This is a genomic window from Leclercia sp. M50 (assembly GCF_037150775.1).
Lineage (GTDB): Bacteria > Pseudomonadota > Gammaproteobacteria > Enterobacterales > Enterobacteriaceae > Enterobacter.
On record NZ_JBBCPK010000002.1, the window covers coordinates 1 to 57,671 of the forward strand.

At 54.4% G+C, this 57,671-nt stretch carries 50 protein-coding genes (1 of these 50 running past the window's edge); 24 read left to right on the forward strand and 26 right to left on the reverse strand.

The features are described from left to right. The 4 genes from WFM46_RS00485 to WFM46_RS00500 form a co-directional block, all read right to left on the reverse strand. The coding region (locus tag WFM46_RS00485) for an efflux RND transporter permease subunit (RefSeq protein ID WP_336996882.1) at positions 1-1,502 on the reverse strand (1,502 nt) is incomplete at its 3' end. Continuing rightward, positions 1,495-2,757: an efflux RND transporter periplasmic adaptor subunit gene (locus tag WFM46_RS00490; protein ID WP_336996883.1), complete on the reverse strand. Its 1,263-nt coding sequence runs from the start codon at positions 2,755-2,757 to the stop codon at positions 1,495-1,497. The genes WFM46_RS00490 and WFM46_RS00485, both read right to left, overlap by 8 nt. A 40-nt stretch (positions 2,758-2,797) precedes the next feature. After that, on the reverse strand, positions 2,798-3,148 hold the full coding sequence (gene cusF / locus WFM46_RS00495; RefSeq protein ID WP_159339942.1) for a cation efflux system protein CusF: 351 nt from the start codon (positions 3,146-3,148) through the stop codon (positions 2,798-2,800). 29 nt (positions 3,149-3,177) lie between these two features. Further along, the gene (locus WFM46_RS00500; protein WP_336996884.1) at positions 3,178-4,563 is read right to left on the reverse strand and encodes a Cu(I)/Ag(I) efflux RND transporter outer membrane protein; all 1,386 of its coding nucleotides are present in this window, start codon (positions 4,561-4,563) and stop codon (positions 3,178-3,180) included. A gap of 183 nt (positions 4,564-4,746) precedes the next feature. Between WFM46_RS00500 and WFM46_RS00505 the strand changes: the two genes are divergently transcribed. Next, the gene (locus WFM46_RS00505) at positions 4,747-5,430 is read left to right on the forward strand and encodes a copper/silver response regulator transcription factor (protein WP_103176980.1); all 684 of its coding nucleotides are present in this window, start codon (positions 4,747-4,749) and stop codon (positions 5,428-5,430) included. Then, the gene (locus tag WFM46_RS00510; protein WP_336996885.1) at positions 5,420-6,892 is read left to right on the forward strand and encodes a Cu(+)/Ag(+) sensor histidine kinase; all 1,473 of its coding nucleotides are present in this window, start codon (positions 5,420-5,422) and stop codon (positions 6,890-6,892) included. Before WFM46_RS00505 ends, WFM46_RS00510 begins: the two co-directional genes overlap by 11 nt. A gap of 71 nt (positions 6,893-6,963) precedes the next feature. Here the strand turns inward: WFM46_RS00510 and WFM46_RS00515 are convergent, their stop codons facing one another. Beyond that, positions 6,964-7,803 carry an AraC family transcriptional regulator gene (locus WFM46_RS00515; RefSeq protein WP_156655229.1) on the reverse strand — a complete coding sequence of 280 codons (840 nt, stop codon included), beginning with the start codon at positions 7,801-7,803 and terminating at the stop codon, positions 6,964-6,966. 166 nt (positions 7,804-7,969) lie between these two features. On the opposite strand from WFM46_RS00515, the gene WFM46_RS00520 reads away from it, so the two are divergent. The 3 genes from WFM46_RS00520 to WFM46_RS00530 are packed head-to-tail and all read left to right on the forward strand — an operon-like array spanning position 7,970 to position 12,270. Next, positions 7,970-9,778: a DUF2264 domain-containing protein gene (locus tag WFM46_RS00520; RefSeq protein WP_336996886.1), complete on the forward strand. Its 1,809-nt coding sequence runs from the start codon at positions 7,970-7,972 to the stop codon at positions 9,776-9,778. 31 nt (positions 9,779-9,809) lie between these two features. Next, entirely contained in the window at positions 9,810-11,054 is a 1,245-nt protein-coding gene (locus tag WFM46_RS00525) for an oligosaccharide MFS transporter (RefSeq protein WP_336996887.1), read from the forward strand. 28 nt (positions 11,055-11,082) lie between these two features. Continuing rightward, positions 11,083-12,270 carry a glycoside hydrolase family 88 protein gene (locus WFM46_RS00530; protein WP_336996888.1) on the forward strand — a complete coding sequence of 396 codons (1,188 nt, stop codon included), beginning with the start codon at positions 11,083-11,085 and terminating at the stop codon, positions 12,268-12,270. 21 nt (positions 12,271-12,291) lie between these two features. On the opposite strand, the gene WFM46_RS00535 is transcribed toward WFM46_RS00530, so the two are convergent. From WFM46_RS00535 to qseB, 6 genes are all read right to left on the reverse strand, one after another. Then, positions 12,292-12,822: a hypothetical protein gene (locus WFM46_RS00535; RefSeq protein WP_371816533.1), complete on the reverse strand. Its 531-nt coding sequence runs from the start codon at positions 12,820-12,822 to the stop codon at positions 12,292-12,294. Between the two features lie 20 nt (positions 12,823-12,842). Next, on the reverse strand, positions 12,843-13,283 hold the full coding sequence (gene lysM, locus WFM46_RS00540) for a peptidoglycan-binding protein LysM (protein ID WP_114316782.1): 441 nt from the start codon (positions 13,281-13,283) through the stop codon (positions 12,843-12,845). A gap of 193 nt (positions 13,284-13,476) precedes the next feature. Continuing rightward, entirely contained in the window at positions 13,477-13,791 is a 315-nt protein-coding gene (locus tag WFM46_RS00545) for a putative quinol monooxygenase (RefSeq protein WP_103822963.1), read from the reverse strand. Between the two features lie 29 nt (positions 13,792-13,820). Further along, positions 13,821-14,402, reverse strand: coding sequence for an NAD(P)H-dependent oxidoreductase (locus WFM46_RS00550; protein ID WP_103176972.1), 582 nt, complete (start codon positions 14,400-14,402; stop codon positions 13,821-13,823). A 106-nt stretch (positions 14,403-14,508) separates the two neighbouring features. After that, on the reverse strand, positions 14,509-15,858 hold the full coding sequence (gene qseC / locus WFM46_RS00555) for a quorum sensing histidine kinase QseC (protein WP_336996889.1): 1,350 nt from the start codon (positions 15,856-15,858) through the stop codon (positions 14,509-14,511). Further along, complete coding sequence (qseB, locus tag WFM46_RS00560) at positions 15,855-16,514, reverse strand: quorum sensing response regulator transcription factor QseB (RefSeq protein ID WP_103176970.1); 660 nt, start codon at positions 16,512-16,514, stop codon at positions 15,855-15,857. Before qseB ends, qseC begins: the two co-directional genes overlap by 4 nt. A 139-nt stretch (positions 16,515-16,653) precedes the next feature. Between qseB and WFM46_RS00565 the strand changes: the two genes are divergently transcribed. The 4 genes from WFM46_RS00565 to ftsP all read left to right on the forward strand — a co-directional run bounded on the left by WFM46_RS00565 (position 16,654) and on the right by ftsP (position 21,765). Continuing rightward, complete coding sequence (locus WFM46_RS00565) at positions 16,654-17,055, forward strand: YgiW/YdeI family stress tolerance OB fold protein (RefSeq protein ID WP_103176969.1); 402 nt, start codon at positions 16,654-16,656, stop codon at positions 17,053-17,055. A gap of 120 nt (positions 17,056-17,175) precedes the next feature. Beyond that, positions 17,176-19,434, forward strand: coding sequence for a DNA topoisomerase IV subunit A (parC, locus tag WFM46_RS00570; protein WP_103176968.1), 2,259 nt, complete (start codon positions 17,176-17,178; stop codon positions 19,432-19,434). 122 nt (positions 19,435-19,556) lie between these two features. After that, on the forward strand, positions 19,557-20,294 hold the full coding sequence (gene plsC, locus WFM46_RS00575; protein WP_103180982.1) for a 1-acylglycerol-3-phosphate O-acyltransferase: 738 nt from the start codon (positions 19,557-19,559) through the stop codon (positions 20,292-20,294). A 58-nt stretch (positions 20,295-20,352) separates the two neighbouring features. Continuing rightward, on the forward strand, positions 20,353-21,765 hold the full coding sequence (gene ftsP, locus WFM46_RS00580) for a cell division protein FtsP (protein ID WP_103176967.1): 1,413 nt from the start codon (positions 20,353-20,355) through the stop codon (positions 21,763-21,765). A 39-nt stretch (positions 21,766-21,804) separates the two neighbouring features. Here the strand turns inward: ftsP and WFM46_RS00585 are convergent, their stop codons facing one another. After that, a complete protein-coding gene (locus tag WFM46_RS00585) occupies positions 21,805-23,298 on the reverse strand; it encodes a TrkH family potassium uptake protein (RefSeq protein WP_197431823.1) in 1,494 nt (497 codons plus the stop codon). 205 nt (positions 23,299-23,503) lie between these two features. Between WFM46_RS00585 and WFM46_RS00590 the strand changes: the two genes are divergently transcribed. Next, positions 23,504-25,678, forward strand: coding sequence for a YgiQ family radical SAM protein (locus tag WFM46_RS00590; protein WP_103176966.1), 2,175 nt, complete (start codon positions 23,504-23,506; stop codon positions 25,676-25,678). Positions 25,679-25,768: 90 nt separating this feature from the next. On the opposite strand, the gene dkgA is transcribed toward WFM46_RS00590, so the two are convergent. After that, positions 25,769-26,596, reverse strand: a complete 828-nt coding sequence (gene dkgA / locus WFM46_RS00595; protein ID WP_103176965.1) for a 2,5-didehydrogluconate reductase DkgA — start codon at positions 26,594-26,596, stop codon at positions 25,769-25,771. 105 nt (positions 26,597-26,701) lie between these two features. Then, complete coding sequence (yqhD, locus tag WFM46_RS00600) at positions 26,702-27,865, reverse strand: alcohol dehydrogenase (protein ID WP_103176964.1); 1,164 nt, start codon at positions 27,863-27,865, stop codon at positions 26,702-26,704. A 195-nt stretch (positions 27,866-28,060) separates the two neighbouring features. On the opposite strand from yqhD, the gene WFM46_RS00605 reads away from it, so the two are divergent. Then, on the forward strand, positions 28,061-28,960 hold the full coding sequence (locus WFM46_RS00605) for an AraC family transcriptional regulator (protein WP_336996890.1): 900 nt from the start codon (positions 28,061-28,063) through the stop codon (positions 28,958-28,960). An 88-nt stretch (positions 28,961-29,048) separates the two neighbouring features. Here the strand turns inward: WFM46_RS00605 and yghB are convergent, their stop codons facing one another. Beyond that, complete coding sequence (gene yghB, locus WFM46_RS00610; protein WP_103176962.1) at positions 29,049-29,708, reverse strand: DedA family general envelope maintenance protein YghB; 660 nt, start codon at positions 29,706-29,708, stop codon at positions 29,049-29,051. Between the two features lie 141 nt (positions 29,709-29,849). Further along, entirely contained in the window at positions 29,850-31,037 is a 1,188-nt protein-coding gene (gene metC, locus WFM46_RS00615) for a cystathionine beta-lyase (protein WP_159339949.1), read from the reverse strand. 251 nt (positions 31,038-31,288) lie between these two features. Between metC and exbB the strand changes: the two genes are divergently transcribed. Both exbB and exbD read left to right on the forward strand, forming a co-directional pair. Then, positions 31,289-32,020 carry a tol-pal system-associated acyl-CoA thioesterase gene (exbB, locus tag WFM46_RS00620; protein WP_103176960.1) on the forward strand — a complete coding sequence of 244 codons (732 nt, stop codon included), beginning with the start codon at positions 31,289-31,291 and terminating at the stop codon, positions 32,018-32,020. A gap of 6 nt (positions 32,021-32,026) precedes the next feature. Further along, positions 32,027-32,452, forward strand: coding sequence for a TonB system transport protein ExbD (gene exbD, locus WFM46_RS00625; RefSeq protein WP_103176959.1), 426 nt, complete (start codon positions 32,027-32,029; stop codon positions 32,450-32,452). 104 nt (positions 32,453-32,556) lie between these two features. Here the strand turns inward: exbD and WFM46_RS00630 are convergent, their stop codons facing one another. The 3 genes from WFM46_RS00630 to WFM46_RS00640 all read right to left on the reverse strand — a co-directional run bounded on the left by WFM46_RS00630 (position 32,557) and on the right by WFM46_RS00640 (position 34,436). Further along, positions 32,557-33,453 (reverse strand): SDR family oxidoreductase, encoded by an 897-nt coding sequence (locus WFM46_RS00630; protein ID WP_156655224.1) that lies wholly within the window; start codon positions 33,451-33,453, stop codon positions 32,557-32,559. Positions 33,454-33,586: 133 nt separating this feature from the next. After that, complete coding sequence (locus WFM46_RS00635; RefSeq protein WP_103176957.1) at positions 33,587-34,039, reverse strand: cytoplasmic protein; 453 nt, start codon at positions 34,037-34,039, stop codon at positions 33,587-33,589. Then, the gene (locus tag WFM46_RS00640; RefSeq protein ID WP_103176956.1) at positions 34,032-34,436 is read right to left on the reverse strand and encodes a hypothetical protein; all 405 of its coding nucleotides are present in this window, start codon (positions 34,434-34,436) and stop codon (positions 34,032-34,034) included. Before WFM46_RS00640 ends, WFM46_RS00635 begins: the two co-directional genes overlap by 8 nt. A 105-nt stretch (positions 34,437-34,541) precedes the next feature. Here WFM46_RS00640 and WFM46_RS00645 point away from each other — a divergent pair, with 105 nt between their 5' ends. Next, a complete protein-coding gene (locus tag WFM46_RS00645; RefSeq protein WP_103176955.1) occupies positions 34,542-35,045 on the forward strand; it encodes an ESA_00282 family adhesion-associated protein in 504 nt (167 codons plus the stop codon). An 81-nt stretch (positions 35,046-35,126) separates the two neighbouring features. Then, a complete protein-coding gene (locus WFM46_RS00650) occupies positions 35,127-35,615 on the forward strand; it encodes a TIGR00645 family protein (protein WP_103176954.1) in 489 nt (162 codons plus the stop codon). A 91-nt stretch (positions 35,616-35,706) separates the two neighbouring features. On the opposite strand, the gene WFM46_RS00655 is transcribed toward WFM46_RS00650, so the two are convergent. Further along, positions 35,707-36,747, reverse strand: a complete 1,041-nt coding sequence (locus tag WFM46_RS00655) for an aldo/keto reductase (protein ID WP_103176953.1) — start codon at positions 36,745-36,747, stop codon at positions 35,707-35,709. 83 nt (positions 36,748-36,830) lie between these two features. On the opposite strand from WFM46_RS00655, the gene yghX reads away from it, so the two are divergent. Then, on the forward strand, positions 36,831-37,718 hold the full coding sequence (yghX, locus tag WFM46_RS00660; protein ID WP_103176952.1) for a YghX family hydrolase: 888 nt from the start codon (positions 36,831-36,833) through the stop codon (positions 37,716-37,718). A 42-nt stretch (positions 37,719-37,760) separates the two neighbouring features. Here the strand turns inward: yghX and WFM46_RS00665 are convergent, their stop codons facing one another. Continuing rightward, complete coding sequence (locus WFM46_RS00665; protein WP_336996891.1) at positions 37,761-40,298, reverse strand: autotransporter domain-containing protein; 2,538 nt, start codon at positions 40,296-40,298, stop codon at positions 37,761-37,763. 530 nt (positions 40,299-40,828) lie between these two features. Here WFM46_RS00665 and WFM46_RS00670 point away from each other — a divergent pair. Further along, positions 40,829-42,376 carry a methyl-accepting chemotaxis protein gene (locus WFM46_RS00670; protein ID WP_336996892.1) on the forward strand — a complete coding sequence of 516 codons (1,548 nt, stop codon included), beginning with the start codon at positions 40,829-40,831 and terminating at the stop codon, positions 42,374-42,376. Here the strand turns inward: WFM46_RS00670 and fucR are convergent. The 5 genes from fucR to WFM46_RS00695 all read right to left on the reverse strand — a co-directional run bounded on the left by fucR (position 42,373) and on the right by WFM46_RS00695 (position 48,756). Then, positions 42,373-43,089: an L-fucose operon activator gene (gene fucR / locus WFM46_RS00675; protein ID WP_336996893.1), complete on the reverse strand. Its 717-nt coding sequence runs from the start codon at positions 43,087-43,089 to the stop codon at positions 42,373-42,375. The genes WFM46_RS00670 and fucR overlap by 4 nt on opposite strands. Next, positions 43,086-44,069 (reverse strand): diguanylate cyclase domain-containing protein, encoded by a 984-nt coding sequence (locus WFM46_RS00680; protein ID WP_180209627.1) that lies wholly within the window; start codon positions 44,067-44,069, stop codon positions 43,086-43,088. Before WFM46_RS00680 ends, fucR begins: the two co-directional genes overlap by 4 nt. Positions 44,070-44,244: 175 nt before the next feature. Beyond that, positions 44,245-44,577 (reverse strand): glycine zipper family protein, encoded by a 333-nt coding sequence (locus WFM46_RS00685; protein ID WP_103176947.1) that lies wholly within the window; start codon positions 44,575-44,577, stop codon positions 44,245-44,247. A 140-nt stretch (positions 44,578-44,717) separates the two neighbouring features. Next, on the reverse strand, positions 44,718-45,587 hold the full coding sequence (yghU, locus tag WFM46_RS00690) for a glutathione-dependent disulfide-bond oxidoreductase (protein WP_103176946.1): 870 nt from the start codon (positions 45,585-45,587) through the stop codon (positions 44,718-44,720). A 181-nt stretch (positions 45,588-45,768) separates the two neighbouring features. Further along, positions 45,769-48,756 carry an autotransporter family protein gene (locus tag WFM46_RS00695; protein ID WP_336996894.1) on the reverse strand — a complete coding sequence of 996 codons (2,988 nt, stop codon included), beginning with the start codon at positions 48,754-48,756 and terminating at the stop codon, positions 45,769-45,771. Positions 48,757-48,979: 223 nt separating this feature from the next. Here WFM46_RS00695 and WFM46_RS00700 point away from each other — a divergent pair, with 223 nt between their 5' ends. The 7 genes from WFM46_RS00700 to WFM46_RS00730 form a co-directional block, all read left to right on the forward strand. After that, the gene (locus WFM46_RS00700; RefSeq protein ID WP_442913436.1) at positions 48,980-49,783 is read left to right on the forward strand and encodes an alpha/beta hydrolase; all 804 of its coding nucleotides are present in this window, start codon (positions 48,980-48,982) and stop codon (positions 49,781-49,783) included. Between the two features lie 518 nt (positions 49,784-50,301). After that, on the forward strand, positions 50,302-54,180 hold the full coding sequence (locus WFM46_RS00705) for a two-partner secretion domain-containing protein (RefSeq protein WP_336996896.1): 3,879 nt from the start codon (positions 50,302-50,304) through the stop codon (positions 54,178-54,180). 62 nt (positions 54,181-54,242) lie between these two features. After that, entirely contained in the window at positions 54,243-55,862 is a 1,620-nt protein-coding gene (locus WFM46_RS00710; RefSeq protein WP_336996897.1) for a ShlB/FhaC/HecB family hemolysin secretion/activation protein, read from the forward strand. Positions 55,863-55,880: 18 nt separating this feature from the next. Continuing rightward, a complete protein-coding gene (gene acpS / locus WFM46_RS00715; RefSeq protein ID WP_336996898.1) occupies positions 55,881-56,249 on the forward strand; it encodes a holo-ACP synthase in 369 nt (122 codons plus the stop codon). A 14-nt stretch (positions 56,250-56,263) separates the two neighbouring features. Next, positions 56,264-57,025 carry an SDR family oxidoreductase gene (locus WFM46_RS00720; protein ID WP_180209649.1) on the forward strand — a complete coding sequence of 254 codons (762 nt, stop codon included), beginning with the start codon at positions 56,264-56,266 and terminating at the stop codon, positions 57,023-57,025. Positions 57,026-57,028: 3 nt separating this feature from the next. Further along, entirely contained in the window at positions 57,029-57,577 is a 549-nt protein-coding gene (locus tag WFM46_RS00725; RefSeq protein ID WP_180209622.1) for a beta-hydroxyacyl-ACP dehydratase, read from the forward strand. Between the two features lie 20 nt (positions 57,578-57,597). After that, positions 57,598-57,671, forward strand: the start of a protein-coding gene (locus tag WFM46_RS00730) for a phosphopantetheine-binding protein (RefSeq protein WP_180209621.1). 208 nt of this gene lie beyond the right edge of the window; only the first 74 of its 282 coding nucleotides appear in the window; its start codon is at positions 57,598-57,600; its stop codon lies beyond the right edge, outside the window.

A 57,671-nucleotide genomic window follows, 5' to 3' on the forward strand; every position in this document is an offset into this window, starting at 1 on the left:
ATCAGGATCGGGATCACCATGAGCGCTAATAGGGCAGCCCCCGCCATCGAACAGGTTTTGGTAAAAGCCAGCGGTCCGAACAGGCGTCCCTCCTGGCCTTCCAGGGTAAAGATCGGAATGAAGGACAAAGTAATAATCAGCAGGCTGATAAACAGCGCCGGTCCAACCTCAACGGACGCCTGGGTGATCACCTGCCAGCGTGTGTCGTTGCGTAGCTTCTGGCCCGGATGCTGGTGTTGCCACTCTTCCAGGCGCTTATGGGCATTTTCGATCATCACGATAGCGGCATCCACCATCGCGCCAACGGCAATGGCAATGCCGCCAAGGGACATGATATTGGCGTTAATTCCCTGAAAACGCATGATGATAAAGGCGAAGCACAGGCCAAGCGGCAGTGAAATAATCGCCACCAGCGCGGAGCGCAAATGCCAAAGAAACAGGGCGCAGACCAGGGCAACCACAATGAACTCTTCCAGCAGTTTATGGCTCAGGTTACCGACGGCCCGGTCAATGAGCTGGCTGCGGTCGTAAGTGGTGACAATTTCCACCCCTTCCGGCAGGCTTTGCTTTAACGTCTCCAGCTTATTTTTGACCGCGGAGATCACCTCCCGGGCATTTTTACCGGAACGCAGGATCACCACGCCCCCGGCCACTTCTCCTTCGCCATTAAGCTCAGCGATACCCCGGCGCATCTCCGGTCCAGTCTGCACCCGCGCCACGTCACGCAGATAAATCGGTACACCGTTGACGCCAGCTTTTAGCACGATGGCATTGAAATCATCCAGCGTTTGCAGGTAGCCGCTGGCCCGGATCATATACTCGGCTTCAGAGAGCTCGACAGAGGCACCCCCCGCCTCCTGATTGGAGGCATTCACTGCGGCTTTCACCTCCGCCAGACTGATGCCGAACTGGGTTAGTTTCTGAGGATCGACCACGATCTGGTACGCTTTAACCACGCCTCCCACCGACGCCACTTCGGCAACATCCGGGAGAGTTTTCAGCTCATATTTCAGGAACCAGTCCTGTAAAGAGCGCAGTTCAGCCAGATCGTGTTTGCCGCTGCGATCCACCAGCGCATACTCAAAGATCCAGCCTACGCCGGTGGCATCCGGACCCATTTCTGCCGTTACGCCCGCGGGCAGTTTGCCCTGGACCTGGTTGAGGTATTCCAGCACCCGGGAGCGCGCCCAGTACCGATCGGTACCCTCTTCAAAAATGACATACACATACGAATCACCAAACTGCGAAAAGCCGCGCACCGTTTTTGCGCCTGGCACAGAGAGCATGGTGGTGGTGATTGGGTAGGTGACCTGATTTTCTACCAGTTGCGGAGCCTGGCCCGGATACTGGGTTTTTACGATCACCTGTACGTCAGAGAGATCCGGCAAGGCATCAACCGGGGTGTGGAGGATTGTCCAGGTACCCCAGATGCTGAGAAACGCTACGCCCATTAACATCAGAAAACGGTTAGCCACCGAACGGCGAATAATCCATTCAATCATTTGCTTTCCCTTCGTGCGGATGGCCGGTTGTACGCATTCTCTCCAGCGCGCCTGTGATGTTTGCCTCTGAATCGATCAGGAACAGGCCGCTCGACACGACCTTTTCACCCTCTGTAAGTCCGGTACGAATGGCGGTGACGCCCTGGGATTCATGGAACACTTCAACCAATTTCGGGACGAAGCGCCCCTCGCTATTAACGGTAATAACCCGTTGCTCATCACCGCTGTCGATTAACGCGGTGGAAGGAATTAACAGCATGGGCTGACTTTGGCTGTTGAGTTTTAACCAGGCATTCATACCCGGTTTCAGGGTCTCGTCCGGGTTATCCACCTCCAGGCGCAGCTGGAGCGTGCGGGTTGCCGCATCCACACTCGGCAGCAGCGACCATTTCTTCACGGAGAGCGTTTTATCCGGCCATGCCGGCACAGAAAACGTGAACTGTGATGTATCGTTAATCAGCCAGGCGATGGATTCTGGCACTGAGGCTGTGATCCACACCGGGTCCATACCCTGGATTTTGGCGACTACGTTGTCTTTAGCGATGTTCATCCCGCTGCGCAGATCAAATGCGGTAATCACCCCGTCAATAGGCGCTTTCAACGTGAAGCGGGTCTGAATTTTGCGGCTGGAGATGAGACGCCGTACAGCCTCGTCCGGCATACCCGCCAGCCGCAGGCGCTCAAGGATCCCTTCAGTTTGAGTACCTGTCCCGCCAGTCTCCTGCAGGAGTAAATATTCACTCTGTGCTTCAACCCAGTCCGGGATAGTCATGTCCACCAGCGGCATCCCTTTGCGCACTTTGTCCCCCACGGTCAGGGGATAGACTTTCTCAATAAAGCCCGCTGAGCGTGCCTGCAGGATGGCAAACTGATATTCGTTGTAGCTGACATTGGCCGGGAAGGTCCGCTGATACTGCAACGACCCCTGGCGAACCGACTCCACCTTTACGCCGAGGTTTTGTGTCTGGGTCGGGTCGATGCGAATGCCAGGGGCAGGGGTTTCCCCTCCCTCTTCATCGGCATACTTCGCCACCAGATCCATATCCATAAAGGGTGACTTGCCTGGTTTATCAAAGCGGGTGTTGGGGTACATCGGGTCATACCAGAACAGCACTTGCCGGTGCTGCTCTGTGGCGGGAGCTTCAGTGGTCGAATGCGCAGCTGAAATAGAGAAAGCAATGCCTGCGGTAATGCTACCGCCCAGGATCGCGCCGCCGACAATAAGTGCTGTGTTTTTAATGTTGAAAGGCATCATAGTTATTCCATTCACGCTCAGTGCACCGTATCTGGCGGGATTAATCCTGGGTGTGGATATCCTGTAATAACGAGATGTTGCCCTGCTGCACAAAGGTAAATTCAACCTTGTCGCCCGGTTTAATATCCTGCAGGTGCGTCGTGGGGGTCAGGGTGAAACGCATCGTCATTGCTGGCCAGTTCAATGCCGCGACAGGTCCGTGGGCGATGGTTATCTTTTTTTCTTGCATATCAATATGTTTGACTTCTCCTGTGGCGTTGACCACCGGATGTTGCTCTGCCGTTGCCGCGGTGGGCTGCATGTTTGCCATGTCATGCCTGTCGCTGGCGTGCGCGCTGAACAGGGTCGCGGAACAGAGGCCGAAAAAGAGTGCGGTAGAGAGCGTTTTCATCGTGATAATTCCTGAGTGAAGTAAGGGGGTTATTCAATCCAGCCGCCGCCGAGAGCGGTGAATAACGTAATTTCGTTCACATGACGGGCGTAGTTAAGGTCGAGTAAGGTCTGCCGGGTGGTAAACAGGGCGCGTTCGGCATCCAGCACTTCGATATAGCTGACCGCGCCATGCTGATAGAGGACTCTGGCGCGCTGTTGGCTTATCTGCAGCGAGGTGAGATAGCGCTGCTGCGCCGCAATCTGATCGCTAATGTGCTGGCGTAATGCCAGCGCATCCGCAACCTGTTTAAAGGCGGTCTGGATCTTATTTTCATAATTCACTACCGACTGTTGCTGACGAATTTCAGCCAGGCTGAGGTTCGACTGATTACGTCCGGCATTAAACAGAGGCAGCTCGATTTTGGGGATAAAATTCCACATCCCACTGCCCGCAGAAAACAGGCTGGATAACTCGGTACTGCTGCTGGATAACGCGCTGGTGAGAGTGATGGACGGGAAAAAAGCGGCGCGGGCGGCACCGATATTGGCATTGGCCGCCAGCAGCTCGTGTTCAGCCTGCATGATATCCGGGCGCTGCAATAAAATGTTTGAGGAGAGATTTGGCGGTAATACTACGCCATTATTTGCAATATCCTCGCGATAGCCATTCTTCGGCAGCGGGTTCCAGGTACCCAACAGCAGATGCAGGGCGTTATCGGCCTGCACCAGCTCCCCTTGCCGCCTGGCGATATCGCTGCGGGTGCTCTCTATGACGCCACGCGCCTGCTCCAGTGCCAGCACACTGGTGCTGCCTGTCAGCAGTTGCTTCTCAACAAAGGTATAAGCACGCTCATAGTTGGCTAACGTCTCCTGGGCCACCTGGAGCTGGGCCCAGGCCCGCTGCTGATTGAAATAGGCCTGCGATACATTCGAGATAAGTAAAATATGTACCGCCCGATGAGCTTCGGCGCTGGCAAGATACGCCTGACGCTCAGCTTCACTCAGATTTTTTAAGCGGCCAAAGAAATCCAGATCGAAGCTAAGGTTGAGGCCTGCTTCATAGTCCCCCGTGGTCGATGCATTCCCGTCCACTCTCCCGCTCACTGTTTTACGGCCATCCATCGTCAGTTGCGCAAAACGGTCGGCATCCGTTACGCCGTATTGCGCCTGGGCTTCCTCTACTTTCAACGCCGCCATTCGCAAATCGCGGTTATTTACCAGCGCTTCGTCTATCAGGGCCTTGACGTGCGGATCGACAAAAAAGGCCCGCCAGCCGCTATCCCGGTAACCCGGCGTTGTAGCCACTAATGCATTCTGGCTGAGCGAGAATTGCGACGGCACCGGGGCGGACGGGCGCTGATATTCCGGTGCCAGCGAAAGACAGCCGGTCAGAATAAAACTTACGCTGAGCGTCATTAATTGAAATTTACGCATAGGTTTTCTCGCCCGGGCGGATCCTTAAAGGGGTAGTTCAACGACGGGTACTTTACGTTCCGGACTCTGTTTGACGGGTGACAGGAAAATGACAAAGCTGTCATTAAGCGGAATATGCCTTTGCTATCGAATCCGGGATGCCTAAAATCTCAGGCTCGCAGCGCAGGGCAGGGAGAGAACGTCATGAAAATTCTGATCGTCGAAGACGAGAAAAAAACCGGCGAGTATTTGACTAAGGGGCTGAAAGAGGCCGGGTTTATTGTCGATCTGGCAGACAACGGCCTGAACGGTTTTCATCTGGCAATGACCGCAGATTACGATCTGTTGATCCTCGACATTATGCTGCCGGATGTGAACGGCTGGGATATTGTCAGGATGCTGCGCACGGCCAACAAAGGGATGCCCATTCTCCTGCTCACCGCGCTGGGCACCATTGAACATCGGGTCAAAGGGCTTGAGCTGGGCGCTGATGATTATCTGATTAAGCCTTTTGCCTTTGCCGAACTGCTGGCCCGAGTAAAGACGTTACTCCGTCGTGGCGCGGCGGTGATGGTCGAAAGCCAGTTTCAGGTAGCCGATCTGACCCTCGATCTGGTCAGCCGTAAGGTAACGCGCAACGGAACGCGCATCACGCTGACCAGCAAGGAGTTTACCTTGCTGGAGTTCTTCATTCGTCATCAGGGCGAAGTGTTGCCCCGGTCGCTGATTGCGTCTCAGGTCTGGGACATGAATTTTGACAGCGATACCAATGCCATCGACGTGGCGGTGAAAAGGTTGCGGGGCAAGATTGATAACGATTTTGAACCACGGCTCATCCAGACCGTGCGCGGTGTAGGCTATATGCTTGAGGTGCCAGATGATCTTTAGGCGCTCCCCCCGGCCTTTTTCGTTGGCCACGCGGCTCACGTTCTTTATCAGCCTCGCCACCATTGCCTCTTTTTTTGTCTTCACCTGGGTAATGATCCACTCCGTAAAGGCACATTTCGAAGAGCGCGATATTCATGATTTGAAGCAGATAGGCTTCACCCTCGAAACGGTACTGAGCCATCAGGAGGAGCCGGAAAAAGAGCGGCTGGAAATCCTGCAAAATGTCGTGGCAGGCTTCGCCAATATCTCTGTTTTGCTACTGGATAGGGATAATCGTCCGGTTTTTCAGTCCTCAACCGGACCCGATTTGAACACCCTTCTCAACGATCCCGCCCCTGGCAGAGATTTGCGTGCCGGACATGTGCTCTTATGGCGTGATCCCGCCCCGCACCAGGGAATGGCTGATAGTGCGCAGGCGCAGCACAGCGCCTGGCGTATAATTATGCTACCCATCGGCAAAAAAGCAGATGGCACGCCCGCCTATAATTTACTGATGGCGCTATCGATCAATTTTCATCTGCATTATATCAATGACCTCAAAAACAAGCTGATGATAATGGCGTCGATAATCAGCATTATCGTGATCTTTATTGTGCTGTTTGCCGTCTATCAGGGGCATAAACCTATCCGCAGTTTAAGTCAGCAGATCAAAAATATTAGCTCGACCGATCTCGGTGTCCGCTTAAATAACCAAAATGTGCCCATTGAGCTGGAAAGGCTGGTGATCTCTTTTAACCATATGATTGAGCGTATAGAAGATGTCTTTAACCGGCAGTCCAATTTTTCTGCCGATATTGCTCATGAAATGCGTACCCCGATCACTAATCTTGTCACGCAAACCGAAATAGCTCTCAGCCAGCCACGTAACGTGAAAGAGCTGGAGGAAGTGCTCTACTCCAGCCTGGAGGAGTTTTCACGCATGTCGAAAATGGTCAGCGATATGCTATTTCTCGCCCAGGCAGATAATAACCAGCTGATCCCGGAAAAAGAGAAGCTGGATCTGGCGACGGAGATCGCCACGGTTTTCGACTTCTTTGAAGCCCTGGCCGAGGAACGCGAAGTAGCGCTAAGCCTGGAGGGGCAGGCCACCCCGGTGGAGGGCGATCCGCTGATGCTGCGTCGGGCAATAAGCAACTTACTGTCAAACGCCATCCGTTATACCCCACGCGGGAGCACCATTACCGTTCACCTGCGCTCAGGGGAAGGGGAAGTGCATATTAGTGTGGAAAACCCGGGCACGCCTATAGCGCCTGTGCATTTACCCCGGCTGTTCGATCGCTTTTATCGGGTCGATCCCTCTCGTCAGCGAAAAGATGAAAACAGTAGCGGCATCGGTCTGGCGATCGTTAAATCCATTATTACTGCCCATAATGGACGGGTATCCGTTGAGTCAGATAAAACCTCGACGCGCTTTATTCTGATGCTGCCTGCTCAGTCAGGGGCCATTAATCCGCCGTTATGATGAACAGGAAAAGTATCACTATGCCGTCACGTTTTCAGAGATGAATGAGCATGAGCGCGCAGCCGTGTGTCTCAGGGCTGCAGATGATTCTTCCGGTACTGTAAGGGCGTCTCTCCGATCCCCTTTTTAAACGCGCTGATAAAGTAGGTCACGTCTGAAAACCCCACCCGGGCGGCAATCTCCCGCACGCTGGCGTCTGAATGCAGCAGGCTCTCACAGGCTTTGCGTAATCGTAACGTATTCAGGTAATCGTGAATTTTCTCTCCCGTCTCCGCATGGAATTTCCGTGATACGTAGCTGCGGGATTTACCCAGCTCGTCTGCCAGCGCATCAAGACTGAACTTATGCTGGTAGTGCTCATCCAGCCAGAACATTACCTGGCTGGCAATACCGTGGCTGTTGCCGGGCTGGCCTTCGTCATCGTGCGGCAGCATGGCGAACAGGCTAATCAGCAGGCTGGCGATGCGCTCGCTGTTCAACGGCGGCGGGTAGCAGCTGAAAAGATGATCGATATGGCTGTGGCAATGGGCCATGTCCGCTACCCAGGCTTCTCCTCCCCGTTGGGACAGCTTCTGGAGTCGCTGTTGGGTCTGGGGAAAATCACGCAGGGCTTTCATTACCGCATGCTGATCGAGATGAATAATGGTCCGGCGGTAGTTCGCTTCGGCCTGGGGGTCGACCATCACCTTGTGCAGGGTAAAGGGGGGAAAGAAAAATAGCCTCCCCGGGCGCATGGTGTAGTGGCGGTTATCGACAATCGCCACGCCAAAGCCCTCTTCGACATAGAGGATCTCCAGACACTGGTGCCAGTGGTGATAGCGCACGGTGTTGGCGAACAGGCGACTGAACGACACGAGGGTATCGTTCAGGGTGATGAGCTCAAGGTGTTCCGGCGTAGGGGTTTCGCGCATAGTGCAATAAAACTCAACTTTTCCCTTTTCTTTCCTCTTTATAAACCACCATTTTAAATTTCCTCAACTGCGGGTTTATTCATCTCTCACTCCTGTGACCCGGCTAACATTTCTGCACCTTGTTGATTAACTATGCTTTGCCGCAGTTGATTGCGAGGACAAGCGTATGTGCGCGGCAAATAAAGAAAAATCAAATCCGTTGTCATCCCGCCAGGATCTGGTGGCGGCCCTGAACATGTGGCTTTCGGCGGTAGATAATCAGTTTCCGGCGGGGAGTTCGCGGTTTTCACTGGGCGATACCTGCGCGCACTACGCCCGGGATGTGGCGCAGATGGAGGGGCTCTCCCGTGTCTTATGGGGGCTGTTTCCGTTGATGGCCGCAGGCGACAGCACGCCCTTTAGCGATAAATATATCGCCGCCATTAAGCAGGGCACCGATCCGCAAAGCGCAGGCTACTGGGGCGAAGCCGGGCCTTATGACCAACGTCTGGTGGAGATGGCGGCCTATGGCCTCGGGCTGGCGCTCCTACAGGACAAACTTACTGAACTGTTTAGCGAACGTGAGCTGATGAATCTGCACGCCTGGCTGAACCAGATCACCGACGCGACGATGCCGGACAGCAACTGGAACTACTTCGCCATCATGGTCCAGCTTGGCTTTAAGCGCGCCGGATTGCCCTACGACCAGCAGGCCATCGATCGCCGCTTCGCCATGATGGAGACCTACTATCTGGGGGACGGCTGGTACTCCGACGGTCCGGGACGGCCAAAGGACTACTACATCTCAATGGCGTTTCACTTTTACGGTTTGATCTACGCCACCCTGAGCGGTGATGAGGCGAGGGCAGAGGTGCTGCGCCAGCGTTCGCGCCTGTTCGCGGAAGATTTTATCTATATGTCCGCCGCCGACGGCGCCTCGGTGCCCTTTGGCCGCAGCCTGACCTACCGCTTCGCGATGGTCGCCTTCTGGAGCGCGGTGGCTTTTTCCGGGCTGGAGGTATTCACGCCGGGGGTTGTGAAAGGGATCATCCTCCGTCATCTGCGCTGGTGGCAGCAACAGCCGATGACCGATCGCGACGGGATCCTGACGCTTGGCTTCGCCTACCCGAACCTGGCGATGTGCGAGGACTATAACTCCCCCGGCTCGCCTTACTGGGCGCTGAAAACCTACCTGATTTTGGCCCTGCCGGAGAGCCATCCGTTCTGGCAGGCAGAAGAGCAGCCATTACCTGCGCTTGCCGAAAAGCGCCTCATTCCCCATGCCCAGCAGATCCTGATGCAGGCGGATCACGTCACGATGCTCACCGCCGGACAGCTGGAGCTGAACAACTATGTGAACACCGAGGCGAAATACACCAAATTTGCCTACTCCAGCCGCTTTGGGTTCACCATCGAGCGCGGACGCTTCGGCATCAAGCATGCTGCCTGCGACTCCATGCTGCTGTTGGCCGATGGTGATAACTACTTCCGCGGACGCCGTGAATGCGAAGCGGTCCGCGTCGACGAGAACTTCATCTTTTCGCGCTGGTCGCCGTGGCACGACGTCCACATTGAGAGCTGGCTGGTGCCGTTTGGCGAGTGGCATCTGCGCCTGCACCGCATCAACAGCGCCCGCACGTTGCAGACGGTGGAGGGCGGTTTTGCGGTAATGAAAACCGACCATCAGCTTATCGGGCGCGGCAGTTATCTGAATGCCGCGAACGGCAGCAGCGTCATTGTCGATCTGTCGCCTGTCATCAGCCGTCAGCCTGACAGCGTGGTGACGCCACCCAACAGCAGCATCATGTTTGCCGAATGCGCCGCCATTCCGGTGCTGACCACCACTCTCCCGCAGGGGGAGAGCTGGCTGTGCAGTGCGGTATACGCCTCCGGGAAAGCGCGTGCAGAGGCAAACACACCACAACTGAAAATAGAAGATAACCGGGTCGTTATTTGCGCGCCCGGAAGCGAACGTAAGCTGTCGTTCATTTTATAAGAGCCTTACCCTGGATATCGGCGAGGATGGTATGAGCAACAAAACTGAATATTACAAAATCAGCAGTTTTATCTTTCTCTATTTCTTTACCTGGTCGGCCAGTATTGGTTTGCTGGCGATCTGGCTCGGGCAAAAAGCCAACCTGAGCGGCTCGGTGATCGGCACCGTATTTGCGGTAAACGGTGTCTTCTCCGTTATTCTGAAACCGATCTATGGCTATATTCTGGATAAGATCGGCATGAGCAAATACCTGCTCTATTTTGTGGTGGCGATGTCCGCCCTGATGGCGCCGTTCTTTATTTATGTCTATCAGCCGCTGTTAATGTCCAACACCCTGGTGGGGATTATTATCGGCGCGCTCTATTTAAGTTTCGCCTGGTATGCGGGCGTCGCGGCGTGCGAATCCTATTCCGACCGTTTCAGCCGTCTTAACGGCATGGAATTTGGTCAGATCCGTATGTGGGGATCGCTGGGCTGGGCGGTGGCATCGTCGTTCTCCGGCCTGCTGTTTAACCTCTCTCCGGCGTACAACTTCATTATGGGCAGCGTGGCGTCGGTCATTATGCTGATTGTCCTCCTGAGCCTGAAGGTGAACACCAACTCGGCCCATGCGGGTGAGGTGCTGACCAAAGAGAAAATCGTTCCGGCGGATGTCTACGCCCTGCTGCGCAGCCGCAAATTCTGGGCCTTCTGCCTGTACGTAGCGGGCGTGGCGTGGATGATGTTTATCGCCGAGCAGCAGTTCTCGCGCTATTTCGTCACCTTCTTTGATGATGTGCACCAGGGCAACGCGGTATTTGGCTATCTGGGCACCGTGCAGTCGGGGATGGAATTTGTCATGTATATGGTCATCCCGCTGTTCGTGAATTTTATTGGCGCCAAGCGTGGGTTATTGATTGTCGGCCTGATTGTCGGGGCACGCCTGATTATTTCCGGGATCTGCGATTCGCACCTGCTTATTTCGGTTCTCAAGCCGCTGTACGGTCTGGAGATCTGCCTCCTGCTGGTGTCGGTCTTTAAGTATATCGCCGAGCATTTCGATAAACGCGTGAACGCCACCATGTATCTGCTGGGCTATCAGGCAATGCTCTACGTCGGTAATGTCGTGGTCTCGTCACCTGCCGGTTATATGTATGACCGCATCGGCTTTGAGCAGACCTATATCATCATGGGCGCCACGGCGCTGACCTTTACCCTTATTTCCGCCTTCACGTTATCCGCCTGCCAGAGCAAATGGCGCGGCGCAAAAACGCTGAACGTTGCTGAACATCACTAATTTACGTCGTCAAAGAAGGAATCGAATTATGTTAAGTCGTATCACCGAGGAACGTCTGGCCGATATTCCCGTGCCCGTGGATGAACGCGCCTTTAGCGATGAATTAATCTCGGCACGCAGCCATATCCTCGACCTGATTAGCCGTCATTTAACGGAATTCGGTGACAAATTCCCGGCAGAAACCTGCAAAGAGGGGTTTTATCCCCTGACCGATAACGTCGAGTGGACCACCAGCTTCTGGACCGGGCAGCTGTGGCTGGCGTGGGAGATGAGCGGGGACGAGAAATTCCGTGAGATGGCCCAAAAACACACGCGCTCGTTTGGCCTGCGCATTGCCGGGCGCAGCGACACCAACACCCACGATCTCGGCTTCCTCTACACCCTCTCCTGCGTGGCGGACTGGCGGTTGACCGGTTACCGTGAAGCGCGCGGCTTCTCGCTGCTGGCGGCAGAAGCCCTGCTGGAACGCTTCCACGAGAAGGCAAAGATCATCCAGGCGTGGGGCGATCTGGCTGACCCGGAACAGGCTGGCCGGATGATCATCGACTGCAACATGAATCTGCCGCTGCTCTACTGGGCGACGGAGCAGACTGGCGATCCGCGCTTTGCCGAGGCCGCCAGAGCCCATGTGAGGCAGGCCGCAACATACCTTATCCGTGACGATGCCTCTACCTTCCACACCTACTATATGGACGTGGTCACCGGCGCGCCGCGCTACGGCAATACCCAGCAGGGCTATGCGGACGACTCCTGCTGGTCGCGGGGCCAGGCGTGGGGGATTTACGGCTTTCTGCTGAGCTATATCTATACCGGCGACGAGACGATGATCGCCCTGTCAAAACGGCTGGCAAATTACTTCCTCAACCGCCTGCCGGAGGATTACGTCTGCCACTGGGATCTGGCGCTGGTGGGCACCGACGCGCTGCGTGACGCCTCGTCGGCGGCGATTGCGGTATGCGGCCTGCTGGAGCTGGTGAAGCATCTGCCGGTGACTGACCCGGATCGCGAGCGCTATCTGGCGTGGGCGAAAGGGATCATGTCCTCGCTGACCAGGCACTACCTGATGGGAAAAGAGGAGAAGGGCAACGGCGTGCTGAAACACTCTGTGTATCACCTCGCCAGCAATAAAGGCGTGGACGAGTGCGCCAGTTGGGGGGATTACTTCTACGTCGAAGCGCTGGTGCGCTTTACCCAGAGCTGGAAACTGTACTGGTAAGAAAACGCTGGGGTGGCGTTGTCACCACCCCAGCACTTCAGTAATTACCCGCCGGTAGGGGGTGTCGATTTGGGCTGGCACCTGGTCAAAATAGTCCCGCGCGTGCTGGCGGGCCTCGCCGCTCAGGCTGTCCAGATAAACAATCGCTTCGTCCACGGTAGGCACCCGCCCCTCCAGTGAGGCGCTTCTCGGTGGCAGCCCGGTCCAGATCACCGCCTCGATGCCTCTCTCGGCCGCCCATTTAGCAAGCAGGCCGGTATGGCGCTCTCCAGTCAGCAACGAACCGATACCGTCACAACGTTCTTCAGGGATCCCTTCGCGCTCGCGCAGGGCCTGACAGGCAACGTTCAGGGTTTCCGCGTTGAGCCACGCCCAGAGCACGGGAACGGCAGGTGCGTTCATGCAGAGGGCGGTGGCGAGCTCGCCGCCATCGCTGATCCGACAAAATTCAACGGGGAGCGATGGCCCGTCAGTTTTCCACTCCCCGGCGACGGGGAGTGGGCCGCTTTTCCATATCAACGAGCCCCAGCCCAGACAGGCTATCTTCATCATCTTCCCTCGGTGCGGTGCTATCAGGCTTCTGGAATACGCAGCGTCTGGCCGGGATAAATTTTATCGGGGCTGGAGAGCATAGGGCGGTTGGCTTCGAAGATTTTGTTGTACTGCGACGCATCGCCATACACCGTTTTGGAGATAGCGCTCAGCGTATCACCCGATTTGACCGTGTAGTAGGTGGCTTCATGTTGGGTATCGGTGGCGGTGATGCTGTTTTCCACCTCGCTGACGCCCGCGATGTTCCCCACCGCGACCTGGATTTTTTCCTTCTGCTCCTGGGTGAGTCCGTCGCCCGTCACCACGGCCTTACCGTCGTTGACGTTGACCTGCACTTTGTCGGCGCCCGGTATGTTGAGTTTTTTAAGGTGTTCAGTCACCTTATCGCTCTGACCTTTGTGATCGGTCAGGTTATCCCACAGCTTTTCACCTGCCTCTTTAACGAAGTTAAAAATTCCCATTCCTTCCTCCAGATAACAATGAAATCAGAGGTAAGCATAGCAGGTGCGTTTCGAGGTAATAAAAAAAGCCCGGAAACGCTATGCGTACCGGGCCTGAGATTCGGTGCTGTTGGTATTGCCGGGCGGCACTTCGTTTGCCCGGCCTACGGTTTTGTAGGCCCGGTAAGCGTAGCGCCACCGGGCAAAACAGGGGTTAAACCCCGTTCTCCAGAATACGGATATGCGTTTCCAGAACGTCACCCTTCACCGCCTCGCTCCACGCTTTCATGTGCGGAGTCTGCAGATGCGCTTCAAGGTGCGCGACGGTTTCCCACTGCTCAACCATCACGATGGAGTCGGGGGCGGTGGTCTGGAAGCTGACACCCGCGGCGGTGTCCACCATCGGCGCGTAGCCGTGGCAGCCGGCTTCTTCTAAAACGGTCGGGATAATTTTAGCGAACTGATCCAGCACCGCCTGACGGTGATGTTGGCCAGGACGGGTACGAATTTCAGCAATAACGGTAAGCATGGTCATTTCTCCTGATAACATGCAACCAGTTAAGCAAAAATTTCAGCCAGATGCTTGCGATATTCTGCGATATAGCGTGGCACGTCCGGCATTTTGATCACGTCGTTGGTGATAAAGGTCGGCAGCGCCTCCATTCCCAGGAACTGGTTGGCTTTGTGGAACGGCAGATAAACACCGTCCACGCCCACGCCGTGGAAGAACTGATCTTCTTCGGTGAAGGCTTCTATCGGGGCGTTCCAGGTGAGGGAAAGCATGTACTTTTTCCCCTGAATCAGACCGCCGGAGCCATATTTTTTCGAGGCATCTGAACGGGTGCGGCCATCGCTGGCATACAGCGCGCCGTGGCCTTCAGTAAAGACATCGTCCATGTACTTTTTCACGGTCCACGGTGCGCCCATCCACCAGCCAGGCATCTGCCAGATCACCACGTCAGCCCAGAGGAAGTTCTGCACTTCGGCCTGGATATCGTACTCGCCGTCGGTGCGCACGACTTTAACATCATGCCCGGCGTCGCGCAGGAAGCCGTCCGCGACCTCGGTCAGGGTGTCATTCAGTTGGCCATTGGAGTGGGCGAATTTTTTTGCGCCGTTGATAATTAAGATATTGCTCATTAAGTTGTCCTCAGAGTAGCGAGTCTGAGGGCTATTCTACGCGCGACAGCGGTGCGGTGAAATTAGCAAAATGTGCAAAGTCTTTTGCTATAGCAGCAATAATTCCCTACCAGCCGACGGTGACGGCAAAGCCGCCCTCCGGCGCATTCCCGAGTGTAACCGTCATTCGATGCAGGGCGGCAATCCGTTTGACGATAGACAACCCCAGCCCGCTGCCGGTTTGCTCCTGCCCTGGCGGGCGATAGAAGCGCTCGCCGATCCGCGCCAGCGCCTCGGGGGCAATGCCCGCTCCGTTGTCACGGACGGTAAAACTGCGGCTATCGAGCGTAACCTCCACCACACTGCCGCACGGGCTGTAGCGTACGGCGTTATCCAGCAGATTGCGCACCAGCAGGCTCAGCAGCAGCTGCTGACCAGGGCGGGTGACCTGCGGGGCGTTGATGTTCAGGCGCATCTCGATCCCGGCCTGCTGCGCCGTAGAGTAAATCTCCATCACCGCCGACTGGAGAACATCGGCCAGCACCAGGGATTCCACGTCATCGAGGCTCTCCAGCGAATCCAGGCGCGACAGGGTCAGGAGCTGCTCAACCAGCCGCGATGCCCGGTCGATACCGGCGTGTAGCTGGTTCAGCGCTTTGCCCTGCGCCTCAGGATCGTCCAGCGACAGCTGCGCCACGTCGGTCTGCACTTTCAGGGCGGTGAGGGGGCTGCGCAGTTCATGGGCGGCATCGGAGGTAAAGCGGCGCTCGCGGGCCATCATCTCCTGGGTGCGGGCGAACAGATGATTCAGCGCATCGAGCAGCGGACGAACCTCAACGGGCACGCCGTGGGTCGGCAGGCGGTCAGTGGCATCCGGTGAGCGGAGGCGCAGGGTTTGCGCCAGCTTTTTCAGCGGGTGCAGTTCCCGGCTCAGCAAGACGATAAGCAACAGCAGCATCACCGGCAGCGCCACCAGCCACGGCGTGAGCTGCGATCGCACCACGTCCAGCGCCATCTCCTGACGGTACTCCCGCTCCTGGCCGACCACCACCCGGTACTTGCCGTCCGGGGCGGTAAGCCAGAGGAAGCGCCATTCGTCGTTATCGTCGTCCAGCCGCCCGTTGTCGAAGCCCTCCCGGCGATAGTGGTACGGAATGTCGCGTCCGTTTTCGCCGTCGTTGAGCACCATTTTGCCCTCGGGGGTATAGATGGCGAAGGCCAGCGCATCGTCATCCAGATGGCCGTGACGGGCTTTTTTCGGCACCTCGCGCATGCGTTCCGGGGCTTTGAGCTCGTCGAGATCCATGGTCAGCAGCCTTTTGGCAAACAGCATCTGCTGGGTGTCAAACAGCTTATCGAGCTTATCGGTGGTCTGGTGCCAGGCGACGATGCTCGCGGCAAACCACGCCGTCAGCGACAGGGCTAAGAACAGCAGCGTCAGGCGCAGCTTGAGGCTGAGGCGTTGGGTCAGTTTCATGCGTCACCCAGGGTATAACCGATGCCGTGCACGGTGCGGATAACATCGCTGCCGAGCTTGCGGCGCAGATGGTGTATGTGGACTTCTATGGCGTTGCTGGAGACGTCGTCATCCCAGGTATAGAGCTTCTCTTCAATCAGCTTCCGCGGCAGGACGCGGCCTGCGTTGCGCATCAGGAGTTCCAGCAGGGCAAACTCTTTCGGCTTCAGCACCAGAGTTTCGCCGTTCAGGGTGGCGACGAGGCTGGTGGGATTGAGCGTGATCTTACCGTGGCGCAGTTCGCTGTGCGCCTGCCCGTGGCTGCGGCGCACCAGCGCCTCCAGACGGGCAGCCACCTCAATCAGGGCGAAGGGTTTACAGAGATAATCGTCAGCCCCCAGGCGCAGCCCCTCGACGCGCTGATCGAGCGCATCCCGCGCGGTTAAGATCAGCACCGGTTCGTCGCGCCCCTGTGCCCGCCATTCGCGCAGGATTTGTAGCCCGTCGAGGCCGGGCAGCGTCAGGTCAAGTACCACGGCGTCGTAGGGGGCGCTATAGAGCGCCGCACGGCCCGTTTCGCCGTCGGTGAACCAGTCCACGCAAAAGCCCATTTTCGTCAGCCCGGCTTTAATGCCATCGCCAATCAGCCTGTCATCTTCTACCAGTAAAATGCGCATGTTTCCCTCCCTGATGCCGTCAGTAAACCCTCTGTTACGCACAGCTGTACAGTAAAAAAATTTAAATTTTCCGCTTAAGAAGTTGTTAAGGTTTACCCTGTTTAATGGATTGCGAAACGACATTAAAGGGAGAGTTAAGATGAAAAAAATCGCTGCTATTGCTGCCATCATGATGATCACCTCCGCGCCGGTGTTTGCGGCACAGGGGGGATTTAATGGCCCATCCGCGACGGCAACCCAGACGCAAACCCAGCAGGGCGGGTTTGTCGATAATGACGCTAACCTCACCACGGCGCAGAAGGTCAAGGATATGAAGGATGACAGCTGGGTGAAACTGCGCGGGACGATTACCGAGCGCCTCTCTGACGACCGTTATACCTTCCGTGATGAGAGCGGCACGGTAACGGTGGAGATCGACAATAAACACTGGAACGGCCAGACCATTACGCCGCAGGATAAGGTTGAGCTGCAGGGCAAGGTCGATAAAGAGTGGAACGATTTCGAAATCGACGTGAAACAGGTTATCAAGCTGAATAAATAACCCATCAAGGGGCCGCTATTCCGGCCCCTTTTTCTTTGTGACTCGACTCGCCAGATAAGGTAGTATCTGCGGCAATATTGCCTGAAACCAACTGGTTTCTGAGTTGAGGAATCCCATTTAATGAGCGATATGGCAGAGCGCCTCGCGCTACATGAATTCACGGAAAACGCCTACCTGAACTACTCCATGTACGTCATCATGGACAGGGCGTTGCCGTTTATCGGAGATGGCCTGAAACCCGTTCAGCGCCGCATCGTTTATGCGATGTCTGAGCTGGGACTGAATGCCAGCGCCAAGTTTAAAAAATCCGCCCGTACCGTGGGTGACGTGCTGGGTAAATACCATCCGCACGGCGACAGCGCCTGTTATGAAGCGATGGTGTTGATGGCCCAGCCGTTCTCCTACCGCTATCCGCTGGTCGACGGCCAGGGGAACTGGGGTGCGCCGGACGATCCGAAGTCGTTCGCGGCGATGCGTTATACCGAATCCCGTCTCTCAAAATATGCCGAACTGCTGCTCAGCGAGCTGGGCCAGGGCACCGTGGAGTGGGTACCCAACTTCGACGGTACGCTGCAGGAGCCGAAAATGCTGCCTGCGCGTCTGCCGAACATTCTGCTGAACGGCACCACCGGTATTGCCGTCGGGATGGCGACGGATATCCCGCCGCACAACCTGCGTGAAGTGGCGAAAGCGGCCATTACCCTGATTGAACAGCCGAAGACCACGCTGGACGATCTGCTGGATATCGTGCAGGGGCCGGACTTCCCGACCGAAGCGGAGATCATCACCTCCCGCGCGGAAATCCGCAAAATCTACCAGAACGGTCGCGGCTCGGTGCGTATGCGCGCGGTGTGGACCAAAGAGGATGGCGCGGTGGTGATCACCGCGCTGCCGCACCAGGTCTCGGGCGCGAAGGTGCTGGAGCAGATCGCCGCCCAGATGCGCAATAAAAAGCTGCCGATGGTGGACGATCTGCGCGATGAATCCGACCACGAAAACCCGACCCGTCTGGTGATCGTGCCGCGTTCCAACCGTGTGGATATGGAGCCGGTGATGAATCACCTGTTCGCCACCACCGATCTGGAAAAAAGCTACCGTATCAACCTGAACATGATCGGGCTGGATGGCCGTCCGGCGGTGAAAAACCTGCTGGAGATCCTCACCGAATGGCTGACGTTCCGCCGCGATACGGTGCGCCGTCGTCTGAATCACCGTCTGGAGAAAGTGCTTAAGCGCCTGCATATCCTTGAAGGTTTGCTGGTGGCGTTCCTCAACATCGACGAAGTGATTGAGATCATCCGTACCGAGGATGAGCCGAAGCCGGCCCTGATGTCGCGCTTTGGCATCAGCGAAACCCAGGCGGAAGCGATCCTCGAGCTGAAACTGCGCCATCTCGCGAAGCTGGAAGAGATGAAAATTCGCGGTGAGCAGAACGAGCTGGAAAAAGAGCGCGATCAGCTGCAGGCGATCCTCGCCTCCGAACGCAAGATGAACAACCTGCTGAAGAAAGAGCTGCAGGCTGACGCCGATGCCTTCGGCGATGAGCGTCGCTCTCCGCTGCACGAGCGTGAAGAAGCGAAAGCGATGAGCGAGCATGACATGCAGCCGTCCGAGCCGGTGACCATTGTGCTGTCACAAAGCGGCTGGGTGCGTAGCGCCAAAGGTCATGATATCGACGCGCCGGGTCTGAGTTACAAAGCGGGCGACAGCTTCAAAGCCGCCGTGAAGGGCAAGAGCAACCAGCCGGTGGCCTTTATCGACACCACCGGGCGCAGCTACGCCATCGACCCGATTACGCTGCCGTCAGCGCGCGGGCAGGGCGAGCCGCTCACCGGCAAGCTGACGCTGCCGCCAGGGGCGACCGTCGAGCATATGCTGATGGAAGGTGATGAGCAGAAACTGCTGATGGCCTCCGATGCGGGTTACGGCTTCATCTGTACCTTTAACGATCTGATCTCGCGCAACCGTGCGGGCAAAGCGTTGATTAGCCTGCCGGATAACGCCCGGGTCATGGCCCCGCTGGTGATTGAAGACGAGAACGACATGCTGCTGGCGATCTCCGCCGCGGGCCGCATGCTAATGTTCCCGCTCAGCGATCTGCCGCAGCTGTCGAAAGGCAAAGGCAACAAGATCATCAACATCGCTGCGGCGGATGCGGCAAAAGGGGAAGACAGCCTGGCGCACCTCTTTATTCTGCCGCCGCAGAGCACGTTGACCATCCATGTGGGTAAACGCAAAATCAAGCTGCGCCCGGAAGAGCTGCAGAAAGTGGTGGGCGAACGTGGACGCAAAGGATCGCTGATGCGTGGCTTGCAGCGCATTGACCGTGTAGAGATCGACTCTCCACACCGCGCAACATCGGGCGACAACGAAGCGTAACAGAGCACCTCCCCCTCCGCTCAGGAGGGGGACTCGTGAAAAACATCCGTTATAGAAACAAAGGAGTTACCCGCTCACAGTTGCAGTATAATCGCCAACTGTCAGGGGTTTTTGAGGTCGCTATGCTATTAATTGTTCGAACCATTCTTGCCGTTATCTACTGCATTCTGGTCTGTATCTTCGGCTCTGTTTACTGCCTGTTCAGCCCGCGTAATCCAAAACACGTTGCCACCTTTGGCCACATGTTTGCCCGTCTGGCGCCGCTGTTTGGCCTGAAAGTGGAAACGCGTCTGCCGGAAGGGGCAGAGAAATTTGGTAACGCTATCTATATCGGTAACCACCAGAATAACTACGATATGGTGACCGCAGCGAAAATCGTGCAGCCGCCAACCGTCACCGTGGGCAAGAAAAGCCTGCTGTGGATCCCGTTCTTCGGCCAGCTCTACTGGCTCACCGGCAACCTGCTGATTGACCGCAACAACCGGGCCAAAGCGCACGGCACGATTGCCGAGGTGGTGAACCACTTCAAAAAGCGCAAGATCTCTATCTGGATGTTCCCGGAAGGGACCCGCAGCCGGGGTCGTGGCCTGCTGCCGTTCAAAACTGGCGCATTTCATGCCGCAATTGCGGCAGGCGTACCGATTATTCCAGTGTGTGTTTCCAACACATCGAATAAGATAAACCTGAATCGTCTGCGTAACGGTCTGGTCATCGTAGAGATGCTGCCGCCGGTCGATGTCAGTAAATATGGCAAAGACCAGGTACGCGAGCTGGCGGCACATTGCCGCGAATTAATGCTGAATAAAATCGCTGAGCTCGATAAAGAAGTCGCAGAGCGAGAAGCTGCTGGCAAGGTTTAAGCCGGCTTAAAGGGAAAACGAATTCCCGTGTGTTAGTGCGTTTATAGATGGAGCCATTATGTCACTCAGTCGCCGTCAGTTTATTCAGGCATCGGGGATCGCCCTTTGTGCAGGCGCGGTTCCGCTGAGGGCAAACGCCGCCGGGCAGCAGCAGCCGCTGCCCATTCCGCCGTTACTGGAATCCCGCCGCGGGCAGCCGCTGTTTCTGACGCTACAGCGCGCCCACTGGTCGTTCACTCAGGGTACCCGGGCTTCGGTCTGGGGCATCAACGGACGCTACCTCGGCCCGACGGTGCGCGTCTGGAGCGGCGATGACGTCAAACTGATCTACAGCAACCGCCTGGCGGAGAACGTCGCCATGACCATCAGCGGGATGCAGGTGCCGGGCCCGCTGCTGGGCGGTGCGCCGCGCATGATGTCCGCAAGCGCCGACTGGGCACCGGTTCTGCCGGTCCGCCAGCGCGCCGCGACCCTCTGGTATCACGCCAACACCCCGAACCGCACCGCGCAGCAGGTCTACAACGGTCTGGCCGGGATGTGGCTGATAGAGGATGAGGTCAGTAAATCCCTGCCGATCCCGAACCACTACGGGGTGGATGACTTCCCGCTCATCATTCAGGACAAGCGGTTGGATAATTTCGGTACGCCGGAGTACAGCGAGCCGGGCAGCGGCGGTTTTGTGGGTGATACGCTGCTGGTCAACGGCGCGCAAAGCCCCTATGTCGAGGTGTCACGCGGCTGGGTACGCCTGCGTCTGCTGAATGCCTCCAACTCGCGTCGCTATCAACTGCAGATGAGCGATGGCCGCGCGCTGCACGTCATTGCCGGGGATCAGGGCTTTTTACCGGCTCCGGTGTCGGTTAAACAGCTGGCGCTGGCGCCGGGCGAGCGACGCGAAATCCTGGTGGATATGACCAACGGCGAAGAGGTGTCGATCACCTGTGGCGAGGCGGCGGGCATTGTTGATCGTCTGCGCGGTTTCTTTGAGCCATCAAGCATTCTGGTCTCGACGCTGGTGTTAACCCTGCGTCCAACCGGCCTGCTGCCGCTGGTGACCGATACCCTGCCGATGCGCCTGCTGTCGGAGGAGATCCTGAGCGGTACGCCGGTGCGCAGCCGGGATATCAGCCTTGGCGACGATCCGGGCATTAACGGCCAGCTGTGGGATGTGAACCGCATCGATATCACCGCCCAGCAGGGCTCCTGGGAGCGCTGGACGGTGCGCGCCGACAGGCCGCAGTCGTTCCATATCGAAGGGGTGAGTTTCCTTATCCGCAACGTCAACGGCGCCATGCCGTTCCCGGAAGACAGAGGCTGGAAGGATACCGTCTGGGTCGACGGGCAGGTGGAACTGCTGGTCTATTACGGGCAGCCTTCCTGGCCGCACTTCCCGTTCCTGTTCCACAGCCAGACACTGGAGATGGCGGATCGCGGCTCGGTGGGGCAGCTGCTGGTGAATCCGGCCCCGTAATTCTCTCCCGCCCGGCATCCTCTGCCGGGCGTGTTGTTTCTAGGCCCGCCAGAAGAAGCGCGAGCAGAGGATCAGTATCGGATAGATCTCCAGACGCCCCAGAATCATCGCCACGCACATCAGGTATTTTGCCCCTTCCGTCAGCGTACCGAACGTTGACGCAGTTTCACCGAATCCCAGCCCCATATTGTTGATGCAGGCGGCGACCGTGGCGAAGGAGGTGAACAGATCGTACCCCATCAGATTCAGCGCCCAGATAAAAAAGGCGGTAAACAGGACGTAGAGAAAAAAGAAGCTCCAGACCGAACGCAGTACGCGCTCGTTGACCACGCTTTTACCGATGCGCACCGGCAAAAGGGCGCGTGGATGGCCAAGCTGGTGCAGCTCCTGGCGGCACTGTTTGAACATGATCAGAAAACGCAGCGCCTTGATCCCGCCGCAGGTGGAGCCGATACAGCCGCCGAAGAAGCTGGCCAGTAACAGTAAAAAGATGGTGTGCGCGGGCCACTGGGCATAGTCCCCGGTCGACAGGCCATTATCGGTCATCATCGAGCTGGCAAGAAAAAAGGCATGCACCAGACTGTCAGGGATGTTGTACATCCCTGCATGCCATACCTGCCAGGCGGTGATCAAAATGATGATGGCCGCGGCAATCAGAAAGAACTTTAGCTCCTGGTTACGGCGAAACGGCTTCAGCGTGCGGCGGGTGATGGCCACATACCAGAGGGTAAAGTTGAAAGCGGAGAGCAGGGAGAACAGCCCGGCGACCAGCTCCACGGCATGGCTGTCGTAAAAACCGATACTCTCCGAACGGGTGGAGAAGCCGCCGAGGGAGACGGTTGAGAGCCCGTGGCACAGCGCGTCGAAGAACGACATCCCCGCCAGCCAGTAGGCCAGCGTGCAGGTTAGCCCCAGCAGCAGATAGGTGAGCCAGAGAGTGCGTGAGGTATCCGCCAGCCGGGGAGTGAGGCGCTCCTCTTTAAACGGTCCTGGCATTTCAGACTGATAAAGCTTCATGCCGCCAATGCCGAGAAACGGCAACACCGCCACCGCCAGCACGATGACCCCAAGGCCGCCGATAAAATTGAGCTGCGCGCGATAGTAGAGATACGATTTTGGCAGGGCGCTGACGTCGCCAATCACCGTAGCCCCGGTGGTGGTGATCCCCGATACCCCTTCAAAAAGCGCATCCGCCAGCGAGAGTTTCTGCGCGTCATCCATCCACAGCGGCATGGCGCTAATCAGCGAAAAGAGGAACCAGAACAGTACGATAATCACAAACCCGTCGCGGGTGCGCAGCTGGATCCCGGCATGTTTGGTCATCAGCCAGGTGCCGCCACCGAGGGTAAAAAAGGTCACGAAGGTGCTCAAAAAGGCGATATAGCTGCGCTCTTTATTTGCCAGCGCGATGGCCATCGGCGGCAGCATCGAGAAGCTATAAAGCAACACCAAAAACCCGCACAGATGCATCACAACCTGTAGCTGGGAAACCTGAGAAGAGTGGCTGCCTCGCAAAGTGTCATTCCCCGTCATGGCCGTTTCTGCTGAGCAAAAACGGGCTAAAAATCCTGCGTAGTAAAGCGGTTATTCGTCAGCGCGCGGCATTCTAGCAGGTTGTTTACAGCCCTTGTGGAAGTTTCGTTAACCTGGCACCATTTTGGCGCGTTCCCCACTTCATTTATTGCAGAAGAACAGCGTATAATCGCCGCCCTTTGATTATTTTTTCTTCGGAAGCATTATGAGCGCAATTTCCCTGATCCAGCCGGATCGTGACCTCTTCTCCTGGCCGCAGTACTGGGCGGCCTGCTTTGGACCGGCGCCTTTCCTGCCGATGTCTCGTGAAGAGATGGACCAACTTGGCTGGGACAGCTGCGACATTATCCTGGTGACGGGTGACGCTTACGTCGATCATCCGAGTTTTGGTATGGCGATCTGCGGTCGCATGCTCGAAGCCCAGGGCTTCCGCGTCGGGATCATTGCCCAGCCTGACTGGAACAGCAAAGATGATTTTATGCGCCTCGGTAAGCCTAACCTCTTCTTCGGCGTTACCGCGGGCAACATGGACTCGATGATCAACCGCTACACCGCCGACCGCAAGCTGCGTCACGACGACGCCTACACCGCGGATAACGTGGCGGGCAAGCGTCCGGATCGCGCAACCCTCGTCTACACCCAGCGCTGCAAAGAGGCCTGGAAAGATGTACCGGTTATCCTGGGGGGTATCGAAGCGAGCCTGCGCCGTACCGCGCACTACGACTACTGGTCTGATACCGTGCGCCGTTCGGTGCTGGTGGACTCCAAAGCCGACATGCTGATCTTCGGCAACGGCGAGCGTCCGCTGGTGGAAGTGGCGCATCGTCTGGCGCAGGGCGAACCAGTGGGCGACATCCGCGACGTGCGTAACACCGCCATCATGGTGAAAGAGGCGCTGCCGGGCTGGAAAGGGGTGGATTCCCGTATCATCGATATGCCGGGCAAAATCGATCCGATCCCGCATCCATACGGCGAAGATCTGCCCTGTGCGGATAATAAGCCGGTTGCGCCGAAGAAAGCCGAAGCAAAAGCCATCGTGGTGCAGCCGCCGCGTCCGAAGCCGTGGGAAAAGACCTACGTGCTGCTGCCATCCTTTGAGAAGGTAAAAAGCGACAAGGTGCTCTACGCGCATGCGTCCCGTATTCTGCACCACGAAACCAACCCGGGCTGCGCTCGTGCGCTGATGCAAAAGCACGGTGAGCGCTACATCTGGGTAAACCCGCCGGCGATCCCGCTCTCTACCGAAGAGATGGACAGCGTATTTGCGCTGCCGTACAAGCGCGTGCCGCACCCATCATACGGCAACAGCCGTATCCCGGCGTATGAGATGATCCGCTTCTCGATCAACATCATGCGTGGCTGCTTCGGAGGCTGCTCTTTCTGTTCGATCACCGAGCATGAAGGGCGCATTATTCAGAGCCGCTCTGAAGACTCTATCGTCAACGAGATCGAAGCCATTCGCGACACGGTACCGGGCTTTACCGGCGTCATCTCCGATCTGGGGGGCCCAACCGCCAACATGTACATGCTGCGCTGTAAGTCGCCGCGCGCGGAGCAGACCTGCCGTCGTCTCTCCTGTGTCTATCCGAGCATTTGCGAACATATGGACACCAACCATGAGCCGACGATCAACCTCTACCGTCGTGCCCGCGATCTGAAGGGCATCAAGAAGATCCTCATCGCTTCCGGGGTGCGTTATGACATCGCCGTGGAAGATCCGCGCTACATCAAAGAGCTGGCGACCCACCATGTGGGCGGCTACCTGAAGATCGCCCCGGAGCATACCGAAGAGGGGCCATTATCGAAGATGATGAAGCCGGGGATGGGGAGCTACGATCGCTTTAAAGAGCTGTTCGATACCTATTCGAAGCAGGCCGGGAAAGAGCAGTACCTGATCCCGTACTTTATCTCCGCGCACCCGGGCACGCGTGACGAAGACATGGTGAACCTGGCCCTGTGGCTGAAGCAGCGTCGCTTCCGTCTGGATCAGGTGCAGAACTTCTATCCGTCGCCGCTGGCGAACTCAACCACCATGTATTACACCGGCAAGAACCCGCTGAGTAAGATTGGCTATAAGAGTGAGGATGTGGTGGTGCCGAAGGGGGACAAACAGCGTCGTCTGCACAAAGCCCTGCTGCGTTATCACGATCCGAAAAACTGGCCGCTGATCCGCCAGGCGCTGGAAGAGATGGGCAAAAAGCACCTGATTGGCTCACGCCGCGACTGTCTGGTACCTGCGCCAACGGTTGAAGAGATGCGCGAAGCGCGCCGCCAGAACCGCAATACACGTCCGGCCCTGACCAAGCACACGCCAATTGTGCATCAGCGTTCGAACGGTGGGGCGAGCACGAAGAAGAGTGTAAAACGTAAGGCCGGTTAAGCCTGTAAAAAAGCCCGGTGGCGCTGCGCTTACCGGGCCTACAAGTCTGAACGTAGGCCGGGTAAGGCGAAGCCGCCACCCGGCTTTTTACTAACCGCCAAACTGGTCCGGATCCGGGCCTAAACGCTTGCCTTTATCCAGCTTCGCAATTTCACCCAGTTCATCTTTATCCAGGCGGAAATCCCACACGTTGAAGTTCTCAGCGATGCGCGACGGGGTGACCGATTTCGGGATCACCACCAGACCGCAGTCCAGATGCCAGCGAATAACAATCTGTGCCGGGGTTTTGCCATACTTATCGGCCAGATCGCGGATAATTTTCTGATCGAAGACCCCTTCGCCGCCCTGAGCCAGCGGGCTCCAGGATTCGGTCTGAATTTTGTGGGTCGCATTCCATGAATGAAGCTGGCGCTGCTGCATCAGCGGGTGCAGCTCAATCTGGTTGATCACCGGGGCGACGCCCGTCTCATCGATCAGGCGCTGCAGATGGTGAACCTGGAAGTTACAGACCCCGATGCTTTTTATCAGTCCGGCTTTTTGCAGCTCAATCATCCCTTTCCAGGCCTCGACGTAATGGTCGATAGCCGGAACCGGCCAGTGCATCAGATAGAGATCGACAAAATCGAGCTGCAGCTTGTCCAGGCTCTCCTGGAGGGCTTCTGCCGGACGCTTCTGGTCGTCGTTCCACAGCTTGGTCGTAATGAACAGCTCATCGCGGGGTACGCCAGCGCTGGCAAGGGCCTTGCCGACGCCCTCCTCATTTTTGTAGGCGGCAGCGGTATCAATGGAGCGATAGCCGACTTCCAGTGCTTTATGAATGGCGGAGACGACCTCGTCGTTACCGGCTTTCCATACGCCGAGCCCCAACTGGGGCATTACGTTGCCATCCTGAAGCTTGATTACGGTTTGGTTTGCCATTTTTCCTCCTTCATTGGACATCCACCAGGAGTGATCCCCTGGTGGCGTATGTGCATTAAGCCTGGCCTAAATGCCGAAAAACGGAAGGCAATCGCGTAAAATCAGTTAGCGAGCGGCCTCGTAAATACGGCGGCTTACATCGAGAGTAATGTCATGATGTTCCCCGATTTGCGTCATGCCGTGCTCCTCGAGTTTTGCCAGCAGGGCAGGGATGGAACTGCCGTCCAGACCGTAGCCGGAGAGACGCGTCGGGACACCCAGCTGCTCGAAGAAGTTGCGGGTGGCAGCGATGGCCGCATCGATACGCTCATCTTCAGAACCGGCAGTAATACCCCAGACGCGCTCGGCGTACTGCAGCAGCTTGCCACGTTTGGTGTCGCGTTTTTCATTCCACAGCGCAGGCAGAACCACGGCCAGGGTCTGGGCATGATCGAGGCCGTGCATCGCCGTCAGCTCATGGCCCAGCATATGGGTCGCCCAGTCCTGCGGCACGCCGGCACCAATCAGGCCGTTCAGCGCCTGGGTGGCGGCCCACATCACGTTGGCGCGCACTTCGTAGTTTTCTGGCTCTTTCAGCGCCAGCGGGCCATCTTCGATCAGGGTCAGCAGAATGCCCTCGGCGAAACGATCCTGAATCTTCGCGTTTACCGGGTAAGTAACGTACTGCTCAACGGTATGGACAAAGGCATCCACCACGCCGTTCGCCACCTGACGCGGCGGCAGGGTGTAGGTGTAGACCGGATCCAGCACTGCAAACACCGGCTGCACGTGCTCGTTCATAAAGGCCTGCTTGTCGCCGGTGGTTTTACGGGAGATCACCGCGCCTTTATTGGATTCGGAGCCGGTCGCCGGCAGGGTCAGTACGGAGCCCATCGGAATGGCGCTCTTAATGTCGCTGCCGCCGGTTTGCAGGATGTGCCACGGGTCGATGGTTTCATCATAATGGGCCGCCGCGGCAATGAACTTGGTGCCGTCCAGCACCGAGCCGCCGCCCACCGCCAGCAGGAAGGTGATCTGCTCGTCACGGGCGATTTTCACCGCCTTCATCAGCGTTTCGTAAGAGGGGTTTGGCTCAATGCCGCTGAACTCGCGCACGTCCATGCCTTCCAGCGCGGAGTAAACCTGATCCAGGACGCCATTCTTCTTCACGCTACCGCCGCCATAGGTAATCAGGACGCGGGCGTTGGCCGGGATCTGCTCGCGCAGATCGGCGATGGCGCCTTTACCAAACAGGATGCGGGTTGGGGTATGCAGATTAAAATTGTTCATTGTTCGTTCCCTTTGGTGGGTGAAAAAACGGGGCGGCACAGAGGGCTGCCTGATGGTGCTCATTGTGGCGAGCGCACGCGCTCCTCTCAATGCACATTCCTGCCGTTGTCTTGCCCATTTCTACACAGTGCTGGAGAAAACGGGAAAAAATGCGCACACTGCAGGTGTCGGAAAACGTACCCGGAGTGAGAGAAGATGAAACGTGAAGCCGTCTGTCAGCAGCTAACGGAACAAATTAAGAAACTGAAAGATAATGAAAATTATCTTGATGCGCTGCTGCCGGATGTTCGTCTGCTGTATGGGACTCAACCCTACGCCCGCACGCCGGTGATGTATCAGCCGGGTATCATTTTTCTCTTTTCTGGCCACAAAATTGGCTACATCAACGAGCGGGTATTTCGTTACGACCCCAACGAATATCTGCTCCTGACAGTACCTTTACCCTTTGAATGTGAAACTTTCGCGACAGAGGCGGTGCCGCTGGCAGGTATTCGCTTAAATATCGATATCCTGCAACTGCAGGAGCTGCTGATGGACATTGGCGAGGACGAACTGTTTCGCCCGTCGATGGCGGCGAGCGGCATCAACTCCGCCACGCTGACGGATGAGATCCTCTGCGCCATTGAACGTCTGCTGGACGTGATGGAGCGGCCGCTGGACGCGCGGATCCTGGGTAAGCAGATCGTGCGCGAGATCCTCTACCACATCCTGCTGGGGCCGGGCGGCGGGGCGCTGCTGGCGTTGGTCAGCCGTCAGACCCACTTCAGCCTGATTGGCCGGGTGCTGAAACGCATCGAGAGCCAGTACACCGAAAACCTGAGCGTGGATCAGCTGGCGGCTGAGGCCAACATGAGCGTCTCGGCGTTCCACCATAACTTTAAGTCGGTAACCAGCACCTCGCCGCTGCAGTATCTCAAGAGCTACCGCCTGCATAAGGCGCGGATGATGATGATCCACGATGGCATGAAAGCCAGCGCCGCCGCGCTGCGGGTAGGCTATGAAAGCGCCTCGCAGTTCAGCCGGGAGTTCAAGCGCTACTTTGGCGTGACGCCGGGGGAAGATGCGGCGCGAATGCGGATGATGCAGGGGATGTGATTGACATGTAGGCCGGGCAAACGCAGTGCCGCCCGGCGCTTTTCCCCGGTGGCGCTACGCTTACCGGGGCTACAACGACAGCAGCGCCTCAGGCGTTGCAGTACTTCTTACGGATCACCACCACGATGGTTCCTACCAGCCCTGCGACCAGCAGGAAAATGGGCAGGATCATCAGGAAGGTCATGACCTGATCTTCATGGCGTTTAACGAACGGGATCATACTCAGCGCATAGCCAAAAGTGGTCACGACCCCGACCCACAGCAGCGCGCTCAGCCAGTTAAAGAACTGGAAGCGGCGGTTAGAGAGCCCGGAGATGCCAGCCATGGTTGGCAGCAGCGTACGCACAAAGGCCAGAAAACGCCCGACCAGCAGCGCCAGCAGGCCATGCCTGTCAAACATGCAGTTCGCCCGCTGATGGTATTTATGCGGCAGCTGCGCCAGCCAGCTTTTGACCACCCGCGTATTGCCGAGCCAGCGGCCCTGCAAATAGCTGAGCCAGCAGCCCAAGCTGGCGGCTGAGGTGAGGATCACCATCGTGGGGGTAAAGTCCATAACCCCTTTACCGATTAACGCCCCTGCCAGCAGCAGCAGACTGTCCCCCGGTAAAAAGGAGGCGGGCAGTAACCCGTTTTCCAGAAACAATGTGGCGAACATAACGAAATAGACAATCCCAACCACGTGCGGGTCCGCCAGCGCTGCAAAGTCGTGTTGCCAGAGTGCAGCGATAATATCTTGAATAACAGCCATGGGCTTTCCTGTGGAACAGCATATATAGGGCTATTGTACTCCCTATTTCGTCGGCGGGCTTTGATCGCAGACGCAACAAATCAGACTTTTCTGCAGCTAATGGAGAGAAAAGTGTCCTCGGAGTGTGTTTGTGGCCCTGCGCTATTCAATGCGCGCAAACCCGGCTTGCAGATCGGCAATCAAATCGTCGACGTTTTCCAGGCCGATATGCAGGCGGATCAGGGTGCCGGTAAAGTCCACTTTGCCGCCGGGACGCAGGGCCGCAATCTGCTCTGGCTGGTTCGGCAGGATCAGCGATTCAAAGCCGCCCCAGGAGTAGGCCATGCTGAACAGCGAGAAGTTATCCAGGTAAGCGGCGAGCTCGTCATTGCTCAGGCGTTTATTAAGCACAAAGGAGAACAGACCGCTGCTGCCCGTAAAGTCACGTTGCCAGAATTCATGTCCGACGCTGCCCGGCAGTGCCGGATGGTTAACCTGCGCCACCTGGGGATGCTGCGCCAGCCACTGTGCAATCTGCACGCTGCTTTCATGATGTTGACGCAGACGCACGCCGAGGGTACGCAAGCCGCGGCTGGTCATATAGGCGGTGTCGGCATCCACCATCTGGCCCATCAGATAGGCGTTCTCGCGCAGCTGCTCCCAGCAGCGGGCGTTGGAAACCGCGGTACCAATCATGCCGTCAGAGTGGCCAATCAGGTACTTCGTCGCCGCCTGAATCGAGATGTCGATACCAAAATCGAGCGCCTTAAACAGCACCCCCGCCGCCCAGGTATTATCCATCATGATGATCGCGTCCGGCGCTTTGCTGCGTACCGCCTGCACAATGGCTGGCACATCATGCACTTCCATGGTGATAGAGCCGGGTGATTCCAGGAACACAATCCGGGTGTTGGGCTGGATCAGCTCGGCGATGTTCGCGCCAATCTGCGGATCGAACCAGTCGGTAGTGACCCCCAGCTTGCTGAGGATTTTGGTGCAGAAGTCCTGGCTTGGCTCGTAGGCGGTGTTGGTCATCAGGATATGGTCGCCCTGTTCAACGAACGCCAGAATGGTATTGGCCACCGCCGCGGCACCGCAGGGGAAGAGTGCACAGCCCGCGCCGCCCTCCAGCTCGCACATCGCTTCCTGTAACGAGAAGTGGGTCAGCGTGCCGCGACGCCCGTAAAACAGTTCACCGTTGGCCCGGTTACGGGTGGCGTGCTTTTTCGCCTCCACGGTATCAAACACCAGCGACGAGGCGCGCTGGATGACGCTGTTCACGGAACCAAGGGTATATTTTTTACTGCGTCCCGCCTGGACAAGGGTGGTATCAAGATGCTTCTCTTTCATGTCTGCGCAACCTGTTTTTATACGTCTGGACGTCCAGACTATCACGAAAGTAAAAATGGTCACCTTAACGGTAGTGGGTTCAGCGGAAAATTTTTTAAAATTTGTTTCCGGGAAATTTTTCCTGCGTAAGCGCAAGGAAAATGAAACGAATTTACGGCACTATGTAAATACTAATGAGAACTACTATCAATTCGACGTTGTTTTGATATTATTATGCTCAGATTTTGTGATTTGCGTCCTGGAGATACCGAGTGGGTAATAATTTGATGCAGACGGACCTCTCCGTCTGGGGTATGTATCATCATGCCGACATCGTGGTGAAGATTGTCATGATCGGCCTGATTCTGGCGTCTGTCGTCACCTGGGCTATTTTCTTTAGCAAGAGCGTAGAGCTTCTTTCCCATAAACGCCGCCTTAAGCGCGAGCAGCAGCAGCTGGCCGAAGCCCGTACCCTGAATCAGGCGAGCGACATGGCCGCCTCCTTCCAGGCGAAGAGCCTGACCACCCTGTTAATCAACGAAGCGCAGAACGAGCTCGAACTTTCTGCAGGCAGTGAAGACAACGAAGGGATTAAAGAGCGTACCGGCTTCCGCCTTGAGCGTCGCGTTGCGGCCGTTGGCCGTCATATGGGACGGGGTAACGGTTACCTGGCGACCATCGGCGCGATTTCGCCGTTCGTCGGTCTGTTCGGTACCGTCTGGGGCATCATGAACAGCTTTATCGGCATCGCCCAGACGCAAACCACCAACCTCGCGGTTGTGGCGCCCGGCATCGCCGAAGCGCTGCTGGCAACAGCCATTGGTCTGGTGGCGGCAATCCCGGCAGTCGTGATCTATAACGTCTTCGCCCGTATGATTGGCAGCTACAAAGCGACCCTCGGCGACGTTGCCGCCCAGGTCCTGCTGCTGCAAAGCCGCGATCTGGATCTCAGCGCCAGCTCGGCTAAGCCGATTCGTTCTGCTCAGAAATTTCACGTAGGTTGATTCGTCATGGCAATGCGTCTTAATGAAAATCTGGACGATAACGGCGAAATGCACGAAATCAACGTGACGCCGTTTATCGACGTTATGCTGGTTCTGCTGATTATCTTCATGGTGGCGGCGCCGCTGGCGACCGTAGACGTGAAGGTGAATCTGCCTGCGTCATCCAGTCAGCCGCAGCCGCGCCCGGAAAAACCGATTTATCTCTCTGTAAAAGCCGATAAATCTATGTTCCTCGGCAACGATCCGGTGACCGATGAGTCGGTGATCCCGGCGCTGAACGCCCTGACCGAAGGCAAGAAAGAGACTACCGTCTTCTTCCGCGCCGATAAGACGGTCGACTACGAAACCATGATGAAGGTAATGGACACGCTGCACCAGGCGGGTTACCTGAAAATTGGTCTGGTCGGCGAAGAGAAAGCGGCGGCGAAATAAAGAGAAACGGCAACCCACGGGTTGCCGTTTTTGTATTTGCCGGATGGCGCCTGCATGCGAAACGTAGGCCGGGTAAGGCGAAGCCGCCACCCGGCACTGCACCATCAGCCTAAATGTTCCCCACCGCACACGCCGTGCACTTCTGCGGTCACGTAGCTGGACTCCTGACTTGCCAGATAGACATAGACCGGCGCCAGCTCCGCAGGCTGCCCTGCGCGCTTCATCGGCGTCTGCTGACCAAACTGCGGGAGCTTCTCCTGAGGCTGACCGCCGGAGACTTGCAGCGCCGTCCAGATAGGACCAGGGGCTACCACGTTGACGCGCACGCCGGTCTCAGCCACCTGTTTCGCCAGCCCGCGGCTGAAGTTGAGAATAGCCGCTTTAGTGGAGGCATAGTCCAGCAGGTGCGGGCTCGGCTGATAGGCCTGAATCGAGGAGGTGGTGATAATGCTCGACCCGGCGGGCAGCAGCGGCAGTGCCTCCTGGGTAATCCAGAACAGAGCCAGCACGTTCACGGCATAGGTCTGCTTAAACTGCTCGGTGGTGATATCGGCAATCTTCTCCACCGCCACCTGCTTACCGGCTACCAGCGCCAGCACGTCCAGCCCACCCAGCTCCTGATGGGCTTTATGTACCAGCGAGCGGGCAAATTGTTCATCGCTCAGGTCGCCAGGGATGAGCACCGCTTTGCGCCCGGCCTCTTCAATAAGCTGCTTAACCTGCTGGGCGTCCTCTTCTTCTGCGGGCAGATAGTTAATGGCGACATCTGCTCCTTCACGCGCGTAAGCGATGGCGGCAGCGCGTCCAATCCCGGAATCGCCCCCTGTCACCAGTGCCTTACGATCCTGTAGTCTGCCGCTGCCTTTATAGCTCTTTTCGCCGCAGTCCGGCACCGGGTCCATCTTGCTCTGCAGCCCCGGTACAGGCTGTTTCTGCTTGGGATATTCGCCGGTGTAGTACTGGGTTGTCGGATCCTGAATTTTGCTCTGAGAGTTTGCCATAGGTGTTCTCCTTGAGGGGTTAATCAGACTTTAAGCTTAGGAGAATCAACTGGGCTGTGAGGATTATTCAGGATAATCCTTAAAAAAAATGGGCTGAGGAGAAACAGGCGAGACGGCAGGGTTCGGCGAGAGGTTACGGCTTTTGCGGTGGGATGTCCGCTTTCGCGGCCAGCACCTCTTCATTCAGCGCAACGGTGGTCACGCTGGTGGTGCGATAGCCTTCATCAGCCAGCTTACGGGTGACGCGCAGGGTCGCGGTTTCACGTGCCAGAATATATTGATAATTGGTTTCCAGGCGCGCCAGTATTTTTTCTTTTAAATCCGGACGCTGTTGCATAATGGCGTTTATTGTCGCGCCATAGATCTCTTCTTTTACCTGCAATGGATAAATTTCACGGCGATTCTGCCATTTCAGACGCACCAGGCCCGCCGGAATGGAGAGCAGATCTTTAGCAATTCTTTGTATTTCAGCGTTTTTAATCTCTTTAAGTGCGGCAAGGTTTTGCTCTAAGATAAATTCATCGCTTTTTTTGTCATCTAAAGCTAAATAAACGTTGTTGTTATCAACATCCTTCACGTTATTCATCCTCTAGCGTATAAAACACAGGCGTGTTTTTTTCGCAGGTAATAAGATTCAACCAGATTTCATTACCGGCTTCGTTAATCTCATCGGTTTTTTCCGCCAATATTTGACTTAGTGCCTGGGCATCTATTTCCCCCTCCGCCTGCAAATCATTCAGCAGCCGGGCGAACACCTCGATTTTAACTACCCGAAATAACCGGTCTTTAATATGCCGATCGTGCTCTTCAAGCAACATATTGCGGGAGTTACCGGTACGGGTAACGCCAATTAATATATCTGGCGCGTAATCAGCGAGTGTTCTTTTCCCCTTAGTGAAATTGGCATTGCTTTCTGCTTCTGGCGGTTTTGGTTCCACGGAAGAAATGTGAAACTTGGCCGGAACCAGATTGTCGGGCAACATTTTATATTTCCTTTAATTTCAACGGGGTAGGGTTGTCTGGAGTGTGAGATTCGTTGACAATAACATGAGGCAAATTTAAAATCAAAAAAAATGGAGCCTGCCTATATGAACAGCATTTTTTATACTGTCATTACTTTGTTATTGCTTACCGCCGTGGTTCTTTTATTGATGCGCGAGTTCAATAAAAGTAGCGATGTGGGGAGCGCGCACGTCCCGCCTCAGCCGGAGCGGATGTCAAAAGAAGAGGGCGAAGACCATTTTTCTGTGTTAATGAATGCGATTACCCCGGTTTGGTACTGGCGCGTTAACCATGAATATATTGATTTCCTCCATGCCACAATTAAACGAATGAATATGGTGGAAATAAATAGCATTCCTGACCTGTTTGAGGCGCAGCGTCGTTGCAGCGATCTTAACTCGGCGGTCTACAAATATTACGACAATATCAAGAAGCGCTGCCTGAACGGCGAAAAAGTGTCGCACACCGATCTGGAGGTGATGAACCTGCGCCAGTGTTTTCGCGAGTTCAGCCTGGAGGCGTATCCCTCGCTGGTGGTGCTGGTGTGGCCTGAGTATCAGCGCCCGGTGGTAAAGCCTGAGCAAGTGTAGGGGATCTGTTGTTTAGTTGTTGCAAACAATTTGGGCCATTGCGATATACTGCACACTGGTTTCGTTTGCAGACAGGACTCTATGGAACGCTTTTTTGAAAACGCAATGTATGCCTCCCGCTGGTTGTTAGCTCCGGTCTATTTTGGCCTCTCGCTGGCGCTGGTGGCGCTCTGTATTAAATTCTTTCAGGAAATTTTTCACGTTCTGCCGCATATATTCAGCATCGCTGAATCTGACCTGATCCTGCTTTTGCTGTCGCTGGTGGATATGACGCTGGTGGGCGGCCTGCTGGTGATGGTGATGTTTTCGGGCTACGAAAATTTCGTCTCGCAGCTGGATATCTCCGCGGATAAAGAGAAGCTGAGCTGGCTTGGCAAAATGGATGCGTCGTCGCTGAAAAACAAAGTGGCGGCGTCGATTGTGGCGATCTCCTCCATTCACCTGCTGCGGGTGTTCATGGATGCCAAAAATATCCCTGACAACAAGATGATGTGGTACGTGATTATCCACCTCACGTTTGTGCTGTCGGCATTTGTGATGGGATATCTGGACAAGCTGAGCCGCAAATAAGACAAAACGCCTGATGGCGCTGCGCTTATCAGGCCTACGGGAAGCCTGTAGGTCGGGTAAGCGCAGCGCCACCCGACACTATCCGCTGAAATTATTTATCCGAAGAGGCTTGCCACAGATTCAGCTGCCCGTCGGCCACATGCTGGTCAATCCGCTGCAGCTCTTCTTCACTAAAGTGCAGGTTATTCAGCGCCTGCACATTCTCCTCCAGCTGCTCCGTCCGGCTGGCGCCAATCAGTACCGAGGTGACACGCTCATCTTTCAGCAGCCAGCTCAGCGCCATCTGCGCCATCGTCTGTCCGCGCGCCTGGGCCATCTCATTGAGCAAACGCAGGCTGTTCAGGTTGGCTTCGGTCAGCATATTTTCCGTCAGGCCGCGCGCCTTTTTGCCCTCACGCTGCATGCGGGAGCCGTCAGGAATGCCGTTCAGGTATTTTCCGGTCAACAGCCCCTGGGCCAGCGGCGTAAAGGCGATGCAGCCGGTGCCGTTAGCGGCCAGGGTATCCAGTAAGCCGCTCTTGTCCACCCAGCGGTTAAGCAGGTTGTATGAGGGCTGGTGGATAAGCAGCGGGATTTTCCACTCGCGCAGCAGCTCCGCCATTTTCTGGGTCCGCTCCGGCGACCAGGAGGAAATGCCCACGTACAGCGCTTTCCCGCTCTGCACCGCCTGCGCCAGCGCAGAAGCGGTCTCCTCCATTGGCGTGTTTTCATCGACCCGGTGTGAATAGAAGATATCCACATAGTCCAGCCCCATCCGCTTGAGGCTTTGATCGAGGCTGGCGAGCAGATACTTGCGCGAACCGCCCGCACCGTAAGGCCCCGGCCACATGTCATAGCCCGCTTTGGTGGAGATAATCAGTTCGTCGCGATAAGCCGCGAAATCATCGCGCAGCAGGCGGCCAAAATTTTCCTCCGCGCTGCCCGGCGGTGGGCCATAGTTATTGGCGAGATCGAAATGGGTGATGCCGCAATCGAAGGCTTTTCGCAGCAGGGCGCGCTGTGAGTCGAGGGCGTGGACGTGGCCGAAGCTGTGCCACAGGCCGAGTGACAGGGCGGGTAAGCGCAGGCCGCTTTTACCGCAGTAACGGTACTGCATCGTCTCGTAGCGGTCAGGGGAGGCGTTCCAGGGCATGATGTCTCCTTTCTTAGTGATTGATTTTCGAAACAGCGTTTCTATTCTAACCTTAGTTCGTTCACAATTCATGGAGATATGCGATGACGCGTATGACCGCCAAAGACTTTCCTCAGGAATTGCTCGACTACTACGACTATTACGCTCACGGCAAAATCAACAAACGTGAGTTCCTCAATCTGGCTGCCCGTTATGCGGTTGGCGGCGTCACGGCGCTGGCGCTGTTTAATATGCTTAAGCCCAATTACGCCCTCGCGGAGCAGGTGAAATTCACCGATCCCGATATCCTGCCCGAATACATCACCTATCCCTCCCCGGACGGCCATGGCCAGGTGCGCGGCTATCTGGTGAAACCGGCCAAAGCCACCGGCAAAGTGCCGGCGGTGGTGGTGGTTCACGAAAACCGCGGGCTCAATCCCTACATTGAGGACGTGGCTCGCCGGGTAGCGAAAGCGGGCTACATCGCCCTGGCGCCGGATGGCTTAAGTTCGGTGGGCGGTTACCCCGGCAATGATGAGGAGGGCAAGATCCTGCAGCAGAAGGTCGATCCGACGAAGCTGATGAATGACTTCTTTGCCGCCATCGGGTTTATGCAAAAACACCCGGACGCTACCGGTAAAGTGGGGATCACCGGTTTTTGCTACGGCGGCGGTGTCTCTAATGCCGCCGCGGTCGCCTGGCCAGAGCTGGCCTGCGCGGTCCCTTTTTATGGCCGCCAGCCACCGGCGGCGGATGTCGCCAAAATTAAGGCGCCGCTGCTGCTGCATTACGCCGAGCACGACAAGAATGTTAACGAGGGGTGGCCTGCCTATGAGGCCGCGCTTAAAGCTAACGGTAAGGTGTACGAAGCCTGGATCTATCCGGGGGTCAACCACGGGTTCCATAATGACTCTACCCCGCGTTACGACGAACCTGCTGCCGAATTAGCGTGGAAAAGAACCCTGGGATGGTTTGAGAAATATTTGAGTTAAGAAAATACCCGGCAGCCTCAGGCTGCCGGGTAGGCGTGGTCATCAGAAGCTGTAGCTCATACCTGCCTGAACACTGGCGTCGTTATCGACATCGCCCGTGCCATAGTAAATGCCGGTATTTACCGAGAAGTTGTGCGCGATAGTGGCATTCACGCCCGCACCAAACATTCCCATGCTGTTGTTATGACCTGCGGTGTTGTGATAATGCGCTGCCTGGATATCGGTATCATCGCTGAACTCTTTCTGCACGCGGGCATCCAGCCATGGCATGATCTGCACGTTTTTGTTCAGATCGGTCAGGGTGGTGGTCAGACGCAGACCCGCGCCGCCGTTCCAGGAGGAGACCTGGCTGTCAGCAAAGGTCACTTCTCTGTCGGAGAAGCCGTTAGCTTTGGTCTCATCCCAGCCGAGGATGGCGTATGGTTGCAGCACGGTTTCGCCCGGCAGCAGCACGTTCACCCCGGTACGAGCCTGAGCCATATACAGGCTACCGTCTGTGGAGCCGTGCAGCGCTTCGGTCATTCCGCTGGTGTCGCCAGTGACGTTATGCGCGGAGAGGGAGTAGCGCATATCGCCATAGCTGAAGCTGGCGTCGGCGAACATGCCCCACTGACGACCGTTCAGCGCCTGCTGCCAGCCGCCGTACAGGCTGTAGTAGTTACCATAGACGGTGTCCTTGAAGCTGTCCGGGCCGTTGGCGGTATCTTCAACGCGGCTACGGGTCCAGGCCAGTGCCACGCCGCCGGTTACGCTGTCCCCGTTAGCGAGGTACGCCGTCCAGTCAACGCCACCCTGCGCGCCCTGAGTGATGCTTTTGTAATCCACATCGTTGCTGAAGTTACCGTTCTGATAGAGGAAATCTCCCCACAGCTGGGCCCCTTCCTGCTGTTCACCTGTCAGGCCAGCAAAGTGCAGGCGATCCAAATGGCTGGCGATGTCATCAGTGACCTGATGGCCCGCCTGTTCGGCTGCATCCAGACCGGCGACTAATCCCTGGACATCGCTGGCCAGTGCGCCGCGGGAGCTGTTAAAGACAATGTTCCAGTCCTGATTATTATCGCCAGGCACAATGCTCAGAGCATTGTTGTAGTTATAAGCCGCGCTGCGGTTTTCAACCTGCTGCTGACCGTTGCTGAAGGTCGCATTGGCGGCCGTTTCCGGCGTGGTGGTTGCCGTAGTCGTGGTAAAGGACCCCAGCACGATGTTCTGCTGATTGAGCGCCGAAGAGGTAATGTTATTGACTACCACAGCGTTACGGGAGCCGGTGATCTGGCCGAAGTTAACCCGGCTATCGGTGCTCATGTTCACTACGGCATTACTACCCGTGGTGTCGGCGGTCAGGGTGGAGCCGTTTTGCAGACTCCATGTAGTTGAATCGTTAATGGTGTCGAGGCTGATGCTGTTATCGCTGGTGGTATTCACAGTTTCAAACTGATTTATTTGCCCGGAAATAGAGCTACCCGCATCCATCGACAGGGTATCGTTGCCGTCTCCGCCGCTGACATTACCGGTGACGTGGGAATCATTCACCAGAACCACCGTATCATCGCCTGCGCCGGTCGTAATATTGCCGTCAACGTTAGCACCGTTTTGCAGAGTAATGGTGGTATCGCCACTGTTCTGGCTGGCATTCAGGTCGCCATTAATGGTGCTGTTATCCACCAGAACGGTATTGGTGGAGTTACCGTCCAGCGTCACATTGCCGTTCACGACGCTGTTATTGGTGAATGACAGGTTGGTCTGGCCTTTTTCGTTAATAACCCCGATGTCGCCGGTCACGGTGCTGTTGTTCAGTGCCAGCGTATCCTGAGTGGTACCGTACAGTGCCACTGCCAGATCGCTAAAGGCATCAACGTTGATATTCTGGAAGGGCTGGTACTGGCTCAGTGTTTCTACGATGGTATCGAGATTTTGCGCCACCTGGCTGTTAGTTGCATCCACGCTGGTGTTCGTCAGGGTAAGGGAGGTATCGGATTTATCGCTGCCGACGTAGATACCGCCATTATCCATGATGCTGTCGCTCATGGCGATGGTTTGGGTGCCCTGACCGGCGCTGATAATACTGCCATGCAGTGCGCTGCCGTTGCTGATATTCACGTCGTGGTACCCTGCATCGAGCGGGTCGAGATAGATGGCGGCGCCCATCATATAATCTTTGTCTCGCTGATAGGCCCCGTCGCTGTTCTGGCCGTTCAGCGTGGAGTCATTGACGTTGATCGTTGTATTGGTGGTCTTGAATGCGGAACCGACTTCAATCATATCCACTTTGGCATTGTCAGTGACGTTAATATTCACGGTACCGCCATTGCTTCCCTGAATATAATAACCGGACATGTCCGTACCTGTCACAGTTAAGGTCTGCGTATCGCCTGTTTTACGGTGACCATCCATATAAATATTGGTTGCTGTTTCATTTGCCATAACGGCATCAGTGACCCCTGGATCCTGATAGAAACTGCCGTCCGGATATTCTTTCAGGCCGCAGGTCTGGGTGGTGTCACCATTCTGGCAAGGCGTGGCAGGGGTCTCGCCTGCCTGGGCAGCAAACGAGGCAAGGGACAGTAATACACACTGTGACAACAAGGTCCTTTTCATTGAAATACGCATTTCTTCATCTCTTATAACCGGATCAAAGTGAATTCTTTTTAAACCAGATATGCGTAATTAAGAACTTTCTCAGACGAAAAGGGTGTAATGAAATTTGAAATTATATCAAGCCATTAAATGACCATTTTTATAAAAACAAATGATTGGTTTTTCTAAATATATCTGCTTTGTGAATGTTACAGTTTTATTAACGTACAAAAAGTAAGACTTTTTCCGCTTGAACAGGAAAATTCTCTGTCAAGAGAGATCGGAGGACTAATCCTTTAGAGTTATGTGGATTATGAATGGAGAGCCTGATTTACATTTGTAAATTTTATGAAATCTAATATCACGTTATTTAGAGGGGTATTTGTCCTGGCGTGATTATCCTTTTCCGGCCCGGTAAACAGAAATGAAAAGTTTTATAAAAATAACCAGGAAAAGGTATTGCTTCGCCTTTTCTTGCCGATAACGAGGGTAATACTCGCCTCCGGGCGACATCTCCCTCAGGCAAGGAAAGAGTTATGCGTATATTTCGTAATCTTACAATCCGGTTCGTGATGCTGACGATTTTGGGTATCTTCTGTTTAATGTGGGCGGGCGTGGGATTGTATGGCTCATGGGCGCTCTCCCGCGTGGCGGATGGCAATGAGGTCGATCGCCAGCTGGTCAGACAGATGACGGTGCTCAGCCAGGGCAACGATCAATACTTCCGTTTTGTTACCCGGCTGAGCCGCGCGATGGAGACGCAGGCGGCAGGCGGCAAGGCCGATTTTGCCGCTGTGCAGCAGGCGCTGGATACCATGAGCATCAGGCTCGACGAGCTGAAAGCCATGTCGCCAGGGCCAATGGATGCCGACGTCTCCGCCCGGGTGATCGCCAGCTGGCAGGCGTTGCTGGATAACGGCGTTAAGCCCCAGATGCAGCTGGCTCAGCAGGGCAACCTTGAGGGCTATCGCCAGCAGGCGAACAATGTCACCCCACCGCTAAGCCGCGCCTTTGGCGAGAGCGCCGGACAGTTCAATAAGGCCGCCGACACGATCCTCGACACCACCCGGGTGACGGTGGATGGCTTCACCAGCACTACCCGCACGGTAATGATTACCGCAACGATTATCGGCCTGCTGATCCTGCTGTTCGCTGACCGTTATCTGGTTGCCATGCTGGTGAAACCTCTTGAGCAGCTCCGCCACCATTTCCGCCTGATTGCGCAGGGGGATCTTAGCCAGCCGATCGCGCCTTTTGGCCGTAACTGTGTGGGGCAGCTGGTACCGCTGCTGACGGCGATGCAGGACAGCCTGCGCGAGGCGGTGAGCACCATCCGCAACGGCAGCGAGAACATCTGGCGCGGGGCGACGGAGATCTCCAGCGGCAATAACGATCTCTCGTCCCGTACCGAAGAGCAGGCAGCGGCGCTGGAAGAGACCGCCGCCAGCATGGAGCAGCTCACCGCCACGGTGAAGCTCAACGCGGATAATGCCCGTCAGGCCAGCGAGTTGGCGGACGTCGCCTCTGTCAGCGCCAGTCGCGGCGGCGCGCTGGTGGAAAATGTGGTCAGTACCATGACCGGGATCTCCATCAGTTCGAAGAAGATTGCGGAGATCACCAGCGTCATCAACAGCATCGCCTTCCAGACCAATATTCTGGCCCTCAACGCGGCGGTGGAAGCGGCGCGGGCGGGCGAGCAGGGGCGTGGCTTTGCGGTGGTAGCCGGTGAGGTACGGAATCTCGCCAGCCGCAGCGCGAACGCGGCAAAAGAGATCGAGGGGTTAATCTCTGACTCCGTCTCCCGCGTGGAGGAGGGGGCCAAACTGGTGACCGAGACTGGCACCACCATGGAGGCGGTGCTGCGCGACATTACTGGCGTCACCACCATCATGAAGCAGATTGCCAGCGCCTCGGAAGAGCAAAGCAAAGGCATTTCGCAGGTTGGGGTGGCGATCACCCAGATGGACGGCGTGACCCAGCAGAATGCCTCGCTGGTGGAGCAGGTGTCGGCGGCGGCTTCCGCACTGGAGCGCCAGACCGAAGAGCTGCAACGTTCGGTGCAGAAGTTCCGTCTGGCAGACTAACGCCGGGCAAGCTGCGCGTCGCTGATCAATTGCGTCACCTGCGACAGGTGACCAATTTTCACTTCGCTGGAGCGCTGAAACTTGCTTTTGTCGATCAGCAGCAGCGACTGGCTGGCGCGGCCCAGCAGCTGCGATTTAAACCCGGCGCTGTGCGGGGTGGGATCCCACATCACACCCTGCTCATCCACCCCTTCACACGAGAAGATAAACAGGTCAATTTCCAGCGATTTCAGCAGCGTCACCAGGGCCGGATTCACATAGCAGCGGTATTTGCGCTCCAGCGTCCCGCCCGAGCAGATCAGGGTGATGCGCTCGCGCTTCGCCATCTCATGACAGATGGGCAGGCTGTTGGTAAAGACCGTCAGGGCGATATCCGGCAGCTGCCGCGCCAGGTGAAAGCAGGTTGAGCTGGCATCCAGGGCCAGCGTCATGCCTTCGCTGACCCAGTCCAGCGCGTGACGGGCGATATCGGCTTTATCCGCGTAGTGACTTTTCAACCGCGCGCCAAAGGGCTCTCCGCCGTCGCGGTGATCCGGGTGGATCGCCCGCGCCCACCCGTGGTGGCGCACGATCTTGCCCTGCTGCTGCAGCAGTTTCAGATCGCGCCGAATCGTCTCTTTACTCACGCCAAGCGCGGCGGCCAGCGCCTCTGTTGTCAGCCAGTCGGAGGCCGCCAGCAGGCGGATAAGATCCTGATGACGGGAGCTTTTCATGGTTCTGTTCCGGTACGGGTGAAGGCGAGCGGCGTCTGGCCAATCGCCACGCCGTTTTTGCCGGTGTGCTTAATCTGGTACATCGATCGGTCGGCACGGCGCAGGGCATTGACGAAATCATCCTGCTCCATTACTTCGTCAATACCTACCGAGGCGCCGACCTGCGCCTGGCCATTATCCAGCTCGAACGGCGTCAGCGCCGCCTGCAGACAACGGTGGGCGGTGCTGTTCACCAGTACACTGGAAAGCGGGAAAGGCAGCAGTAGCACAAACTCATCGCCACCCAGACGGCCAACAACGGCCTCCGGCGGGCAGGCATCGCGCAGGCGTTGGCTGATCTGGATCAGCAACTCATCGCCGCTGCGATGACCAAAAGTGTCGTTCACCGTTTTAAAATCATCGAGATCGATAAAGGCGATGCTGAGTGGCCCCTGGGCCTTAAGCTGGGCGAAGTGCTTAAGCAATGCGTGACGGTTGGCAAGGCCAGTGAGCGGATCGTGATTAGCCAGCTGGGCCAGTTGCTCTTCGTACTGCTTCTCTTTGGTCATGTCGATATGGGTGCCGGTCACCTTCAGGGGGTTGCCGTTTTCATCCCAGTCCGTCACCCGTCCGCGGTCCAGCACCCAGGTGACGGTGCCGTTTTTGTGCTGCATGCGGTGCAGCGCTTCATAGAAGGGGGTTTTGCCGTGCAGGTGATCGTAGAAGGCGTCCAGCACGTTCTGTTTGTCATCCGGGTGCAGATGCTCACGCCAGATCTCAAACTGCGCGTTCAGCTCCTTGGGCTGATAGCCCAGCATCGCACCCCAGCGGCGGTTATAGATAATCAGCTTCCCGGTAGGAACGTCGAGCTGCCATAAACAGAGACCGGTTCCGTCGAGCGCAGCACTGAGCTTGTTTCGGGCGTCACGCGCCAGCCTGGCAAGCCGGGCATTGTGCTTTTTGAGATTCTGAATCTGTTGTTTCAGCGCCTTTTCTGACATGCGAATAATCTGAAGAAAGAAATTATTGATGCCAGTTTACGGGATGGAAGTAAATATGGTGTTGAAAAAAGAGAGGGATTTGCGTTAAGACTTATATTGAAGGTCTTATAACAGCCAGAAAATAAGAAATGAGGGGCCTGAAAAAGCCAGGTGGAATAATCACCTGGCATTTTTATTAGTGGGTCGCTTCGCCGACCAGGCCGCCCGCCCCTGCGCCAAGGGCGGCGCCTTTGAGAACGCTATTGCCGGTTACGGCGGCTGCACCAGCCCCTACAGCGGCACCAATGGCTCCCCCCTTACGCGCGGCTTTGCCTTTCTCACCGTTTTTAAACATTGCCCCGGTACCCGCGCCAACCACCGCGCCACCGACGGTGGATTTTACGCTTTTCCCGGCTACTGCGCCGATGGTGGCACCCACCAGCGCCCCGGTAGCGGTTTTATCTGCCGCCAGGCTGGTAGCAGAGAAGATCAGCGCGCCGATCATCAAGGTGATTTTCATGGTTTTCATGGCTGTTCCCTTATAAATATGCAGTGAGACGTTGGGGATACTGCCAGCTGCGCGGTTTGCCGGGTAGGCCAATAATGCCGTAGTGGGGAAACTCAACGTAATCTGATCGTCGCCGGGCGGTGGCCCGCCCGGCACAGGGGTTAGCCCTGACGTTTATCTTCAGTGTTGGTATCAAAATCGCTCGCCGCATGGCGCTCATGCAGCTGTTCGCTCAGCTCGCCATTGGTGCGGTTGACGATACGCCCGCGCTTCACCGCCGGACGGCTGGCGACATCCTTCGCCCAGCGCTGAACGTTCTTGTAGCTTTCGGCATCGAGGAACTCTGCCGCGCCGTAAACCTGGCCCAGCGCCACGCTGCCAAACCACGGCCAGATGGCAATGTCGGCGATGGTGTACTCTTCACCCGCCACGTAGCGACCCCGCGCCAGCTGTTTATCCAGCACGTCGAACAGACGTTTGGCTTCCATGGTGAAGCGATCAATGGCGTACTCGATTTTTACCGGGGCATAGTGATAGAAGTGGCCGAAACCGCCGCCAAGGAACGGGGCAGCGCCCTGCAGCCAGAATAGCCAGTTCAGGGTTTCCACTCGTCCAGCCGGATCTTTTGGCAGGAAGTGGCCGAACTTTTCCGCCAGATAGAGCAGGATATTGCCGGACTCAAACACCCGGGTTGGCGGCGTGGTGGAGTGGTCGCGCAGGGCCGGAATTTTAGAGTTCGGGTTGACCTCAACAAACCCGCTTGAGAACTGATCGCCTTCGCCGATGCGGATCAGCCATGCGTCATATTCCGCACCGGTAACGCCGAGCGCCAGCAGCTCTTCCAGCAGAATAGTGACCTTCTGGCCGTTTGGCGTACCCAGTGAATAAAGCTGCAACGGATGTGAACCGACCGGCAGGGTTTTCTCGTGAGTGGCGCCTGAGATTGGGCGGTTGATGCTGGCGAACGCGCCGCCGCTGTTGTTCTGCTTCCATTCCCAGACTTTCGCTGGCTGGTAGTTATTCTCGGACATGTTGATCTGCCTTTTTGTGGAGGTGTTGAGGCAGTGTAGCAGCTGTTCCGTGAACGGTTTAACGAACTGAGCGCATAAGATTATGCGCTCAACGGGATGCCTGCTGGTGTGCTAAAAACATAATGTTTTACCCGGGTAAAAAAACGGGGCCCCTGAGGGCCCCGTTGAAGGGACATAACAATCAGAACGACTTGCGTAAACGCAGGCTGAAAGTGTGCGCCTGGTAACGCTCGCCGGCCTGCAGGTCGTAACGCGCGTCAAAGCTCAGATCGTTGGCGTCATAGAGCGTGGTGCCGATAGCTACGCCGGCCATATCTTTCACCGGTGAAGCTCCTTTGGTGATAAAGCTGGTTTCACCCACGGCATCGGCGGCATAGGTCGCATGGCTGCTGACCTGGCGGTTATCGTACTGGTGGATCCAGGAGAGCTGGGCAAACGGCGTCAGATTACCCAGACCGGTGGAGAAGCTCTTCTCCAGGCGGGCGCCGATATCGCTGACTACCGACTGCGTATGGGTGCTGCTGACATCCAGCGCCATCCCGTTGCCGCCAGTTTCGCTGTAGCCCTCCACATGCTGATAACCGTAGGTCAGGCCCGCGAGCGGGGTCAGTACCACGTCGGCTGGCAGCGTGATCGGGTAACCCAGCTCGCTTTGCAGAGTGACCGACTGGCCGTTGAACTTGCCGTGCGCCGCGCCGGAGAAACCGGTGAAATCGGCGCGGCGAACGGAGCTGTAGTTCTGACGGTTCAGGCCCGCGGAGAGGTTCAGATACCACGGATTGCCGGTGTAGGCCGCATAACCAATCACCCCATAGTTATCGGCGGTGGAGTTGTTGCCGCTCAGGTTGTCTTTACCATGTACGGAGGTGTTGCTGTAGTTCAGCGCCGCGCCCAGACGCCAGGCGTCACCCAGGGCACGGTCGGCACCGATGATCAGGCCGCCAAATTTCGCTGAGTAACCGCTCACGTCGTCACTGCTCTGCTGGCGGGCATAACCGCCGAACGGCTGACCCCAGACAATCCAGTTTTCTGCGTAGTCATCACCGGTTGCCACCCCGCTCACGCCGGAGGCCTGTGGATTACGCACGGCATCGATGTGAGCACCCACTACGGCCTGAGCGGTAGAGATGGCAACGGTTGCCGCTGAGCTGGTGTTGAGATTCTGGCTGGTAGAGAGACGCTCGCCAACGCGGTTCGCCTCCTGTTTACCTTCAATTGCCAGCGAGGCGTTATACAAATTCAGCAGTTGCGGTGAGGCGATACCGGAGTAGCTCGCCAGCCCGCCCAGTGACGCGGTAGCGCTTGGGATAGTGGCATAGCCCCGTTTGGTCGGCTGAGCAGGTGTAGGTTCCGCTGGCGCAGGCTGGGTCGGCTGTGCCGGGGTCGTAACGACCGGCGGGGCGATCTCAGGCTCGGTCACCACAGGCGGGGTCACTTCTGGCGTCGGCTCAGGCTGGGGCTGTGGCTCTACCGGATCGGGAGTGACCGGCTCTGCGCCCAGGGTTAACACCAGCGCCTTGCTCGTCGCATCTTCATACACGGTGCCGTTGACCGCACCACGGTAGCCGAGCGCTTTATAGTTCAGCTGATCGGCATGGTAGTCGGTCTGGGCGCCACTGGCGTTGATGACCACATAGCGCTGCCCTTCAGCGAACTTATAGGTGCTGCCGGTGCGCAGCAGATTGATGCTGGAGCCCGCGTCGATAGTGGCATTACCGCTGACGTTCAGACGACCATATCCGGCGTCGGCAAGCACATCGCCGTTAGCCTCGGCCAGATCGGAGATGCCGGAGATGAGCGTTGCGGCCGCTTTCTGATGATAATCACCCAGAATGTTGATGCTGTTATTGACCTGAAGGGACGCGGCTTCGTTCAGTACGGTGCCGGTCGTCACTTCAATGTCGTCGCTCATCTGCATTGCCATCAGGCCATACTCAGGGATAACGCTAAACGTGCTGACATTATCGTTGAGCAGCAGCGAGCCGCTGCCAAATGTGACATTAGAGCCAGTAATGGTGCCCGTCGCGCCGTCGATGCCGGTCAGCGTGCCCATGGTGGTGCCACCGTTAAGAGTTAATGGTGCCGTGCTGGTGGAGTAAATATCACCGGTAATGGTGCCGGTATTGGTGAGGGTTACCGTGTCGCTATTATTACCGTTAACAAACAGGGCATAGCCCCCGCCGCTTAACAGGCCGTTATTGACGATCTCCGTGTTGCCCTGGTTGTTGTAGTTCCAGATGTAAATCCCGCTCCAGTTACCCGAGATTTCACCGTTGTTCACAATGGAGCCAATAACGCTGTTGTTATTGCTGTTGTTATAGACAGCGGTGTCGTTGGCGGTGATGTTACCGTTATTAACAAGGGTATTAAGGGTGCCGGAGTTGATAATGCCGAAGGAGCTGCCGTTAATCTTCTCATCATTAACGATAGCGTTAATGATGCCCTGGTTGATGATCCCGGAGCTGCCGTAATAATCGGTCGTGCCGCCTTCAATTGTTCCGGTGTTATGCAGGGAGCCAATCGTACCGCTGTTAAAAATGGCCCCTTTTTGCCCCATGAATATGCCGTTATCGTTATTCACAGAAGAGATAAGGCCGGCATTATTCAGGTTGTCGATGGTGCCCTGATTGTTGATGCCGCGATAGCCCACAATCTTGCCATCCACGGCATTAACCAGGGTGCCGATAGTCCCGGCATTGCTCAAGGTACCGTTGTTGTTATACCCGAAAAGGTTGTAAGAGCCCGAAACCCTCTCGAGCGTGCCGCTGTTAGTGAAGGTGTTAATCACCCCCGTCGCACCCACCGCCACGACGCTGCCGTTTTGATACAGGCTCTGGCTGGAGATGGTGCCGTTATTGTTTAGCGTATTTATTGTTCCATCAATCTGAACAATATTGTTGTTTAACAATAATGGGTTATCAACGGTGTCGCTAATCATCCCATCATTGGTAAGTGTCGTTACAGTGACGCCCGCGTTCACGGTTAAGGCATTGGTAGGGGTGCCGGTGATACTTCCCGCATGGGTAATATGCACCAGCTCTTTTCCGTCAGCGATCTGAATATTACTCGTTGGCGTGTCGATAATTAACTCGGGAGACGTTGCGAAGGCGTGCGCAGCCGTCGATGCAACCAGCAGGGAGATCAGCTGGCTAAGGCGTTTCTTTTCCATGGTATTCCGTCATAAGTAGCGATGATTGTGCAAAGGTTGTGGCGATCTCTTCGGATTAATCCGATATCTTCGGGCGCAGAATATACAATTCGTTGCTGAAAACAATAAGTCCTGCTTAATTATTTCAGGGCGAATTTATTGCATATTTTTTGTAATGTTTATAATTTGACTTAAGGCTGGTGGCGGAATGAGGATATATCCTCACTTATTGCAGGGAACGGTATTGATTAATTTATCTTTATTATTGGCGGGATGTATTTCAGCCAATCCGCAGGGTGTCGTACAAAAAATCGCCAGGGAGAGTGGTCTGATCAGTGAGAAGTTTGATACAGATCCCTTCCCGATTACCAGCTGGCATCGAATCACGCCTCCGGTTGTTTCTTTGCGGGTCTATATCGAGGGGGATGGCTTTGCCTGGAAAAACCGCTTCACACCCTCGGATAATCCGACACCTCGTAATCCAGTTGGCCTGATGCTGGCGGCGGCGGATAGCCATGCCAATGTGCTTTATCTGGCCCGGCCCTGCCAGTTTATCGGGCCGCCTTTGCCGGCCAGTTGCCGGGCCAATATCTGGACTTCCGAACGTTTCTCGCCTGCGGTTATTGAGGCGATGAACGCGGCGGTTGAACGGACTGTGGCACGCTATCCGGGAGTGAAAATCGATCTGATCGGCTACTCCGGAGGCGGCAATATTGCCGCGCTGCTGGCGGCACGCCGGAGCGATGTGCGTTCTCTGCGCACGGTGGCGGGCAATCTCGACGTGGCGTATGTGAATGCTTTGCATCATGTCACTCCGATGCCCAATGCTGCGAATGCCATCGAAAGCGTTCCCGCGCTTCGCACACTGCCGCAAATACATTTCAGCGGTGGAGAAGACACCACCGTGCCGCCCGCTGTTGCCCGGCATTTTCAGCAGGCGATAGGGGGGGAATGTACGCGGGTTGAGACGATCGATGGGATGGCTCATGGGTCGGACTGGGCGGCAATTTGGCCGCAGTTGCTGACGTATCAGCTACCTGATTGTTGAATGAACGAAGGAAGTGATGTGCAGGTCTGGTCTGTTACAGCGAAATAAAAAGGGAATAAATAATAATATCATTGTCATCGTTAATATATTACCACCCTTGTAATTTCAGGTTGCAATTGTTTTTTTATTAATCGATTTTGAATAAATATAAATCTCATGGAATGTATTTCGTGAATGATATTTGCATCAATTATTTTTCCAGGCAGTAAGAGAAATCTATAGTATTGGTAGATTCCTATTTAAACATCAGTAGGTTGTGACGCGAGTCTGCTCCTGTTAATTTTGGCGGTGGTCTTACTTGATCCCATATCTGAAAGACCACAACAGTATTCAATAACGTTTAATGTCACTTTAAACGGGAACTGTCGCTGAGCAGGCTCGCCGGGTGGCTCTGGTTTAATTGTTGATTCTGATGCGGTGTACTTTTTTGGGTTCTTGGTCAGGTTTATTCAGATTAGGAAAAAAGAGGCTCAATTCAGATAACAAGACCAGAAAGTTTTTAAAAAGGGAACAAAAGCATGATTTCTTTGGATGAGAAATTTCAACAACGAGTGAGTATTAAGCTAGCTCCGCTAACGATTGCGATGATTTTAGCCTTACCTGCAGTCGCACATTCAGCAGATTTATCCATGAAAAATGGCAAAATCTACAACGCCAACGGCGTACCGGTTGTGGACATTAATAAGGCAAACAGCAGCGGTTTATCACATAACGTTTGGGACAATCTGAACGTTGATAAAAAAGGGCTCATTTTCAATAACAGCGCTTCAGCCACCAGTACGCTATTAGGCGGTGATATCCAGGGAAACAGCAATCTGAGTGGGGGCACTGCTAAGGTCATTCTCAACGAAGTTACCTCAAAAAACATGACAACCATCAATGGCATGATGGAAGTTGCCGGTGATAAAGCGGGTTTAATCATTGCGAACCCGAATGGCATCACGGTGAGCGGTGGGGGTAGCATTAACACCAGTAAATTGACGCTGACTACCGGTAAGCCAGATATTCAAAATGATGAATTGAATGGCTTTAGCGTCAATGGCGGCACCATTACTTTGGGCAAACTGCATAATGCCAGCCCAACAGAGATCCTTTCACGTAGCGTTGTTATCAATGACAAAGTTTCTGCCGATGAACTTAACGTGGTAGCGGGGAATAACTACGTAAACGCTGCTGGCGAGGTCACCGGGAAAGTAACCGCAACGGGTACGCGTAACGGTAATGGTATTGATGTCGCTAAATTAGGCGGGATGTATGCCAATAAAATCAATCTGGTCAGCACCGAAAGCGGGGTAGGTGTCCGTAACCTGGGCGTGATTGTCGGGGGGGAGAAAGGCATCACTATCGATGCTAATGGCCAGCTGCTGAATAATAACGCGCAGATTAAGTCTGAAGGTGCCGTTAATTTAACGACGAACGGCTCGCTGGATAACACGACAGGCACAATTGCTTCTAACAAAACGATCTCGATCAATACCAATAAGAACAACATCATCAATACCCGAGCGGGGAAAATCTCCACTTTAGCTGACGTTTATGTGAACAGCGGCGCCATCGATAACACGAACGGCAAGATTGCTGCTGGCGGACTGTTAGCTGTTGATACCAATAACAATACCCTGACTAATGCCGGTAAAGGAAACACTGTAGGTATTGAGGCCGGAATTGTCGTGCTAAAGACCGGAACGCTGAATAACAGCAATGGTCAGATTCGTGGTGAATACATGGATCTGGATTCTGCATATCTCAACAACAATAATGGGATATTAGAAACTAACGGCGACATCATCATTAACAGCCTTGGTAATATCGATAACAACAAAGGACTGATCCGTTCTGCAAGCGGCCGTATTGATATCACCGCGGCCAATGCTATCAATAATAAAACAACCAAAACCGCGGACACGAACAGTGCTGATACATTAGGCATTGCTTCTGAAACGGGGGTTAAGATTGTCGCGAAAACAATCAATAACAATGGTGGACAGATTGCATCCAATGGCGATGTCTCGTTGGAAAGTAGCGGCCTGATTGACAACGAGGCAGGCAAGGTGATGTCCAACACCAAAACGTTAGTGAAAGGTAACGCTGTTCGCAATGACAACGGCGGTATCAGCGGCAAGCAGGGTACAGATGTCACCGTAGAGGGGAATCTGACAAACTACATCGGCGTCTTGAGTTCTGAAGAAGGCGATGTGGTGCTTAAGGCGAATAACGTCAATAACCACGGTGGTTTTATTACCGGGCAAAATATCCTCATCGATACTCAGGGTGAGTTGAACAACAATACTGCACTTATTGTTGCCAATAAAAAACTGACGGTGAATGCAGGTTCGAACATTGATAACCGTAATAGTAATAATTTTGGCAACTATTTTGGACTCTATTTTGGTATGCCGCAGCAGAATGGTGGCATGATTGGTAAGGAAGGCATCAATCTTTCCGCAACCAATATCTATAATAACTATAGTCGCATTGTTTCTGAAAAAGGTTCGGTTGATCTGCTAACAAGAAACAATTTTTATAACAACAATGCACAATTTGTAAGCGGTGGAGATGCTGTTATAAAAGTGGGTAATACGTTTAATAATAATTATGCGACTACCTACAGCGCTGGCAATCTTAGCATCAATACAAATAATTTAACTATTAGTAGTAACGGTAATTTCCTCGATAACAATGCAACCGGTATAATCGCTTCAGACAAAGATCTGCTCTTGAACGTTGATAGCAATCTTAACAACACCGGCTGGATCAGTGGTAAGGGAAATGTCACTCTTAACATTCTTAAAGGTGAAATCAGTAACCGTAATACGATCGCGGCCGATAAATCTCTGACCATAACTTCCTTAAATGGTATTGAGAATTACAAAGATATTTCCGCTGGTGATACGTTGACCCTTGATTCTAAACGTTCTATTGTGAACAACAATAACAGTAATATTGTTGGTCATGATATCGTTATGAAAGCGAGCAATGATATCACTAACCGTAATAGTATTGTCAGCGATTCTGACATGACGATAACAGCCAAAGGTAATTTGAATAATTATCTCAACCTGGTTGGTTACGGTGACGTTACGATTACTGCTAATAGTGTTAATAATAATAACTCTATCATTGATGCTAAGGGTGACTTAAGTATTAACACAACAGGCAAAATTGGTAATGCCAGAGGGACGTTACGTTCTCAGACAGGAAATATGTCTCTTGTTTCTGCTAACAATAATATTGATAACTATTATGGCAATATTATTTCGGGCGGCAAGATTACGATTGCAGGAAATAATCTTAACAATGATAACGGCCTGATCGGCAGCAATGGAGATATCACCATTTCTCTTGAAGGCTCGTTTGATAACAGTAAAGGATCGGTCACCAGTAACTGGGGGGATATCGTTCTGAATGCCAATAGCGTTGATAACAATAATGGCTTCATCGCGGGTAAGAATGTCTCTGTCGATTCCAAATCAGTAATTAACAATAATAATGCATTGATTGCAGCTGATAAAGTTCTTACTGTTAATGCCAACGGTAACGTTGATAACAGAAATGGTAATAACTTTAATCGCACGCATGGTGCATACTTCGGACTGACCGATAGTATTGGCGGGATGAGTGGTAAGGAAGGTGTTACTCTTACTGCTCAGAACGTTTACAACAACAATAGTAACTTGATCGCTGAGAAAGGTCCTCTGACATTAAACTCCAGAGGTGTCTTTGATAATAGCTATGCGCAGGTAATCAGTGGTGCTGAAAGCAATATCAATGCGGCTGGCGTTTTCTACAATAATTATGCAACGGTATACAGTGCGGGCGATCTTGATATCAAAGCTGCCAAACTGGAAAATCTGAGTAATGGAAGCATGGAAAGCAATAACGCAACAGGTGTTATTGCCTCAGATAAAAATCTGAACCTTACCATTGATAACAGCTTGACTAACCCTGGCTGGATTAGCGGTAAAGGTGATGTCACTCTAACTGTTCTGAACGGGGTATTTTATAACTGGAATACGCTTTCTGCTGACAAAGCGCTGACAATTAATGCCCAGAATGGTATTGAAAATTATAAAGACATTGTTGCAGGATCGACTTTAACCGTGGATACCGAGAAGTATATTACAAATACTAAAAACAGTAATATGCTTGGTAAATATATTGTTATGAATGCAGTAAACAATATTGTCAACTACGGGAACATTGTAAGCGATTATTCTTTAATCGCAAAAACAGCAGGGGATATCTATAACTATCTCAATATGCTGAGCTACGGTGTCGCTAAAGTTACTGCGAAAAATGTAGTTAACAGCGATAAAGATGCGGTCTTAGGTGGTTTTTATGGTTTCGAACTGGAGTCAGAAAAGACAACTAACACCGGTACCCTTGTAGGAATGTAAATCATAAACAAGGCAGCGGCATTGTTTAATGCTGCTGCCTTCAATTTGTACCGAGTAAATCAATGGAATTGAGATTTAAAATCTTTTGTGCAATCACTTTGTTGTTCTTTCATATATCAGCAAAGGCAAGTGTTGATGCATTGATAATTCAGCAAAAAAATGCAGATAACAATACTTATCATGAGCAAAAGATTGATAAGAAGGATGTTTACTCTAACGCTAAACTCAAAACGTTTGAACTGGATGATATTCCAGTCGAAAATAATTGCTTTATCATAAAAAAACTTATTCTGGATAACAATTTTCTAAAGAGAACGGTGGAAAATAGTATCAAGAAGAGGGTAATCGGGCGCTGTGTGGGGCCGACTGGAATTAATAAAATAGCTACGGCTTTGCAGGATTATTATATTGATGCAGGTTATATTACTACCCGTATCGATATTCCTTCACAAAATATTTCATCTGGTGAGTTGAAACTTACTGTTGATGCTGGTCGTATCGACAAGATTATTATTGAGGGAAATGATATCTTGCCCTGGATATTGCCATTCAAGAAAGGCGATATCCTGAATATCCGTGATATTGAACAGGGACTGGAAAATCTTCAGCAGGTACCTGGCGTCAACGTTAAAATCGATATCGAACCGGGATCGAGGAACGGCTTTAGTAATGTTTTGATTAACACTCACCGCGCTAAAAAATGGAGTGTAAAAGCAATTTACGATAACTGGGGGGATGAAGCAACAGGGCGTTACCGCGCCTCGGTTATTGGTTATCTTTTCAATGCATTGAAATCCAGCGATCTTTTTTATCTGGCTGGTACCAAGAGTACCACTGGTCAATATGAAAACATAAGCACTTACTACTCATTACCTGTAAATTACTGGAATTATTATTTTTACTACAGTAAGAGTAAGTCAAAGCAAAACATTCCGCTCGCATGGGCAACACTGGACTATGTGGGCGACAGCGAATACTGGAGTGCAAAGGCAGCGCGAACAATTTATCGCGACAGCAGCCGAAAACTGACGGGCAACGCGGAATTTATACGCAGGAACTATAATTATAAGATCGCAGGTGAAGAGCTGGCGTTACAGAAACGTAATATGGGTAACGTCAAGTTCGGCATCAACTATAAACAGCAGCTTGCAGATGGTAATTTAGGCGCAACGCTGTCATGGCAGCGTTTCCTGACATGGTTCGGCGGGGAAAAAACACCAGACATGGTTTATGGCGACGTGAGTTCCGTTAGCCAACTTTATAATTTTGAAGGGAACTACACGAAGCTTTTTAATAATAGTATTTATAGTATGAATTTTTTCTCCCAGTACACCCCGGATGAGTTGACGTTGCAGGATCAATTAACGATAGGCGATCGCTGGAGCGTTCGTGGTTTTGAAAATAGTGTAGGTCTCACCGGTAACAACGGTTTCTTTGTTCAAAATACGCTGTATCGCTCTTTAGGATTTCTGCCTGCAAACTATTATGTTGGCGTCGATTTAGCACAAATAAAAGAGGACAACTATTACGGTGATGAATTCATCGTCGGTAGTGCGATAGGTCTTCAGGGAAGTCTTAAAAGCCTTGAGTATGACGTTTCAGTTTCGACACCGTTGAAATATCCCGGCGAGCTGAGTGTCGATAAAGCAAATATTAATTTCAATTTTTCTTATCAGATATAGTTAAGGATTAGCGGTATCATGCGTATCGGTACGGATATTGTAGAAGTTACGCGTATTAGCCGGGCGATTGGTCACGGTGACAGTGGCTTTCTTACGCGCGTTTATACTGAACAAGAAATAATTAAAATTAATATGGCCGACCCCAATTATGAGCGGGCTTCTGGATTTTGGGCGGCGAAAGAAGCCGCAGTAAAGGCACTCGGATATGGTTTTCGCGATGGCATTAGATTTCATGATATTGAAATCATTCATGATGACTATGGCTGTCCACAGTTTATTTTTACGGGAAGAATGAAAGAGATGCTCGATGAAAAAGGACTCACTCAATCGTCCCTCAGCATCTCACATTGTCGGACCCATGCCATAGCGGCAGTGGTTCTTTATTAACTTAATGGTTCTCACTGACTATGTACAAGTTTAATGATCTTAACGAAAAAGCGGTTCTTGTAACTGGAGCCAGTGGCGATATCGGTCTTGCGATCTGTGCCAAATTCCTTGACCAGAACTGCTGTGTCTATGCGTTATATAATTCAAATCCGGTACAGTTGATGGAGTTGAAAGAGACCCATCCGGCAGGAAATAACATGCATGTTTTACAATGCAATTTAGCCGACCCGGAAAGCGTTACTGCGTTATGCCATCACCTCTCTGACGTTGCCGGTAAGATCGATGTACTGGTCAATAACGCCGGTATTGTCAAAGATGCCCTCTTTGCTTCGATGAGTTTTGAAGATTTTAGCCAGGTTGTGGAAACGAATCTGTTCAGTATTTTCCGCCTGACCAAAGAGGCGATGAGTCTGCTCCGTTCCTCTGAAAGCCCAGCGGTTGTCAATGTGTCGTCGATTGCGGCCATTGTCCCGAGCGTCGGCCAGATTAATTACAGTGCCTCAAAAGCTGCAATCCTTGGCTTCACCCGAACCCTGGCTGCGGAAGTCGCTCATTTCGGTGTACGTGTAAATGCGGTGGCTCCAGGGATGATCGAATCCAAAATGGTTAAAAAAGTTTCGCGCACCGTGGTGCGTGGTGTCACCCAATCCATTCCTTTACGCCGTCTGGGTAAATGCGAAGAGGTTGCCAATACCATTGTCTGGTTAAGCTCTTCTGCTTCAAGTTATATCGTTGGCCAGACTATCGTCATCGATGGCGGCCTGGTTATGCGGTGATTTATGTCTAAATACAGTATTCCTTCAAAGATTTTCCTTGAGATGGGGGGCTGGCGTCAGCCCCTGATGATGGTCGACAGAATTGATGATTTTAAATATGGCGAAAACGGTTATGTAAAAGTCGTCAAACACGTAACGTATAATGATCCATATTTATTGGGGCATTTTCCGGACGATCCGATAATGCCTGGTGTGATTATTTCTGAGATTTTTGGGCAGGCTAGTGAGTATCTCTCGTTCTTTACGGATATCTGCGATATATACGCTGAGCGATATAACGAAGAGCTGAAATCACTGCGGGATATCCATGCACGCATTACCAGCAATGAGATGCTGGACATTATTCGTACCCGTAGAGCTCAGGTTCGGGGGGTTCTTGCCGCGCAAAATCTGAAGTTTAAAGAGATCGCTTACCCTGGCGACTCTATCGAAGTTACAAGTAAATTGGCTTTTTCTGATAGCAATGGTTTCAAGCACTATTCCGTTACGGCCAACGTGGGAAAAAAGCTGATAAGCCATGGAACCATTATTAATTTCCGTGAAATATATTAATCCTAAAAGGGACTTGAATTATGTCTACTATGAATGACGATATTGAACAGCGCAAAGACGTTTTGCTGACGATTAAAACTGAAATCATTCAGCG

Bases quoted from the DNA above. Each gene is read 5' to 3' on its own strand.
- WFM46_RS00490 (WP_336996883.1), bottom strand. From the start codon at position 2,757: ATGATGCCTTTCAACATTAAAAACACAGCACTTATTGTCGGCGGCGCG.
- cusF (WP_159339942.1), bottom strand. From the start codon at position 3,148: ATGAAAACGCTCTCTACCGCACTCTTTTTCGGCCTCTGTTCCGCGACC.
- WFM46_RS00500 (WP_336996884.1), bottom strand. From the start codon at position 4,563: ATGCGTAAATTTCAATTAATGACGCTCAGCGTAAGTTTTATTCTGACC.
- WFM46_RS00505 (WP_103176980.1), top strand. From the start codon at position 4,747: ATGAAAATTCTGATCGTCGAAGACGAGAAAAAAACCGGCGAGTATTTG.
- WFM46_RS00510 (WP_336996885.1), top strand. From the start codon at position 5,420: ATGATCTTTAGGCGCTCCCCCCGGCCTTTTTCGTTGGCCACGCGGCTC.
- WFM46_RS00515 (WP_156655229.1), bottom strand. From the start codon at position 7,803: ATGCGCGAAACCCCTACGCCGGAACACCTTGAGCTCATCACCCTGAAC.
- WFM46_RS00520 (WP_336996886.1), top strand. From the start codon at position 7,970: ATGTGCGCGGCAAATAAAGAAAAATCAAATCCGTTGTCATCCCGCCAG.
- WFM46_RS00525 (WP_336996887.1), top strand. From the start codon at position 9,810: ATGAGCAACAAAACTGAATATTACAAAATCAGCAGTTTTATCTTTCTC.
- WFM46_RS00530 (WP_336996888.1), top strand. From the start codon at position 11,083: ATGTTAAGTCGTATCACCGAGGAACGTCTGGCCGATATTCCCGTGCCC.
- WFM46_RS00535 (WP_371816533.1), bottom strand. From the start codon at position 12,822: ATGATGAAGATAGCCTGTCTGGGCTGGGGCTCGTTGATATGGAAAAGC.
- lysM (WP_114316782.1), bottom strand. From the start codon at position 13,283: ATGGGAATTTTTAACTTCGTTAAAGAGGCAGGTGAAAAGCTGTGGGAT.
- WFM46_RS00545 (WP_103822963.1), bottom strand. From the start codon at position 13,791: ATGCTTACCGTTATTGCTGAAATTCGTACCCGTCCTGGCCAACATCAC.
- WFM46_RS00550 (WP_103176972.1), bottom strand. From the start codon at position 14,402: ATGAGCAATATCTTAATTATCAACGGCGCAAAAAAATTCGCCCACTCC.
- qseC (WP_336996889.1), bottom strand. From the start codon at position 15,858: ATGAAACTGACCCAACGCCTCAGCCTCAAGCTGCGCCTGACGCTGCTG.
- qseB (WP_103176970.1), bottom strand. From the start codon at position 16,514: ATGCGCATTTTACTGGTAGAAGATGACAGGCTGATTGGCGATGGCATT.
- WFM46_RS00565 (WP_103176969.1), top strand. From the start codon at position 16,654: ATGAAAAAAATCGCTGCTATTGCTGCCATCATGATGATCACCTCCGCG.
- parC (WP_103176968.1), top strand. From the start codon at position 17,176: ATGAGCGATATGGCAGAGCGCCTCGCGCTACATGAATTCACGGAAAAC.
- plsC (WP_103180982.1), top strand. From the start codon at position 19,557: ATGCTATTAATTGTTCGAACCATTCTTGCCGTTATCTACTGCATTCTG.
- ftsP (WP_103176967.1), top strand. From the start codon at position 20,353: ATGTCACTCAGTCGCCGTCAGTTTATTCAGGCATCGGGGATCGCCCTT.
- WFM46_RS00585 (WP_197431823.1), bottom strand. From the start codon at position 23,298: ATGACGGGGAATGACACTTTGCGAGGCAGCCACTCTTCTCAGGTTTCC.
- WFM46_RS00590 (WP_103176966.1), top strand. From the start codon at position 23,504: ATGAGCGCAATTTCCCTGATCCAGCCGGATCGTGACCTCTTCTCCTGG.
- dkgA (WP_103176965.1), bottom strand. From the start codon at position 26,596: ATGGCAAACCAAACCGTAATCAAGCTTCAGGATGGCAACGTAATGCCC.
- yqhD (WP_103176964.1), bottom strand. From the start codon at position 27,865: ATGAACAATTTTAATCTGCATACCCCAACCCGCATCCTGTTTGGTAAA.
- WFM46_RS00605 (WP_336996890.1), top strand. From the start codon at position 28,061: ATGAAACGTGAAGCCGTCTGTCAGCAGCTAACGGAACAAATTAAGAAA.
- yghB (WP_103176962.1), bottom strand. From the start codon at position 29,708: ATGGCTGTTATTCAAGATATTATCGCTGCACTCTGGCAACACGACTTT.
- metC (WP_159339949.1), bottom strand. From the start codon at position 31,037: ATGAAAGAGAAGCATCTTGATACCACCCTTGTCCAGGCGGGACGCAGT.
- exbD (WP_103176959.1), top strand. From the start codon at position 32,027: ATGGCAATGCGTCTTAATGAAAATCTGGACGATAACGGCGAAATGCAC.
- WFM46_RS00630 (WP_156655224.1), bottom strand. From the start codon at position 33,453: ATGGCAAACTCTCAGAGCAAAATTCAGGATCCGACAACCCAGTACTAC.
- WFM46_RS00635 (WP_103176957.1), bottom strand. From the start codon at position 34,039: ATGAATAACGTGAAGGATGTTGATAACAACAACGTTTATTTAGCTTTA.
- WFM46_RS00640 (WP_103176956.1), bottom strand. From the start codon at position 34,436: ATGTTGCCCGACAATCTGGTTCCGGCCAAGTTTCACATTTCTTCCGTG.
- WFM46_RS00645 (WP_103176955.1), top strand. From the start codon at position 34,542: ATGAACAGCATTTTTTATACTGTCATTACTTTGTTATTGCTTACCGCC.
- WFM46_RS00650 (WP_103176954.1), top strand. From the start codon at position 35,127: ATGGAACGCTTTTTTGAAAACGCAATGTATGCCTCCCGCTGGTTGTTA.
- WFM46_RS00655 (WP_103176953.1), bottom strand. From the start codon at position 36,747: ATGCCCTGGAACGCCTCCCCTGACCGCTACGAGACGATGCAGTACCGT.
- yghX (WP_103176952.1), top strand. From the start codon at position 36,831: ATGACGCGTATGACCGCCAAAGACTTTCCTCAGGAATTGCTCGACTAC.
- WFM46_RS00670 (WP_336996892.1), top strand. From the start codon at position 40,829: ATGCGTATATTTCGTAATCTTACAATCCGGTTCGTGATGCTGACGATT.
- fucR (WP_336996893.1), bottom strand. From the start codon at position 43,089: ATGAAAAGCTCCCGTCATCAGGATCTTATCCGCCTGCTGGCGGCCTCC.
- WFM46_RS00680 (WP_180209627.1), bottom strand. From the start codon at position 44,069: ATGTCAGAAAAGGCGCTGAAACAACAGATTCAGAATCTCAAAAAGCAC.
- WFM46_RS00685 (WP_103176947.1), bottom strand. From the start codon at position 44,577: ATGAAAACCATGAAAATCACCTTGATGATCGGCGCGCTGATCTTCTCT.
- yghU (WP_103176946.1), bottom strand. From the start codon at position 45,587: ATGTCCGAGAATAACTACCAGCCAGCGAAAGTCTGGGAATGGAAGCAG.
- WFM46_RS00695 (WP_336996894.1), bottom strand. From the start codon at position 48,756: ATGGAAAAGAAACGCCTTAGCCAGCTGATCTCCCTGCTGGTTGCATCG.
- WFM46_RS00705 (WP_336996896.1), top strand. From the start codon at position 50,302: ATGATTTCTTTGGATGAGAAATTTCAACAACGAGTGAGTATTAAGCTA.
- WFM46_RS00710 (WP_336996897.1), top strand. From the start codon at position 54,243: ATGGAATTGAGATTTAAAATCTTTTGTGCAATCACTTTGTTGTTCTTT.
- acpS (WP_336996898.1), top strand. From the start codon at position 55,881: ATGCGTATCGGTACGGATATTGTAGAAGTTACGCGTATTAGCCGGGCG.
- WFM46_RS00725 (WP_180209622.1), top strand. From the start codon at position 57,029: ATGTCTAAATACAGTATTCCTTCAAAGATTTTCCTTGAGATGGGGGGC.